Origin of the sequence: Caballeronia sp. INML3B (assembly GCF_023631305.1) — a bacterium.
Classification (GTDB): Bacteria; Pseudomonadota; Gammaproteobacteria; order Burkholderiales; family Burkholderiaceae; genus Caballeronia; species Caballeronia turbans.
Genome location: NZ_JALQDI010000044.1, coordinates 1 through 55,582, shown reverse-complemented (window position 1 = coordinate 55,582; position 55,582 = coordinate 1). Strand labels below are relative to the sequence as shown.

Sequence of the window (55,582 nt, the reverse complement as noted above, 5' to 3'; positions counted from 1 at the left end):
CCTCGTCGAGCAACGCGAAAAAGCGCCGCGGATCGCGTACCGCGGCCGCCTGCGCCCCGTTGCCGATGAAGCGCGGCACGCGTGGCGCGCGCGCGAGTTCTCCCGCGAGCGGTTCGAGGCCGCTCGTCACGATGAGACCGAGCATGCGCGGCAGGCGCGCCGCGCGTTCGAGCGCATCGTAGAGACGCGCGCGATCGATCGAGAGTCCGTTGCCGCCGATATCGAACCACATGCCCGCGTGCGCGCGCGTGTCGCGGTCGCCGAAAATATCGAGCGCGACGACATTCAGCCCCGCGCGCGCCGCCGATTGCGCGACAAGCCGCGCCGACAATCCCGCGACGGCGACGCGCGGCGCGCGGGATTCATCGGCTGAAGTCATGAGCTTTGTCCGGCAACGATCGCGCGGGCTTCGTCGAACGCTTCGGGAAAGCCGAGATAAACGGGTTTGCCGCCGGTGCGCATGCGCAGGAAGAGACGGTGTTCGGCCTGATACTTCACGTTGCCGATCGCGAGCGCGCCGATGCCTACGGCGTCCGCGCGCGCGGCGCCCGCGAGCGGCTTGCCGTCGTCCATCACGTTGACGCCGGCGATGCCTTCGGGCGGCACGGCGTTGACATCGGCGGCGATCAGCAGGTTCTTCGCGTGGGCGAGATCGGCGGAGGTCATCACCTGCACGCCGGCCACGGCGGTGGCGAACACCACTTCCGCGCGGGCGAGCTCGCGATGCAGTTGATCCGGCGAGCCGGTCGCGATGCCCGACGTCGCGATATCGAAGCGGCGATTGATCTCGTCGCTCACCTGCGTCGCGCGCGAATGGCTCGAATGGCTCGCGACGGCGACGTCCGCGCCGAGCGATGCGGCCATCGCCGCCGCCACGCGCCCGACTGCGCCCGTGCCGCCGAGTATGAGCACGCGCTTGCCGCCGAGATCGACCGAATGCGCGGCTCGCAGATGCTTTTCCGCGAGCGCGACGAGCGCCGCGGCCGTCGTGTACGCGCCGCTCGGATCGGCGAAGACGGAGACCTCGAAGGGCGGGACCATCGCGTTGCGGGCTTTTTCGAGCATGTCGGCGGCGAGCATCACGTCCCGCCCGCCGATGAAGATGCCGGTGCGCGACACGCCCTTCGGCCCGCGCGAGAAGATCGCGTCCTGCGTGAGCTGCACGACGCTGTCCTCGTCGACATTGCAGTAGGGCACGAGGATCTGATAGCCAGCGTCGGCGGCCATGTTCACGTCGAACGGGCTCATTTGCGGCGTGCTGGTGAACATGTGCAGGACGTAGGGTCGTTCGGTGGCTTCGGGCATGGCGATGGACTCGTTGGGCGTTGGTGTCGATTGAATCTGTCGATGCGCGCTGCGTGCTCAGGCCGCGTTCGCGCCGTGATGACGATGATCGGCCGCGCGCCACGTCGCGCCGCGATTGCGTCCCGCGGCGACCGTGAACGTGAGCGGCACGCCTTGCGAGACGCGTTGCGCGGCCGCGAGCGCGCGCCCGGCGTCCTGTGCGCTCGCGACGAACGCGAAGCCGACCGGGCCCCACGACGTCTGGCCGATGCCCGCTTTCACCTCGGCGGCGACGGCTTCGAGCGCCCGCGCCACGGCGGGGCTTGCGAACACGCCGCCTTGCACGGGCGCGAAGTATTCGCCGATGGTCTGCTGCAGGTCGCAGAGGGCGTCGGCGTAGGTGTCGAAATCGCTTTCCGCGACGGCGGGCAGGATGCGCATCAGCACGAGATGGGAGAGATGCGCGGCGAGCGTCGCGGGGAAGGGCGCGAGCGACGCGAGGCCGCGCTTTTCTTCGTCGCCGTGGAGGCCTTCGCGCGAGGTGTCGTCGATGAGCAGCACGCGCCATGCTTCCGGGAACGGCTGGCGCGCGATGAGCGGCGGCAGTGATGTGGCGGACGCGTTGCGTACGTCGCGCCCGCCATCGACGATCAGGCCGCCGTGATCGAATCCATGTATGCCGATGCCGGAGCGCGCGCCGCGCCCGAGTATGCGGGCGATATCGGCGGTGGTGGTGGCATGGCCGCGCACGCGGGCGAATGCGGTTCCTAGCGCAAGTGCCAGTTGTGTGCCGGAGCCGAGGCCCGTGTGGGCGCGCGGTGTTTCGTGTACTTCGATATCGACTGTCGGGCCGTGGCCCATTGCCGCTTCGAGTTGCGCGAGATGCTGTTCGATGCGTTCGCGCTGGCCGTCGTTGATCGTGCCTTCGATGATCGGGGTTTGTCTCGATGCTGGCGCTTGCCGCGCGGTGAGTCGCGTTCCGTGGGCGTCGATGGCGAGGCCCGCGCTGCCGAAGGCGCGGCCCAGCGAGCCGTTCGGATCGATGAAGCCGAGATGCAGGCGCGATGGGGATTCCACTGTGATCGCCGCGGGCGATATGCGTCGGGAGGTGGTCGGCATCGGGGTGGGCTTCCTCTTAAGCGCGGGTTTTTTTTACGGCCTTTTGGATAGGCAAATCCTGTACCAGGAGGGTTTGGGTTTTTTTTTCGCTGGATCCCGTATTGGTGTTGGTCTATTAGCACTGCCCCTGTGCGGGGCGGCAGTCACTTTCTTTGCTGCTGCAAAGAAAGTAACCAAAGAAAGCAGCTTGTTAGGCCCGCGGTCACACGCAGTTTGGCCATGCTTGCCATGTGATCGTGGGCTGCCTAAGTGTCGCCCTCAAAGGTTTGACCGGGCTTGGATCGCGCACGGTCTGACAAGCTAGTACTCAAAAGACGCTGGTTCAGCACCAAATAGCGCCGGCACAGCGCTACGCGCTGCCGCTGGGTTTGCAAGGGAAACCAACGGTGTACAGGGGCAGTGCATTGAGGTGGAAGCGTCAGCAAAGAAGCGCACGCGGACCCGATTGACCCAACGGCCGCGAAGCGGGCTGGAGCTATTTGGTGCTGAACCGCTCCGCTGTGCGACGCGCGGTGACAGACCGTGCGCGATCCAAGCCCGGTGTGGCCTATGAGGGCGACACTTAGGCAGCCCACGATGGGCTGGCAAGCGTGGCCAAACTGCGTGTGACCGCGGGCGTGTGGAGCTGCTTTCTTTGGTTACTTTCTTTGCAGCAGCAAAGAAAGTGACTGCCGCCCCGCACAGGGGCAGTGCTAATAAACCAAAAAGAAATCGGGATCCGGCGAAAGCCGTTCTTCGCAGCAGCAAAAAAAGCGACTGCCGCCCCGCAAAGGGGCAGTGCTAATAGACCAACACCAAAACGGGTCCCGCCGAAAGCAAAAAAGCCCTACGAAGCCTCGTCATACTTGATATAGCGAAACCGCTGATCATCGGAAGGTGTCCCATCCAAAGGCCCATCTTCCTTCCCCGGCTGCCACTGAATAACTTCTTCGATCTTGGAGGCCAGAGCAAAGTCCTTATCAGTGATCCCTTTAGCGGAATGCGTCTTGAGCTTGACGATAACGAACGCATAAGAAACGGTGAGGTCCGGATGATGCCACGCCGCTTCCGCGAGATGCCCCACGGTATTGACGACCATGAGCGTGCCTTTCCAGCTTTCGGTCTTGAACTTGCGCCTGAGCCAGCCATCCTCCACGTACCAGTGCTTGAGCGCGCCAGTCAGACGTTGCTTGATTTCCTCGTCGGAATAGACCTTTTCGGCTTGAGCCATGGCAAAGCCTCCATAAGAGAGCAGCGAACCACCCAAGTATGCGCCAAACAAAACATGCTGCATCGCGTCATGTCACACGATCCGCCGCCGCCGTTCAATTTTTCGCGTATTTGACACAGTATGTGTCGCCACCCGACAAGCACCCGTCCGCTTGCGACACCTTTCCCCGCCCAATTCCCGATTTGAAGCTGTGCAACTTAAACCGGCATGGAATATGCAATTGGCCTCTCTACGCAAGCGTCCGGCTATGTACCGGACCAAGCGCAGCTCGTTACCTGCATTTGAAGGCGCGCACGATGCAACCTGGTAGCGTGGTCATCCCTGGGTCGGAGGCATCACCATTCTGGAGGAGACATGAACTTACGCACCCTGGTTCTTGGACTGGCGGTGGTCGCGACGGCTGGCCTGAATTCATATGTGGCCCAGGCCGACTCGCAGCTCGACAGCCTGATCAAGAATCCCTCGAACTGGGCGGCGCAAGCGGGCGATTATTCGAATCACCGCTATAGCACGCTCAAGCAAATCAACGAAAACAACGTCGGCAAGCTACAGGTTGCCTGGACCATGTCGACTGGTGTGCTGCGCGGCCATGAAGGCTCGCCGCTCGTCATCGGCGACACGATGTACATCCACTCGCCGTTTCCCAACAAGGTTATCGCCATCAACCTGAAGGATCAGACCTTCATCTGGCAATACCAGCCGAAGCAGGACAATCAGGTCATCTCGGTGATGTGCTGCGATACGGTCAACCGTGGCCTTGCATATGGCGACGGCAAGATCTTCCTCCAGCAAGCCGATACGAAGCTCGTCGCGCTCGACGCCAAAACCGGCGACGTGGTCTGGACCGCGCAGAACGGCGATCCGAAGAAGGGCGAAACAAACACCAACGCGCCGCACGTTTTCGGCGACAAGGTGCTGACCGGCATCTCGGGCGGTGAGTTCGGCGTGCGCGGACGTCTCGTCGCATACAACATCAAGGACGGCAAGGAAGTCTGGAAGGCATACAGCGTCGGCCCCGACAACGAAATGCTGATCGACCCGCAGTCGACCATGACCTGGGCCGACGGCAAGATGGCGCCCGTCGGTGCGGACTCGTCGCTCAAGAGCTGGCAGGGCGATCAGTGGAAGTACGGCGGCGGAACGACGTGGGGCTGGTACGCCTGGGATCCGAAGCTCAACCTTGTGTACTACGGCTCGGGCAATCCGGGCACGTGGAACCCGACGCAGCGTCCGGGCGACAACAAGTGGTCGATGACGATCTTCGCGCGCGATCTCAACACGGGCAAGGCGAAGTGGGTCTATCAGATGACGCCTCACGACGAGTGGGACTACGACGGCGTCAACGAGATGATCCTCTCCGATCTGAACATCGCCGGCAAGAAGGTGCCGGCGATCGTTCACTTCGACCGCAACGGCTTCGGCTACACGCTGAATCGCGAATCGGGCGAACTGCTCGTCGCGCAGAAGTACGACCCGGCGGTGAACTGGGCCGACAGCGTCGATCTGAAGAGCGGTCTGCCGATCCGCAATGCGAGCTATTCGACGCAGAAGGCCGGTCCCGATCACAACGTCAAGAACATCTGCCCCGCGGCGCTCGGCTCGAAGGACCAGCAGCCGGCCGCATTCGATCCGAACTCCAGCTTGTTCCTCGTGCCGACGAATCACGTCTGCATGGACTACGAGCCGTTCCAGGTCGATTACGTGTCGGGTCAGCCGTTCGTCGGCGCAACGCTCTCGATGTACCCGGGCCCGAACGAGAACGGCGCAATGGGTAACTTCATCGCGTGGGATGCGGCGAAGGGCAAGATCGTGTGGTCCAAGCCGGAGAAGTTCTCGGTATGGTCCGGCGCGCTCGCGACCGCTGGCGGCATCGTGTTCTACGGCACGCTCGAAGGCTATATCAAGGCAGTGCGCATCAAGGACGGCAAGGAGCTGTGGAAGTTCAAGACGCCGTCGGGCGTCATCGGCAACGTGTTCACGTACCAGTACCAGGGCAAGCAATATGTCGGCGTGTACTCGGGCATCGGCGGCTGGGCCGGCATCGGCATGGCGGCGGGTCTCGAGAAGTCGACGGAAGGCCTGGGCGCGGTCGGCGGCTACAAGGAGCTCGCGAAGTACACGGCGCTCGGCGGCACGCTCTTCGTGTTCGCGATTCCCGGCGGTTGATCCGCGTAGTTGATGTGCGCCAGTCGATGGCGATGCGCGGCGGCTGCAACGGCCGCCGCGCCGAAGTACCCCTATATACAAGACATGTTCAAGGAGTCAGACGTATGAAAGGCCGATCACTCTTGCTGCTGGCGATGACGCTCGTTGCGTCGTCCGCTTCGTTTGCCCAGACGCCTGCGGGCACGGGGCAAATGAAGCCGGTCGCGTACAAGGTCGTCGATGGCAACAAGGTCGACAACGACACGCTGCAAGGCTGGAAGACCTGGCGCGCGCTGGCGTGCGAACGTTGTCACGGGGCGAAGCAGGAAGGGATGGTCGGCCCGTCGCTGATCGATGCATTCAAGACGCTGGACAAGAACGAGTTCCATCGCACGGTATTCGGCGGGCGCGTGGACAAGGGCATGCCCGATTTCAGTTCCAGTCAGATGATGCAGAAGAACTGGGAGAACCTCTTCGCCTATCTGAAGGGACGCTCCGATGGCAAGATCAACCCGGGCGACCTGCAGGCAATCGATGCAAAATAAGGACGTTGCACGGCCGATGAACGGCTAACGTCCGATGATTGCTCTCATACCCGGAGGTGTCGATGTCTGATCGTAATGCAAGCCGCGCCGCTTCGTTCCGATTCCTGGCCGCGCTGTGCGCGGCATTCGCGACGTTCTCGGCGCAACAGGTGCTCGCGCAAGGCGCGGGCGGACCACCCCCCGACTTGCCGAATAACGATGGCGCGGACGGCGTGCTGCGCGTGTGCGCCGATCCCAACAACATGCCGCTCTCGAACAAGAAGGGCGAGGGTTACGAGAACAAGATCGCGAGCCAGATGGCCAGCGATTTCGGCTACAAGCTCGAATACACGTACTGGCCGCAACGCATGGGATTCGTGCGCAACACATTGCGTGAGAAGGTGCCGCAGACGGAGCGCTTCAAATGCGATCTGATCATCGGCGTGCCGAAGGGCTACGAGCTCACTGCGACCACGCGTCCCTATCTGCATTCCACCTACGCGATGGTGTTCCCGAACAAGCCCGAATACGCGAGCATCAAATCGCCGTCGGACCTGATGAATCTGCCGCCCGAGCAGTTGAAGAAGATGAAGCTCGGCATCTTCGTGAAGAGCCCCGCGACGGACTGGCTGCTCAGTCATGACCTGATCGGGCAGGCGGTGTCGTATCAGGGGCAAAGCGGCGATCCTGAGGCCTTTCCGGGCGAGATGATCGAGCGTGATCTGGCGCAGGGCAACGTGGATGCGGCTTTCGTATGGGGGCCGATCGCGGGCTACTTCGTGAATCGCTCCGATAACAAGGTCCGCCTCGTGCCGTTCCCGCCGGGCCAGCCGATCCGTTTCGATTATGAGATTTCGATGGGCGTGCGATACGGCGAAAAGGCGTGGCGTGACAAGGTCGATAACTGGATCGCATCGAATCAGCCGAAGATCGATCAGATTCTGTCGAGCTATCAGGTTCCATTGCTGCCGTTGCAGCCGGTAAGCGCGCAATGAAGCGAACATACGGGCGTTCCCTTCGCGCGTGGGCCGTTGCGTGCGCTGCGCTGTCGATGTCGGCCGGTGTGGCCGCAGCCGATGCGCCGGCTGCGGGCGCGTCCGCGCCGGGCGTCGACATCAAGCCGGCCGAGCAGTTGATCTTCATGCAGCCGCACATGAACGGTGTCGAGCCGCAGACCGAGCTCGACTACGCGGTGGATTATTCCGGGCCGCCATCCCGGGTGAAAGATACGCTGCGCGTGCTCGTCGTGAGTCCGGGTAACAACAAGAACGACGCGCATGTGTCAGATCGGACCGGCGACGTGAATGTGCCGGGCGGGCTGCCGTGCAATCCGGCGATCATCTATTTTCTCGAGCACGACATCGCGGAGATGGAGCAGTTGACGGGCGGTCAGCGGCGCTATTTCCAGCAGCGCGTGCGCATGGCGCTTGCGGCGGGGCCGGCGATCACGCCAGTGTCGAGTGAGTCGCTTGGGCTCGGCAAGCATGAGAAGGCCCGGCAAATCGTCATACAGCCTTATTTGAACGATCCCAATGCCGAGCGCTTTAGCAAGTACACGGGCAAGCGCTATACGTTCGTCATGGCCGACGATGTGCCCGGGCGGTTGCTCATGATTCGCACCGAAGTGCCGGGGGAAGGTAACGATTTTGCACATCCTTTGCAGAAGGACACGATTGCCTATCAGGGGATGTTCAGAAATATGAACCAGCCGGGGAGTGCACCGGTTAAGGCTTCGAATGCGCCGCGGGCTAGTCGGTGAATCGGTTTTTTTTCGCCCGATCCCGTTTTGTCTGTGGTTTATTAGCGTTGCCCCTATGCGGGGCGGCAGTCACTTTCTTTGCTGCTGCAAAGAAAGTAACCAAAGAAAGCAGCTTGTTAGGCCCGCGGTCACACGCAGTTTGGCCACGCGTGCCAGCCGATCGTGGGCTGCCTAAGTGTCGCCCTCATAGGCCCAGTCGGGCTTGGCTCGCGCACGGTCTGTCGCCCCGCGTCGCATAGCCAATTGGTTCAGCACCAAATAGCTTCGGCACAGCGCTACGCGCTGCCGCCGGGTCCACAAGGGAAACCAGCGAAGCACCCACGCAGTGAGATGGAAGCATTAGCAAGACATTACGGGCGGACCCGATTGACCCAACGGCCGCGAAGCGGGCCGGAGCCATTTGGTGCTGAACCGCTCCGCTGTGCGATGCGAGGCGACAGACCGTGCGCGAGCCAAGCCCGGTTAGTCCTTTGAGGGCGACACTTAGGCAGCCCACGGTCACCTGGCAAGCATGGCCAAAGTGCGTGTGACCGCGGGCGTGTGGAGCTGCTTTCTTTGGTTACTTTCTTTGCAGCAGCAAAGAAAGTGACCCCCGCCCCGGGGAGGGGCAGTGCTAATAGTCCGATACGAAATCAGGATTCCATAGAAGCCCAAGCGAACCCCAAGCTCCCCCAAAAACCCCTTGTGAATTTCATCCGTTCCCTAACCCTGCGCCAGCTACAAATCTTCGTGATAGCAAGCCGCTGTCCGAGCTTCGCACGCGCAGCCGAGGAACTGCACCTGACCCAGCCCGCAGTATCGATGCAAATCCGCCAATTGGAAGAAGCCATCGGTCTGCCGCTGTTCGAACGCGTAGCCCGCCGTCTCGCGCTGACGGAAGCCGGCGAGCGGCTCTCGCATCACGCAAGCCGGATACTCGGCGAAATCAAAGACGCCGAAGACGCGATGATGTCGCTCACGCAAGCCGACAGCGGCTCGATCGCGGTAAGCATCGTCAGCTCGGCGACATACTTCGCGCCCAAGCTGCTCGCGCTATATCGCCAGCAGTATCCGAAAGTCGATGTGCATTTCTCCGTCGGCAATCGCGAGACGCTCCTGCGTTTGCTGCAAGACAATGCGACCGACCTCGCCATCATGGGCCGGCCGCCGCCCGAGCTCGGCACCACGGCCGAGCCGCTTGCCTATCATCCGCATGTGATCGTTGCGCCGCTTTCGCATCCGTTGCGTCATGCGAAGGCCTTCGATCTCCAGGAACTCGCGAACGACACGTTCCTCCTGCGCGAGCCGGGATCAGGCACGCGTGCGGTCGCCGAGCATGTATTCCGGCAGAACCTTTTCGTGCCCGCGCGCAGCGTCACGCTCGGCAGCAACGAAACAATCAAGCAGGCCGTGATGGCGGGAATGGGCGTGAGCCTCATCTCGCTCCACACGCTTTTGCTCGAATTGCGCACTGACGAAATCGCCGTGCTCGACGTGAACGGCACGCCTGTCGAACGGACCTGGCAGCTCGTGCACTCACGCTCGAAACAACTTTCGCCGACCTGTCTCGCATTTCGTCGCTTCCTCCTCGAAAACGCGGAGCCGTTCCTCGAGCGCGAATACGCGCAGTTCGGCTTGCGCAGACCCAGACGCCTCGCCGAATCAGGCGGCGTCCGATGAGCGTCGCCTTCGCCTGGCGTCATGGCGTCTTCGTCATACTAATTGCATGCGCAGCTATCGCGCATGGCGAGCCAGTGCTTTCGATCACCCAGATCGCGCCGGGCGATTACGCGCATCGCGGTCACGACGATATCGCGACGCCCGACAACGGCGGCGATATCGCGAACGTGGGCTTCATCGTCGGGACGCGCTGCGTCGCGGTGATCGACACGGGCGGCACGCTCGCCGAAGGCCGCGCGTTGCGCGCCGCGATACGCGCGGTCACGCCGCTGCCGGTTTGCTATGTCATCAACACGCACATGCATCCGGATCACATTTTCGGCAATGCGGCATTCAAGGACGATCATCCGCAGTTCGTCGGCAGCGTGGCGCTCGCGCAGGCCGAAGCCTCGCGTGCGGACAACTACATGCGCGCGCTGAACCGCGAGCTCGGCAGCGCGGCGGCGGGCAGCGAGATCGTCGCGCCGACGATGACGATCGACGGCGTCGGCACGCTCGACCTCGGCGGACGCACGCTCACGCTGCGCACATGGAAAACCGCGCATACCAACAACGATTTGACGGTATACGATGAGAAGAGCGGCACCTTGTGGACGGGCGATCTTTTGTTCGTGCGCTGCCTTCCCGTCGTCGATGGCAGCGTGACCGGCTGGCTCGACGATATTGCGCGCATTCGCCAGATGAATCCGCGTCATGTCGTGCCGGGGCACGGTCCGCTCGACCCGCCGTGGCGGCAATCGCTCGATGCCGAAGAACGCTATCTCGCCGATCTGGCGCGCGATGTGCGTGCGGCCATCAAGAAGGGCGAAACGATCCGGCAGGCCGTCGATGGTATCGGCATCGACGGGAAGGATGCGTGGCTCCTCGCCGACATCTATCACCGTCGCAATGTGACGGCCGCTTACGCGGAGCTCGAATGGGAGCAGTAGTGCAGCATTGGAGGGACATCATGAAGACAACATGGTCCGGCACTCGCGCGGTGACGGTCGCGACCCTCGCCGCCGCGCTCTTCGCGCCGTATGCCGCGCGAGCGGCGCAACCCGACGACGATCCTGAGAAAGTGGTGCGCTGGCTCGACTTCAAGGAAGGCACGTTCAAGGGCCGCGCGATCGACCCGCACGGCGATGCGGTCATCAAGCTCGATGCGCCCGCGCGCGCGGCGGATGCCGCCGTCGTGCCGATCGCGGTCAACGCGCAATTCCCCCAGACGCCCACGCATTACATCAGGAAGCTCTATCTTTTCATCGACGAGAATCCCGAGCCTTATGCGGGTTCGTTCGAGTTCACACCGGAATCGGGACTCGCGACGATCGAAACGCGCGTGCGCGTGGAGGACTACACGTTCATGCGTGTGATCGCCGAGACCAACGACGGCAAGCTCTATAGCGCAATTCGCTTCGTGAAGGCATCCGGCGGCTGCTCCGCGCCCGCCGACAAGGACGAGGACGCCGCCGAACGCACCGCGGGACAAGTCAGGATTCAGGCCGAAGGTCAGGCCGTCGCGGGCAAGCCCGAACTCGCGCAATTGATGGTGCGCCATCCGAATCGCACCGGCATGGCGATGAATCAGGTCACGCGCAACTACGCAACGGCGTATTTCATTCGCAAGGTCTCGGTCACGTATGCGGATAAACCCGTGATGATCGCGAATGTCAATTTCTCGATCAGCGAGAACCCGAATTTCCGCTTCTATTTCGTGCCGGGCGGCAGCGGCGAATTGAAAGCGCATATCGAGGATACGAAGAACAAGCAGTGGGACGGCGCCGTGGCGATCAGCGCGCAACCGGGCGGCGCGCAAACATCGGCGATGAAATGACGGCGAGCCGCTGGCGAGCGCTCGTTTGCATGCTGCTCTTCGCGTTGAGCACGCTCGCGCGCGCGGCGATGAGCGGCATGCCCGCGCCCGTCGCGATCGCGCCGGGCGTGTACGCGTTCCTTGGCGACAACGATGCGGTTGCGCCCGCGAATCACGGCATCGTCGCGAACAATGGCTTCATCGTCGGGCCGGAGGGCGTGACCGTGATCGACACGGGGGCGTCGTATCGCTATGGCCGCGCGATGATCGAAGCGATCCGCAAGATCACGCCGTTGCCGGTGAAGCTCGTCATCATCACGCATCAGGCGCCCGAGTTCGTGTTCGGCGCGGCCGCGTTCCGTGACGACGGCGTGCCGATCCTCGCACACGCGCGCGCCGCGCAACTGATCCGCGAGCGCTGCTCGATCTGCCTCGCCAATCTGCGCAAGACGCTCGGCGAAGATGAAATGGCCGGCTCGCGTGTGACGGTGCCCGACAAGACGGTGAACGGCACGACGGAAATAGAGAGCGGCGGGCGCCAGCTGCAATTGCTGCACTTCGGGCCCGCGAGCACGCCCGGCGACCTCGCCGTGCTCGACACGCAAAGCGGCGTGCTCTTCGCGGGCGGGCTCGTCTCGAACGGACGCATCCCCGAATTGCGCAACGAGCAGATTCCCGGCTGGCTCGCCGCGCTGGAAAACCTGCATGCCCTCGACCTGAAGACGGTTATTCCGGGCTTCGGCGCGCCCTTGCGAGGCGACGGCATCATGCGCACGGGCGACTATCTCCGCGAACTCGATGCAGCGGTGAAGCGAGCCTACAAGAACGGCGTCGGCCTCACCGAGGCGATGCATACCGTGCAAGTGCCCGCGTTCGAGCATGACAAGCTCTATGCGATCGCGCAGCCGCAGAACGTGCAGCGCATCTATCTTCAGCTCGAAAAGCAGTAAACCGTTGCCGCATCTTTCTCTCTAACGCCGTACAACCACCAGGAGACACGACGATGGCTCAGCTCGTAGCGCTATACAAGAACCCGTCCGACCCGAAAGCATTCGACGAATACTATGCTTCGACCCATGCGCCGCTTGCGAAGACGCTGCCGGGCTTGCGGCGCTACGAGATCAGCACCGGGCCGGTCGTGGCCGCGTCGGGCGATTCGCCCTATCACCTCGTCGCGCTGTTGCAGTTCGATTCGCTCGAAGCGATCCAGACCGCGCTCGGCTCGCCCGAAGGCCAGAAGACCGCCGGCGATCTCGCCAACTTCGCTCAGGCTGGCGTCGAGCTATTGATGTTCGATTCGAAAGAGGCCTGATACCGCTCACGCCTTCGGAGACGCAAGTGCGTCTTCCGAAGCGCATCGTCTTTCCTCGGTTCATTTCCCCGCAACGCATGACCCGCATCGCCGAATGGGGATGCTGCACGGTTTTGTATCCATCGATACAATACGTTCTGTATCAGCCGATATAAAACATCGGCCCCTTCGATTTCGATGGAGCAGCATCATGGCGCGACCGCGCAATTTCGACGAGGACAGCGTGCTCGATGCCGTTGCCGAAGCGTTCTGGACGCACGGCTACGAAGGCACGTCCACGCGCGACCTCGTGCAGTACACGGGGCTCACACAACCGAGTCTCTATAACGCTTTCGGCGACAAGCGCGCGCTCTTTCTGCGTGCGCTCGATCACTATCTCGAGCACACCTTGCGCGAGCGCATCCAGCGGCTCGAATCGTCGATGCCGCCTGACCGGGCCATTACCGCCTTCTTTCGCGAGATCGTCGAGCGTTCCGTGTCGGACGAACATCGGCGGGGCTGCATGCTGGTCAACGCGGCGCTCGGGATGTCGCCCGAAGACGAAGAATTTCGCGAACTCATCGCCGAAGAGATGTCGCTGATGCGAGCGTTCTTCGAGCGCTGCATGAAGGCTGGCCTGAAGAGCGGCGCCATCGAGCGCGTGATGTCCGCCGACGCCGCCGCCACCAGCCTCCTCGCGGTGCTGCTCGGCGTGCGCGTGCTGGCACGCGTCGATCCGAAGCCTGCGTTGCTGAGCAATGCCGTCGGACCGACGCTGGCGATGCTCAAGCTGCCGCCTCTCGGCCTGAGCGCCGGAAAGCGCTAAACCTCTCGCACCTTTTTTACGTCACTTTGTCCGGCCGCGTGCACGCGCACCTGGCCGCAGGAGTCGTCATCATGTCGGATCAAACGGTATCGCCTATTCGCAGCGGTCAGCACACTTCGCTCGATGCCCGCGCGCTTTTCGCGATGCTCGCGGGCTTTTGCGCGAGTCTCGTCGCGATCGGGCTCGCGCGCTTCGCTTACACGCCGCTCATTCCGCCGCTCATCGAAGCGCACTGGTTCACGTCATCGCAAGCGGTGACGCTCGGTGCTGCGAATTTCGCGGGATATTTCGCAGGCGCGATTTTCGGCCGCGCGATTGCCCGGGCATTCACCAATCGACACGCGCTGCGCCTCTTGATGGCGATCGCAACGGCCGCGTTCTTTGCGTGCGCGTTTCCGCTATCGATCGCGTGGTTCTTCGCATGGCGCTTTCTGTCGGGCTTGTCCGGCGGCGCGATCATGGTGCTCGTCGCAACGACGATCCTGCCGCATATCCCGCCCGCGCGTCGCGGCTTCGCAAGCGGAATGATCTTTATCGGGCTGGGCTTCGGTATCGCGGCATCGGGCACGCTGATTCCAAGGCTCCTGCATCACGGCCTGCACGATACGTGGATGGGTCTCGGCATGTTCTCGCTCGCGCTAACCGCAGTCGCGTGGTTCGGCTGGCCTGCGGCCAATGCGCCCGCCGTGGCTGCGCAAGCCGCCACGATGCAAGCCGATGCGCTCGGCGGCGCGCGTTTGCGGCTCCTGTACGCGCAATACGCGGCGAATGCACTCGGTCTCGTGCCCGTGATGATTCTGCTCGTCGATTGCATCGCGCGTGGCTATGGACGCGGCGCCGAAGTGGGCGCGAGCTATTGGGTGCTATATGGCGTCGCGGCGATCTTCGGGCCGCTCATCTGCGGGAATGCGGGCGATCGCATCGGCTTCGGCATGGCGTACCGGTTCGTGCTGGCGCTGCAGGCGGGCGCAGTGGCGTTGCTGGCGCTATGCGCGAATCCGTATGTGATCGGTGTCGCGACCGTCGCGCTCGGCGTCTCCACGACGGGCATCGTGCCGCTCGCGCTCGGCCGCGTGCATGAGCTCCTGCCGCACGATCATGTCGAGCAGCGCGCGGCGTGGAGCCGGGCGACATCGGCATTCGCGCTGTGCCAGGCGCTCGCGGGATATGGCTATTCGTTCCTCTTCTCGCATACGCATAACGACTACGCGCTGATCTTCGCGTGCGGTGCCTTTGCACTGGCAGTCGCGTTCGTCGCGGACCTCATCGTGAACCGCAAGCGAGTCGAAGCCTAATCGATCCGGCCGGAGGACGAGTCGCCGGATTCGGTCTCCGGATCGGTCACGCTCAGGTCTTCGCGCCGATGATTGATCGCGAGAAATACGCTCATCAACACGAGAAACGCGACGACGAGCATCGCGGCATTAATGAGCACGCGCTCATAGCCGAGTTCCGTGACGTTGATGAATGGATAGGAATAGAAATCGGAAAGTCTTCCGCGCCATAACGTGATGCAGAGATAAGACAGCGGATAGACGAGCCAGAGCGCACATCGTCGCAATGACAGATGAAAACGCGGCACGAATAAAAACCAGTACAACGCCGCGAGTGCGGGCACGATCGTATGCAGCGATTCATTGACGAGCGCGCGATAACCTGAAGGCGTCCAGAGATATCGCAGCAACGCGTTATAGGCTATCCCGACGAACACGATATACACGACGATCGCCGTAATCACTGTGGGCCTGCGAAAAAATCGCGCGATGGGGAAGTGCGCGCGTGTCGCGACGCATGTGAAGCAAAGTGCGGTCAGCAGTACGGTGACGTTCGTCAGATAGCTGCTCATGCGAGCGATGCCATCGAACACGGTGAAGCCGCGATGCACCACGCGCGCGATGGTGATATCCGTTTGCGCGGCGAACGCGAGCCACGCGATCATCGCGATGGCTGCGGCGAGCGCGAGCGACGCGGTGCTCGGCGTGTGAAGCGGCAACTCGGGCTCTTGCCGCGGCGGTGTGGGAGATGCATTCGGCATGAGGCCCATTTTACGTGTGCGGCAGTCGTGATCGGCAATGCGGCAGCATTCGGGGTGCATGCTGCGCAAGTTAGCGCCCGCGATAGCTCGTTTGCGCTCGCGCCGCTAGAGCGGGATCGAATCAGATCGGATTACTTTCATATTACGAGATATTGAAAGGAGGAAGACTTTCGGGCGTCGCGGCGCCCGGGTCCGGTGCGCAGGTGAGGTCCGCGCAGCGCGTCAAACAACACGACGTAATTCCTCTTTACGCACTGCGTCCATGACCGGGCCACCAACGCCTTCCGAATCGAACCTTCAGCCAAGCTTGCCTACCGCATCCCGCAACGCCGTCCGCAGCCCCTCCTCAACCACCGGATGATAAAACGGCATCCGCAACATCTCATCGACGGTAAGCGTCATTTGCAAAGCCCACGCAAGCAGATGCGCAATATGCTCCGCATCCGGCCCGATCCATTCCGCGCCGACGAAGCGGCGGCTCGCGCGATCGACATACACGTGCATCAGCCCGCGATTCCTGAGCATCACGCGGCTGCGCCCTTGATCCTCGAAGCTCACTTCGCCCGTCACGAAAGTGCCTTGCTTTAGGTCCACGTAACGCGCACCGACCATCGCAATGCCCGGATCCGTGAACGCAATCGCGATCGGCGCGCGCCGCTCGACCGCCACGACATGCGGATAACGCGCTGCATTCGTCCCTGCGGCGCGACCTTCGTCGGCGGCTTCGTGAAGCAGGGGCAGCACGCCGTTCGCATCGCCCGCGATGAATACCGGATGCGTGCCCGCCTGCAAGGTCAGCGCATCATGGAGCGGCGATCCATCGTCATCGAGTGCGAGGGACGTGTCGTGCAGACCAAGCCCGCCGACATTCGGCTTGCGTCCCGCGGCCACGAGCACATAGTCGAACGTGTCCTCGATCAGCTCCCCGGCACCGGAGACATAACGCAGGCGCACCTCATCGCCTTCGCGCAAAGCGGCTTCGACTTGCGCACGCGGCTCGAAATGAAGCGCTTCTGCGAATACACGTTCGGCATAGCCGCGCACATCCGGATCGCTCAAGGGCCCGACGCGTCCGCGCGCACCCAATACCGATACCCGCACGCCGAGCCGCGCCAGCGCCTGACCCAGTTCCAGCCCGATGACACCCGCGCCGATCACCGCGACGCGCTTCGGCAGGTCGTCCCATGCGAACACGTCGTCGTTGATGACCGCGCGATCGCCGAGCGCGCGATACATCGCGGGCATGACGGGGCTCGATCCGGTCGCGATCACGACGCTCTTCGCGTGCACTCGCGTGTGCTCGCCCACTTGCAGCAAGTTGTCGTCGATGAAACGCGCATAGCCGATGAGCTTGTCCGCATCGGGCATCGCATCGACACCCGCAACGACGAAGCCCACGAAGCGATCGCGCTCACGCTTCACGCGCGCCATCACCTCGCGCCCGTCGATAAGCACCGCGCCGTCGATATGCACGCCGAATGCATCGGCGTGAGTCGCGTGATACGCCGCGTCGGCCGCAGCGATGAGCAGCTTCGAAGGCATACATCCGACGCGCGCACACGTCGTTCCGTGCGCGCCGCCTTCGATGAGAATCGCCGAGGCGCCCGCCGCCTTCGCCGCGCGATACGCGGAAAGTCCCGCGCTGCCCGCGCCGATGATGGCGACATCCGTATGGATCGTGTTCATGATGAAGTCCCGAATGGTTGTTGCATTTGCAACCATCATGACGCGCGCCACACGAAACGCGAATGCTCGTTCGGATCGATTTCCTGCTCGATCGTCTCAGACGACGGCGCGATGAAGTCATGTATTCATCTAGACGTCTCATGCGCGTCACTGTCTCGTCATGTTCGCTTCCTAGAATCTCCCGAACGTTTCAGCGCGCCGTTTGAGCGCGCCCATCGAGGGAAGCTATGGACGCAATTCGCATCGAGCGTCTCACCAAGACGTTCGGAAACGGCCGCAAGGCGCTCGATTCCGTCGATCTGCGCGTGGAGGAGGGCGAAATGGTCGCGCTCATCGGCGCATCGGGGTCCGGCAAATCGACGCTCCTGCGGCACATCGCGGGCTTCACGGCATCCGACCCCGCGCCATCGCACGTCACGTTGCTCGGCCGGCCGATCCAGCAGAACGGCAGGATCGTGCGCGAAGTGCGCCCGATCCGCCGCGACGTCGCCTTCGTGTTTCAGCAATTCAATCTAGTCGGACGCCTTTCGGTGCTGACCAACGTGCTGATCGGCGCGTTGTCGCGCGTATCGCTGTGGCGGCGTCTCGCGGGCCGCTTCCCGCGCGGCGAGCGCTCGCTCGCGATGGAATCGCTCACCGCGATGGGCATCGGCGAGCACGCATTCGAGCGCGCGAGCAATCTGTCCGGCGGCCAGCAGCAACGCGCCGCACTGGCCCGCGCGCTCGTGCAGCGCGCGCGCATCGTGCTCGCCGATGAGCCCATCGCATCGCTCGATCCCGAATCGGCGCGCCGCGTCATGGAGTTGATGCAGGCGCTCAATCGCGAGCACGGCCTGACGGTCGTCGTGTCGCTGCATCAGATCGATGTGGCGATGAAGTACTGCCCGCGCACGATCGCGTTGCGCGATGGCCGCGTCGTGTTCGACGGCGCGAGCGAGCGCCTCACGTCCGCCGTGCTGCGCGAGCTGTACGGCTCGTCGGCGGACGAACTGCTCACGCATCGCAGCGCGCCGAGCGCGCACACGCAAGCTTCGCAGGCATTCGCCTCGGCCGCGGGCGTTTAAGTTTCGAACCGAACATCAACCCTGGATCGCATCATGAAAACAGCCCGTCTCTTCCTGGCCGGCGCCGCGCTCGCGTCTTGCCTTCTGACGCAGACCGTTCTTGCCGAGACGATCAACTTCGGCATCATCTCCACCGATTCGTCCGCCGCGCTCAAGCAGCGCTGGCAGCCGCTCATCGACGATCTGAACAAGCAGACCGGCCTCGACGTGAAGGCGTATTTCGCGACCGACTATGCGGGCATCATCGAGGCGATGCGCTTCAACAAGGTGCAGATCGGCTTCTTCGGGAATGCTTCGGCGATCGAAGCCGTCGATCGTTCGAATGGCGAAGTCTTCGCGAAAGTGAAGTACAAGAACGGCGAAGCGGGCTATTACTCGCTGCTCATCACGAACGCGAACAGCAAGTGGAAGTCGCTCGATCAGGTGCTGAAGAACACGAAGGACATCAATCTCGGCTTCGGCGATCCGAACTCCACGTCGGGCACGCTCGTGCCTTCGTACTATCTGTTCGCGAAGAACGGTATCAATGCGAAGCGCGCGTTCAAGAGCGTGTTGCCGTCGAGTCATGAGGCGAACATGCTCGCGGTCGTGAACGACAAGATCGACGTCGCGACCAACAACACCGACATGCTCGACACCATCAAGAAGCAGCATCCGGAGCTGTATCCGAAGGTGCGCGTGCTGTGGAAGTCGCCGCTGATCCCGTCCGACCCGCTCGTGTGGCGCCGCGATCTGCCGCAGGCGACGAAGGAAAAGCTGCGCAGCTTCTTCGATCACTACGCTGAAAAGGATCCGCGCGAGCAGGCGGTGATGGCTTCGATATCGGGTTATTCGGGCTTCGCGGATTCGTCGAACGCGCAGCTCGTGCCCATTCGTCAGATGTCACTCTTTCAGAAGAAGGAGCAGGTGCAGAACGATGCGCATCTCGACGCCGCCGACAAGGAAGCGCAGCTCGCAGCGCTCGATCAGAAGATCGCCGCGCTCGACAGCACGGCGGCGAAGTAAATGAAGCCGCTCGACGTAGCCACGTTCGAGGCCGGCGTCGTCCGGCCCATCACGACGAGCGCACCCAGGCGAAGCTGGACGTCGATGCTCGGCTGGATCGTCGTCATCGCCGTGCTCGGGCTGTCATGGAAAAGCGCGGACATGCGTCCGCTCGATCTGCTCGGCGCATCGGGCAACATGAGCGAGTTCGCACGCGACTTCTTTCCACCCGACTTCACGGAATGGCGCACGTATGCGCATGAAATGATCGTGACGCTCGCGGTCGCGGTGTGGGGCACGGCGCTCGCGCTGGTTTGCGCAGTGCCGTGCGGCTTGCTTTCGGCGCAGAACATCGCGCCCGCGTGGGTCTCGCAACCGGTGCGACGTTTGATGGACGCGTGCCGCGCGATCAACGAAATGGTCTTCGCGATGCTCTTCATCGTCGCGGTCGGGCTCGGTCCGTTCGCCGGCGTGCTCGCGCTTTGGGTGCATACGACGGGCGTGCTCGCGAAGCTTTTCGCGGAAGCGGTCGAGGCCGTCGATTCGAGGCCCGCCGAAGGCGTGCGCGCCACCGGCGCGAGCAGTCTCGATGAAATCGTCTACGGCGTGCTGCCGCAGGTGTTGCCGTTGTGGATCTCGTTCGCGCTGTATCGCTTCGAGTCGAACGTGCGCTCCGCGATGGTCGTCGGCATGGTGGGCGCGGGCGGGATCGGCGTCGTGCTCTATGAGGCGATCCGCTCGTTCAACTATGCGCAGACATGCGCGGTGATGCTGATCGTCATCGTGATCGTGTCGCTGATCGACCTCGTATCCGGCTGGGTGCGCGAGCGCGTGATCTGAGCTGCGTCACGACATCAGGACGTGGCGGCATTTGCGTGTCTGCCTCAAAATTCCTCGGCCACCGTGAATTGTCCCGTCGCGGAAGAGAGAAGGGCGCGGTGAGCCTAGACGCGGCCCGCGACCGCGAGCACGTCGAGGAATTGCGTGCCGGCGTCGGCGAGCATGCCGGAATTGTCGATGTTCACGACGCGCGCGTGCGACGGCAATTCGAACGCGGGGCGGCGCGCAAGCCGCGCTTCGATCTGCCGCGCATCCTCGCGTCCGCGGCGCGCGAGACGCGCGGCCAGGACCGAAGGCGTTGCATCGATATGCACGAAGCGCGCGTCGGGATAACGGTCGAGCGCGAGTCCCGCGTGCTGCCGCGAACCGTTCACGACGACGGGCATGCCGCGCGCAAGCCACGCATCCAGTTCGATGCCGATGCCGTAGCGCAGCCCGAGGCTCGTCCAATGCATCGCGAAGAGGCCATATGAAAGCCTCGAAGTGAACTCGTCATGCGACAGCGCGATATGGTTCTCCCCTTCCCCGACCGCGCGCGTGATGTAGCGATGCGCGAACATCACCTGCGCGCCGATGCGTTCGCGCGCGAAGCCGAGCAAAGAGTCCTTGCCCGCGCCCGATGGTCCCATCACGTAGATCAGTTTCGAGCTATCGACTTCGGTCATGCCACATCCTGTGCGTTGTTGAACGGCAGGCGCTGCCACAGCGTGAAGGCCGCGCCCGGCTCGGGTTCGATGAAAAGCGCCGCGCCGTGCACCGGCAGCGGGCCGAGCGCATCGATGCGCCGCATCCATTCCGACACGATCGACGCGCGCGCGTTCGCGTCGTCGAGCGAATCTGAAAGCGTCATGTGAAAGCGATATTCGTCGAAGACATACGGATAGCCCCATGCGCGCAGAAGCTCGACCTGGCGCGCGCTCATGTCCTCGTGAATGCGCCGTTCGAGGCTTTCAGGCGAAGGCGTGGCGCGTAGCCCGGAAAGCGCCTGCAGGGCACTGGCGGCGAGCGTGCGAAGCGTCGCGTCGTCGCTGGCTTCGGCGGGCCGCAGCGCGACGAAGCGGCCCAGTTCGGCCGCCTTGACGCGCATCTCGAAGCGCGGCACTGCGCTTGCCCATGCGCGAGCGCACGCGAGCACGTCCGCGAGTTCGATGCCGGGGGCCATGTGGAAGGGCGCGACGAGCGTCGCGTGCCAGCCGTAACGGCGCGGCGCATGCGTGACGTCATGAACGGCCGTCGCGGTCTCGCGTCCGTTCTCGGGATCGCGCCCGAGCCACTCGCAACCGTCGCGCCACCATGCGGAGGAGGCGGGCGGGGCGTAATAGAGCGCCACGCGCGGATGGGCGGCAACGCTCATAGATCGTGCTCGACCATCAACTGCACGCGGTCCGCCGCGAAATGCGTGATGCCGTATTTGATCGGCACGCCGTTCTCGTCGACATCGACGTTCTCGACCCACAGCACCGGCTGCTGACGATTGATCTGCAAGCGCCGCGCCACGTCCGACGAAGGAAGCACGCTGCCGATGCGGCTCCATTTGCGCGTGTAGTCCTTCACGCCGAACTTCGCAAGCGCAGCGCTGATGCCGCCCGCCGCTTCGATCGACGCGGGCAGATCGTTGAAGCGCGTGGCCGGATACCAGTTACGCGCGTAAGTCATCGGGATGCCGTCGGAATCGTGGCGCGTTTCGATCTGATAGACGAGCGTGCCCGCGCGCACGCCGAGTGCCTTCGCGACGGCCGGATCGGCCTTCACGCGCTCCGAGCTCAACACGACGCCCGCCGACGTGTGCTTCTGGCGGCGCAGGTTCTCCGTGAAGCGCGTGCGGCGTCCGATCTGATAGTCGATCGCGCCCGGCTGCACGAACGTGCCGCGCCCCTGCTCGACGCTGACGAGGCCCGTCGCGGCGAGCCGAAGCATCGCGCGGCGCACGGTATGACGGTTCACGTCGAAGCGCCTGGCGAGTTCGGCCTCGCTCGGCAGACGTCCTTCGTCGCCGAAGCTCTTTGCGGCGATCTCCGCGGCGAGGATCTGCTCGATCTGCCGCCAGACCGCAACCCCCGCGCCGCGCTCGACCGCATGGAGAGGCGCGGCATTTTCGCTGGATGTCATGGCGCTGTCATTCCTGTCGGTTTGAATATCGTTCTTCCGGATTGTAGTGCGCAACTCGTGATGGAAATGTGAAAAGCCTCACTACACGACCAAACGTCTAGACGACTAGATAAGGCGACGAGTAGCATAGGACGGCCGGATCCTTTCGAACATAGGGAAAGCGATGAGTAATTCAATGGAGTCGCGGAACGCTTTCGGCCGCCGTGAATGGATGGCGGTGCTCGCGCGCACGCCGCGCGACGCGCTGAAACAGGCGCTCGATGCGGCGCTCGAAGGCGCGAAGGTGCCCGCTTATGTGTGGCTGCGCGCGCCGGACATCGGGCTTGCGATGGTGCGCGGGCGCATCGGCGGCACGGGCGATGCGTTCAATCTCGGCGAGACGACCGTCACGCGCGCCACGCTGCGTCTCGTGCTCGACGACGGCAGCGCGCCAGTCGGCGTCGCGGTACACATGGGCCGCGACAAGGAGCGCGCAACGCTCGCCGCGCTCGCCGACGCGCTCCTGCAGATGCCCCGCTATGCGGACAAGTTGCAGACGCAACTGGTTGCACCGCTGGCCGCACGCATCGCCGATGAGCGGCGTCGCAAGGAAGCCGAAGCGGCCGCGACCAAGGTCGAATTTTTCACGATGGTGAGAGGCGAATGATGCAGATCGACATGACCCGGCTCGTGCCCGGCTTCAACGACACGGTGCACGACGCGCAGCGCGTGTTCCGCGCGTTGCTCGATGCGCTGTCGCGCCCGGGCAGCATCGTCGCGATCGATGCCGCGTTGCCGAACAATCACGCAATGCGCGATGCGCTCGCCGCACGCGTGCCGCTCGCGGCGTTCGCGTCGCTGCTCGCGCTGACGGATTATTCGACGCCGGTTTTCATCGAGCGCGAAGACGGCGTGCTGGGCGACGCCCTGCGTTTTCACGCGAGCGCGACCTTGACGCGCGATCGCCGCGCGGCCGCGTTCGCCTATATCGACGATGCGCGCGACATGCCTTCGCTCGATACGTTTTCGCACGGCGATCCCGAATCGCCCGAGGACTCCGCGACGTTGTTCATTCGCGTGCCCTCGTTGACCGAAGGCGAACCGCTTGCATGGCGCGGTCCCGGCATCGCGGCGTCGCGCACGGTGGGCATTGCGGGATTGTCGCGCGAGTTCTGGCGCGAGCGCGCGGCGCTCACCGCGCTCTTTCCTTGCGGCATCGATTGCTACTTCGTCGCGGGCGGCTCGCTCGTCGGCCTGCCGCGCACGACGCACGTGGAGGTGAGCTGATGTACGTCGCGGTCAAGGGTGGTGAACGCGCCATCGAACGGTCATGGGACGTGCTCGCGAAAAAGCGTCGTGGCGATGTCGCCGTGCCCGAGCTTTCCGTCGCGCAGATTCGCGAGCAGATGCGTCTTGCCGTCGCGCGCGTGATGACTGAAGGCTCCGTCTACGACGAAGACCTCGCCGCGCTCGCCATCAAGCAGGCGGCGGGCGATCTCGTCGAAGCGATCTTCCTGCTGCGCGCCTATCGCACGACATTGCCGCGCTTCGGCTACACGCTGCCGATCGACACGGAAGCCATGTGCGTCGAGCGCCGCATCTCGGCGGCGTTCAAGGACATTCCCGGCGGCCAGATGCTGGGCGGTACCTACGACTACACTCAGCGCCTGCTCGATTTCACCTTGCTCGCCGAAGGCGAACAAGTTGGCGATGCAACTATCGCGGCGAAGGCTTCCGGCGAAAGCGCGATGCCGCGCGTGCTGTCCATGCTCGACAAGGAAGGCCTCATCGAGCAGGAACGTTCGCACGAGAACGCGCCGCCACCGGGCGATCTGTCGCGCGAGCCGCTGTCGTTTCCCGCCGATCGCTCGACGCGCCTGCAAAACCTCGCGCGCGGCGACGAAGGCTTTCTGCTCGCGGTCGGCTATGCGACGCAGCGCGGCTATGCGCACAGTCATCCGTTCGCGGGCGAGATCCGTCACGGCGAAGTGGCGGTGGAGATGGTCGTCGATGAGCTGGGCTTCGCGGTCGAGATCGGCGATATCGAAGTGACCGAGTGTCAGATGATCAACCAGTTCGCGGGCAGCGGCGATGTGCCGCCGACGTTCACGCAAGGCTATGGCCTCGCCTTCGGTCATTCGGAGCGCAAGGCGATGGCGATGGCGCTCGTGGACCGCGCATTGCGCGCGGAAGAACTGGGTGAGTCCGTTGCTTCGCCCACGCAGGATGCCGAGTTCGTGCTGTACCACAGCGATAACGTGGAAGCGTCCGGTTTCGTGCAACACCTGAAATTGCCGCATTACGTCGATTTCCAGTCCGAGCTGGAGCTGCTTCGCCGCCTGCGTGCGGCGCATGGCGCGGATGACAACAAGGAGAATGCGGCATGAACGCACTCACCGAAGGCTATAACTTCGCGTACCTCGACGAGCAGACCAAACGCATGATTCGCCGTGCGCTGCTCAAGGCGGTGGCGGTGCCGGGTTATCAGGTGCCGTTCGCGTCGCGCGAAATGCCGCTTCCGTATGGATGGGGCACGGGCGGCTTGCAGGTGACGTCGGCGATCATCGGCGAGAGCGATACGTTGAAAGTTATCGATCAAGGCTCCGACGAGACGACGAACGCGGTGAACATCCGCCGCTTCTTCGCGCGCACCGCGGGCGTGGCGACCACCACGCGCACGGCGGAGGCGACCATCGTGCAGACGCGCCACCGCATTCCGGAGACGCCGCTGACGGACAAGCAGATCATCGTCTATCAGGTGCCGATGCCCGAGCCGCTGTTCCGTCTCGAACCGCGCGTGACGGAGTGCAGAAAGCTCCACGCGCTCGCGGACTATGGCCTCATCAACGTGAAATATTATGAGGATATCGTGCAGCACGGCAGCATTGCGACGACTTACGATTATCCGGTGCTGGTGAACGACCGCTATCTCACATCGCCCTCGCCGATCCCGAAGTTCGACAACCCGAAGATGCACATGAACCCTGCATTGCAACTCTTCGGCGCTGGCCGCGAACGGCGCATCTATGCGATACCGCCTTATACGAAAGTGAAGAGCCTGGATTTCGAGGATCATCCGTTCAGCGTGCAGAAGTGGGAGCACGCGTGCGCGCTGTGCGGTTCGCATGAAAGCTTTCTCGACGAGATGATCGTCGACGATCAGGGCACGCGCATGTTCGTCTGCTCCGACAGCGATTACTGCCATAGCCGTCGCGACGACGAAGAGGTCGCGCAATGAACGCACTGCTGAAGGCGACGCGCCTCACGAAGCGTTATGACGGACGCGGCGGTTGTGTCGATATCGATCTCGAGGTCTATCCGGGCGAGGTGCTGTGCATCGTCGGCGAATCGGGCTCGGGCAAATCGACCTTGCTGAATGCGCTCGCGTTGCGCAGCGAAATAGACGGCGGCGCGCTCACCTACACCACGCGCGAAGGGGAGGCGCTCGATCTATCGACGCTTGCCGAAGCACGCAAGCGTCTTCTGTCGCGCACCGAATGGGGCTTCGTGCACCAGAACGCACGCGACGGCCTGCGCCGCAACGTATCCGCGGGCGCGAACATCGGCGAGCCGTTGATGGCGATCGGCGCGCGTCACTACGGACGGTTGCGCGAAACTGCCGCCGACTGGATGAGCCGCGTCGAACTGGATGCGGCGCGCATCGACGAATTGCCTTCGGCGTTTTCGGGCGGCATGCAACAGCGCTTGCAGATCGCGCGTAATCTGGTGACGGGGCCGCGCCTCGTGTTCATGGACGAGCCGACCGCCGGCCTCGATGTATCCGTGCAGGCGCGCCTGCTCGACCTGCTGCGCACGTTGACGAGCAAGCTGCATCTCGCCGCGGTGATCGTCACGCACGACATCGGCGTCGCGCGTCTGCTCGCGCATCGGCTGATGGTGATGAAGGACGGGCGCGTCGTCGAGAGCGGTCTTACGGACCAGGTGCTCGATGATCCGCAACATCCTTACACACAGACGCTCGTCGCGTCCGTGCTGCCCGTTTGAGGTGCGACAGATGACCATGAATGCCTTTGTCACGAACGACACGCTGATGCTGCAGGCACGCGGCATCGAAAAGACCTTTACGCTGCATCAGCAGGGGGGCGTCCGTATTGCTGCGCTGTCGGGCGTTTCGCTCGATGTCGAGCGCGGCGAATGTGTCGTGCTCGCGGGTGCATCGGGTGCGGGCAAGAGCACGTTCCTGCGCTGCATGTACGGCAACTATCTCGCGACGCGCGGCACCATCGCGATTCGTGACGACAGCCGTGCATCGCGCCACGTCGTGCTGACCGAAGCCGCGCCGCACGAGATCATCCGCTTGCGAAACACGACGATGGGCTATGTCAGCCAGTTCCTGCGCGCGATTCCGCGTGTGTCGTCGCTCGATCTCGTTGCGGAGCCGCTCGTGTCGCGCGGCGTGGACGAAGACGAAGCGCGCGCTCGCGCATGCGCGTTGCTCGAACGCCTCAACGTGCCGCGACGCCTGTGGGCGCTCGCGCCCGCGACGTTCTCGGGCGGCGAACAGCAGCGCGTGAACATCGCGCGCGGGCTGATCGCGGCGCATCCTCTTCTTTTGCTCGATGAACCCACCGCGTCGCTCGATGCCGAGAACCGCGACGTGGTCGCGGACCTCATCGTCGAGGCGCGCGAGCGAGGCGCGGCGATCGTCGGCATCTTTCATGACGAGGACACGCGCGAGCGCGTCGCGACCCGCATCGTGCGGCTCGCGAGCGCCGGCGGCGCTTCCGTTCAAACCGATTCCGGAGTGTGGCAGACATGCTGATCAAGAATGCGCGCATCGTGACGCGCGACGAGGAGTTCGCGGGCACCGTGCGTGTCGAGGACGGACGCATCGCCGACATCGCGCCGGGCAATACATCGGCGCGCGATGCCGTCGACTGGGACGGCGACTATCTGCTGCCGGGCTTCGTCGAACTGCATACGGACAACATCGAAAAGCATCTCGCGCCGCGTCCGGGCGTGTTGTGGAATCACGAGGCCGCGATCATCGTCCATGACGCGCAAGTGGCATCCGCCGGCATCACGACGGTGTTCGATGCGCTCGGCGTGGGCTCGCGTCCCGAAGACGGCGTGCGCGGCCGCGAACTCCAGGTGCAATGCGCGAAGTCGATCGGCAAGTTCGTCGAGCGCGATCTCCTGCGCGCCGATCACTTTCTGCATCTGCGTTGCGAAGTGGGCACGACGGATGTCGTCGAAGTGTTCGATTCGCTCTCGTCTCATCCGCTTTTCAGGCTCGCGTCGGTGATGGATCACACTCCGGGGCAACGGCAATGGCAGGACCACGAGAAGTGGCGCAAATATCAGGAGCGTCACGGCAAGTGGAGCGACGAGCACACGAAAAAGATCCTCGCCGAGCTGGCGGAACATCAGGCGCGCTATGCCGCGAAGCATCGCGCGGAAATCGTCGGGCGTTGCAAGTCCCTGAACATCTCGCTCGCGAGTCACGACGACACGCTCGTCGAGCACGTCGAGGAAGCGGCGCGCGACGGCATCGCGCTCGCCGAATTCCCGACGACGCTCGACGCCGCCCGAGCCGCGCGCCACCACGGCATCGCGACCATCATGGGCGCGCCGAACGTCGTGCGCGGCGGCTCGCATTCGGGCAACGTGTCGGCGCTCGAACTGGCGCGCGAAGGGCTGCTGGATATCCTGTCCTCGGACTACGTGCCGTCCAGTCTGCTGATCGCTGTATTCGATCTCGTGAGCAAAGCGGCCTGGTCGCTGCCGCGCGCGGTCGCGACGGTGTCGTGGGCGCCGGCGCATGCGGCCGGCCTGACCGATCGCGGCGCCATCGCGGCGGGCCTGCGCGCGGACTTCGTGCGCGTCGCGTCGGTGGACGGATTGCAGGTTCCACGCGAGACGTATCGCGCGGGACGGCGCGTAGCCTGACACGCCGCGCTTCATTCCCATCCCGCCGATAGCCACAGGTCAGCGCTTCGTCATACGCGGGTAAGCCCGCGTTGACGAAGCGCGAGCTTCTTCAGTACCCTCACACGCGTGTTCGCTATGTGAATCGGTGTTCGTCTAACGAACATTCGCGCCGATTTCCATGCAACGACCGGGTCTGCGGCTCGCACGACAACGACAAAAACGCCGGCGGGAAGCGGTTTCAGTTCCGGGATGCGGCCTTGCGAGGCGCGCGCCCATCATCGAAAAGGGAATGAAGTGAGTAGAAGTCCTGCCGTGAACGTACAGACGTTCATCAACGAGCATCCGTTCTCGCCGTTTCAATGGCTCATCTTCGTGATGTGCTTCGTGATCGTCCTTCTGGATGGTTTCGATACCGCCGCGATCGGCTTCATTGCGCCTTCGCTCGTCAACGAATGGCATATCAGCCGGCCGGCGCTCGCGCCCGTTCTGAGCGCGGCGCTCTTCGGGCTCGCCGCGGGCGCGCTGCTTTCCGGGCCGCTGTCCGACAAGCTCGGCCGCCGCGCGATGCTGCTCTCGTCGGTGCTGCTCTTCGGCGTGGCGTGTCTCGCGTCGTCGTTCGCCGCGGACCTCACGCAACTGACGACGCTGCGCTTCATCACCGGCGTCGGCCTCGGCGCGGCCATGCCGAACGCCGTCACGATGATGAGCGAGTTCTGCCCCGACAACCGCCGCGCGACGCTCATCAATCTGATGTTCTGCGGCTTTCCGCTCGGCGCGGCGTTCGGCGGCTTTCTCGCGGCATGGATGATTCCGCATTTCGGCTGGCGCAGCGTGCTGATGCTGGGCGGCGTGGCGCCGCTCGTGCTGTCGGTGCTGCTCATCGTGAAGCTGCCGGAATCGGTGCGTTATATGGTGGCGAAGGCGAAGCCAGTCGAGAAGATTCGCGCGACGCTCGCGCGCATCTCCTCCGACGCCATGCAGGCGGGCTCGTTCTTCATGACGGAAGCCGCGCCCGCCGCGGCGGGGCAGAGCGGCATGAGCGTGGTGCTGTCGCGCTCGTACATCGTCGGCTCGGTCATGCTGTGGCTCGCCTACTTCATGGGCCTCGTGATCTTCTACGCATCGATCAACTGGATGCCGATCCTGCTGAAGGAATCCGGATTGACGCCGCAGAAAGCGACGCTCATTTCCGCGCTGTTCCCGCTCGGCGGCGTCGGCGCGGTGCTGTGCGGCGTGCTGATGGACAAGTTCAACGCCAACCGCATCATCGCGGCGTGTTATGCGCTCACCGCCGTGAGCGTGTATCTGATCGGTCAGGCCGTGGGCAACGTCGGCATGCTCGTGCTCGTCGTGTTCCTCGCGGGCGTTCTGATGAACACCGCGCAATCGTCGATGCCCGCGCTGGCGGCGGCGTTCTATCCGACGCAGGGACGCGGCACGGGTGTCGCGTGGATGCTCGGCATCGGGCGCTTCGGCGGCATCGCGGGATCGTTCCTCGTCGCCGAACTGACGCGCCTGCATTTCAGCTTCGGCGGCATTTTCGCGACGATCGCGGTGGCGGGAATCGTCTCGGCTGTCGCGCTCCTGATCAAGCAGGCGGCGCATCCGGAGACGGCGATGGCGAGCGACCTCAAGGCGACGGAACCGGTCGGGCATTGATTCGACGCAGTTTCGTGCAGGCATAGCGCCCCGCGTGGCTTCGGTCTCGCGGGGCGTTTTTCTTTGCATGACCCGCGTCGCGCGAGGTCCAGCGCCTCAAGAACGGCATCTGTCTGCCGTTAATTCCCATACGGCTTTCGATCGCAGGGCCACGATGCGCCTTTTCACGCAAACGTAAAACGGCACACGATCGCAAGCCGCACAGCAAGCGCCTGCCCCGGCGCTTTCATCGGCTCCTTCAACCAGATCGTGAAAAAAATATCCTTCAAGACCAAGCTCATGAGCACCGTGGGCTTCGTATGGCTCAGTCTGATTCTTCTGTGCGCGCTCAATGCGATCTCCACGAAACACTCGCTGATGCGCAACCGTGAAAACGCGCTCGCCGAACAGGTTCAATCGGCGACGAGCGTCGTCAGGTTCTATGTCAAGCAGGCGCAAAGCGGCGCGCTGCCCGCGGAAGACGCGAAGAAGCTCGCGATCGCCAGCGTGCGCGCGATCCGTTACGGCACGAACGGCTATCTCGCCATCCTCGATTCGAAGATGTTTCAGGTGCTGAACTCGGTGCGCCCGGACACGGAAAACAAGATCAATGATTTCGTCGACAGCACCGGCAAGCACTTCACCGGCGAAATCGTCAAGCACGGTCTCGACGGCTCGCATATCACGACCTATCTCTATCCGAAGCCCGGCGAGACCGAGCCGCTGCCAAAGATCACATACGGCGACTACGTGCGCGAATGGGACTGGCATATCTACACGGGCGCGTATATCGACGATATCGACACGGCCTTTCATGCGATCGTGCTCAAGTCGCTGCTGCTCATCGGCGTGATCGGCGCGGCGTTGACGCTCGCGATGGCGCTCATCATCCGCGGCGTGCTGAAGAGCATCGGCGGCGATCCGCAGGATGTGTCGATCGTCTGCCAGCGCATCGCGGCGGGCGATCTCGCGCAGGCCGTGCAGGTGAAGCCGGGCGACGATTCGAGTCTCATGCATTCGATGCACACGATGCAGTCGCGTCTCACGCAGACGATCGCGCAGATCAAGCTCGTCGCGGATGGCATCACGGCGGCGTCGCGGGAAATTGCAGACGGTCATCACGATCTGTCTTCGCGTACCGAAGAGCAGGCGGCTTCGCTCGCGGAAACCGCATCGAGCATGGAAGAGCTCACCTCGACCGTGCGCCTCAATTCGGATAACGCCGGCCAGGCGAGCCAGCTCGCGGCGAGCGCGTCGTCGACGGTCGAAAGCGGCAGCGGCGTCGTGCTCGGCGTCGTGGCGACGATGGACAAGATCGCGGGCAGCTCGGAGAAGATCGTCGACATCATCGGCGTGATCGAAGGCATCGCGTTTCAGACCAACATTCTCGCGTTGAACGCGGCCGTCGAGGCGGCGCGCGCGGGTGAGCACGGGCGCGGATTCGCGGTGGTCGCATCGGAAGTGCGCGCGCTCGCGCAGCGTTGCGCGGCCGCGGCGAAGGACGTGAAGACGCTCATCGACGAATCGGTGACGAACGTCACGGCGGGGCAGGATCTCGCGCAGCAATCCGGCGACACGATGAAGCAGATTCTCACGTCCGTCACGCGCGTGAACGACATCATGAACGAGATCTCGTCGGCCTCGTCGCAGCAAACGCAGGGCATCGAACAGGTCGGCGTCGCGATCACGCAGATGGACGCCGTCACGCAACAGAACGCGGCGCTCGTCGAGCAGGCGACGGCCGCCGCTGCCGCGCTCGCCGTTCAGGCCGAAGAGCTGAAGCGCGCGGTCTCCGTGTTCAGAACCTGAACGCCTTTCATTCGACGACACTCCGTTTGCGAATCGTCAGACCGTGGCATGTCGCGTGCTGATTCGTATCGTGCGAACCGGCCGCGGCTCAAGCGTCGCGGCCAGCAGGCAGAACAAGCCGCAAGCATCGCATTTCGCAAACCGCAAACAGGAGTGTCCGATATGAAACGTTTCGCCCTTTCCGCCGCTGCCGGCGCCTTCGCTCTCGTCTGTGCATCCGCTTTCGCGCAGGACAATCCGCCGAGCTCGAGCACGGGCCTGCAGGCCGGCGACAACGCGCAAACGACCACGCAGCACGCGCAGTCGAAATCCCACAAATCCACGCATTCGAAGAAGATGCAGAAGAGCCCGATGAACGCGGGCCCGTCCACCGCGCCGGGCGGCACGGCGGCGCCGAGCGGACCGGGCGCGCCGGTCAGCGCGAGCGGCTCGGGTCAGTAACGGGAAACGCGCGATGAAATGACGAACGGGACGCCGCTGGCGTCCCGTTTGCTTTTGGGCTTTTGATCGACGTCTTACTTCGCGAACAGCGACGACATATCCGCGAACGCCTTGATCTCCACGGCATTGCCCGACGGATCGAGGAAGAACATCGTCGCCTGCTCGCCGACTTCGCCCCTGAAGCGCACATGCGGCTCGATGATGAAGCGCGTGCCCGCGGCGCGCAGTCTGCCGGCCAGTTCTTCCCATTGCGGAACAGACAGCACGACGCCGAAGTGGCGCACCGGCACCGCGTCGCCGTCGACCGCGCTCGTCGAACGATGCCCGGCTTCCTCGGGCGCGAGATGCGCGACGATCTGATGCCCATAGAAATTGAAATCGACCCAGGCGTCGGAGCTGCGGCCTTCCGGGCAGCCGAGCAATTCGCCGTAAAACTCGCGCGCAGCGGCGAGGCTGTGAACGGGGAACGCGAGATGGAAGGGCGGCATGGCGTGCTGGGTCGTGCTCATGGCGTGAATCCTTTAATCGACATGTGGGGAACGAAACCCCAGTGTATTGATAAATAAATCTGTTGAAAAACGATATATTGCGTGAGTCACCTCCAATATTTTCGATGAATCGACATGCTGCGCGAACTTCAGACCTTCATCGCGGTGGCGCGCCACGGTACGTTTGCGGGCGCGGGCGCGCATATCGGCCTCACGCAGTCGGCGGTGAGCGCGCAGATGCAGCGCCTCGAAGCGCATCTCGGCGTCACGCTCTTCGACCGCACCGGCCGCTCCGCGACGCTCAACAAGGCGGGCAGACGCACGCTCGAACTCGCCGACGAACTGATCGCACTGTACGCGCGTCTGGCCGAACCGGAAGGCGAGGACGGGCGCGGCGGCTTGCTTTCGGTGGGCGCGATCGCCTCGGCCCATGCGGTGCTTTTGCCCGAAGCGATCGGCGCATTCCGGCGCGTGCTGCCCGCCTGGCGCATCCGGCTCGTGCCGGGCGTTTCGCTCAATCTGCTGGCGAGCGTCGATGCGGGCGAGATGGACATGGCCGTCATCATCCGTCCGCCGTTCGCGCTGCAGATAGAGCTGCGATGGCGCACGCTCGTCGCGGAGCCGTTCGTGCTGCTCGCGCCCGCCGCCAGGAAAGGCGCTGACTGGCGCGAACTGATCGAAACGGAGCCGTTCATCCGTTATGACCGGCGCTCGTTCGGCGGGCGGCAAGTCGATATGTTTCTGACCAAGCGCCGCATCGCGGTGCGCGACTCGATCGAAGTCGACGAGCTGCCGGGCATCGCGCAACTGGTGGCGCGGGGCCTGGGCGTGGCGCTTCTGCCGGTGTCAGACGGCATCGGTGCGTGGCCGCGCGGTGCGGTCGCGCTCGAACTCGGCGATGCCACGTTCCATCGCGAGATCGGTCTCGTCGAGCGCGCGCGGCGCCTGCGTGCGGACGAGCCGGATGCGGCGACGCGGCTCGCGGGCTGCATCGTCGAGGCGGCGGGGCGTGGCGCGGCGAAAACGCCTGTCGGACGCGCACGCAGGCGGAACCCGGGGCGCGGCATCGCCTAGAATGCGTTGCAGACGCGTTCCCTTCGGTGGATGCCCATGGATGACGAGGAAGATATCGGCGACGCGAGATCCGGCCTCGCGGACACGGCGCTGACGCTCGCGCGATCGGGCGCACGTCGCGCCGAGGCGGCGCTCGCGTGGCTCGATCGCGTCGATCCCGGCACGCATCGGCGTATCAAGGGATTGCGGCTCGTCACCGCGTACGGCCTCGCGGCGGCGCTCGGCGCGTTGCAGGACGTGACGCAGAGCGTGCCGCCGGGCGTGTCCGTCGGCGGGCTCGCGGGCGGGTTCGCGCTCTGGGCGAGCGTGTCGGAGGCGCGCGCGACGCGTTTCGAATCGAGCCGCGATCTCGTCGTGCTGTGCATCGCGGCGGCGTTCGGTGCGCTGACCTTTGCTCTGTTCGGCCCGTCGCTGCGCGAGCTCGGGCGCGGCGGCGCCGAGCTGATTCTCGTGACGGGCGCCTTTCTGGCGGGCTACCTGAAGCGGTTCGGAGTGACCGGCGCGGGTATCGGCTCGCAGCTCTACATCGGACAGCTTCTCGCCTATGGGATGGACCTCAGGCCCGGCGATTCACGGGCGATTCTGATCGCCTTGCTGATCGGGATGCTTGCTGCCATCGTGCCGCGCATGTTGAGCGGGCCGGCCGAGCATCCGGCCGTGCTGCCGGCGTTGGCGTCCGAGCCTGCGTATGGACGTCACGCGATATCGCCGGCGTTCGCGATGGGCCTGCAGGCGGCGTGCGGCGCGCTCGTCGTCGTAGTGCTGAACCGCGCGTTCGGGCTGGCGGAATCGGCGTGGGCGATCACGGCTTGCGTGTATGTCGTCGCGACGTCGGCGGTCGGGACGGCGGAGCGCGTGCGGCGACGCATCTACGGGACGCTCGTCGGGGTGCCGATCGGCATCGTTTGCCTGCCGCTTGCGGAGCATTGGCCGCTCGTCGTCTGGATCTTGTCCGCGTTCGCGATGATCGCTTATGCGATGGCGTTGCCGGAGCGGTATGACGTCGCGTGTGGGGCCTTTGCGTTCGTGCTCATCGTGACGATGGCGGCGAGCGGGGTGCATTCCGTGGAACTGCTGACGGCGCGGGCCTGGGAGACGCTTTTGGGTGGGGCGTTGGGGTTGCTTGCGTCGAGGGTTATTTTTCCGTTGCGGGTGGTGAGGGGGTAGGGTGGTGGTTTTTGGCGCCGCGGTGCTCCCTCTTCTTTTGGATAGCAAAGTTATCGGATTTGAAGTCAGAACGAAACAGGCAGGCGAAATGTTGTGTCGATGAAGCTGCGCAAAGCTGACGCTTCTTGAATTCGAGCGTTATGCGAGTAAGCGCCGCCCCGCACGGCGCAACGCTGATAAACCAACGCGAACACGCAACTGCCGAAAGCGCAAAAGCACCAGCTAACCCAACCAGCTCAACGCCCCGCCACCTTCTCCAGCAACCTGTCCAGCACGTCGAAATCGACCGGCTTCACGAGATGCATATCGAAGCCCGCCTGCGCGGAGCGTTCCTTGTCGCTCTCCTGCCCGAACCCCGTCATCGCGACCACTTTGGCGGGTCCAAGGAGCCGTTGCGAGCGCAGCGTCCGCAGCACCGCGTACCCATCCATATCGGGCAACGCCAGATCGAGCAGAACCAGATCCGGAGGAAAATGCCGAATGACTTCGAGCCCTTCCTTGCCGTGATACGCGGTGCGCACGTCATGCCCCTTCATCTGCAGCAGCATGGCGAGGCTGTCGGCTGAATCCTGGTTGTCGTCGATCAGCACGACGCGCAGACCATCGCCCGCGGCCTGCGTCGCGTTCTGCGCGAGCACGCGATGCGGCCGCGGCGCATCGTCGTCGGACGCATAGGGCAGGCGCACCGTAAACGTGCTGCCCTGATTCGGCCCGGCGCTCACCGCGCTGATCGAGCCGCCATGCATCTCGACGATCGACCGGCACAGCGTGAGTCCGATGCCGAGCCCCGCTTCGCCGGGATTGAGATAGTGATCCTCCTGCACGAAGAGATCGAAGATGGACGCGAGGCCCTTTTGCGAAATGCCGCGCCCGGTGTCGATCACTTTCAGCAGCAGGGCGGTCGGCTCAGGCTCGACGACAACGCTGATCGTGCTCCCCCGCGGCGAGAACTTCGACGCGTTGTTCAACAGGTTCTGCACGACCTGCACGAGCCGTGTGCTGTCCCCCACCACATGAACCGGCTCCTGCGGCAGCTTCGTGACGACGCGCTGCATGCGCTCATCGGTGAAAGGATGCACGAGCTCGGTGCTGCGCGCGACGATATCGCTCACGTCCACGCGCGCCATGCGCAGATCGATCTTGCCCGTGGTGATGCGGCCCATGTCCAGCAGATCGTCGACGAGCCGGCCGAGATGCGACGTCTGCCTGTCGATGATGTCGCGGCACGCGGCGACGCGCTGCGGCATGTCCGTTTCCATCTGCATCACGCCGATGGCATTGCGCACCGGCGCGAGCGGATTGCGCAGCTCGTGCGCGAGCGTAGCGAGAAACTCGCTGATGCGCCGCGACGATACCTCGAGCTGCTCGAGGCGCTTGCGCTCGCTCATGTCGCGCGTGACCTTCGCGAAGCCGCGCAGCACGCGATGCTCGTCGTACACCGCCGTGATGATCACGTTCGCCCAGAAGAGCGAGCCGTCCTTGCGCACGCGCCAGCCTTCGTTTTCCACGCGGCCAGTGCGAATCGCGGTCTGTAGTTCGATCTCGGGAAGGTTCGCGGCCAGATCCTCGGGGCAATAAAACGTCGAAAAGTGCTTCCCGAGAATCTCCGATGGCTGATAGCCCTTGATGCGCATCGCGCCCGTATTCCAGCTCGCGATATGGCCGCCCGTATCGAGCATGAAGATCGCGTAGTCGCTCACGCTTTCCACGAGCAAACGGAAGCGCTCTTCGGACAGACGCAGCTTTTCCTCCTCGGCGCGCTTGGCGGTGAGATCGTGCGTGCATTTCGCGTAGCCGATGATCTCGCCCTTCGTATTGCGCGCCGCGGTAATGACGACGTTCGCCCAGAACAGCGAGCCGTCCTTGCGCACGCGCCAGCCTTCATCCTCGAAGCGGCCGGTCGCGTACGCCTGCTTCAGTTCGTATTCGGGCCAGCCGCGCGCCACCGACTCCGCCGTGTAGAAGCGCGACAGATGCTGGCCGATGATCTCGTGCGCCTCATAACCTTTGATCTTGCGTGCGCCGCTGTTCCAGCTCGTGATGCGGCCGTTGAGGTCGAGCATGAAAATCGCGCAGTCTTCGATCGCATCGACGAGCGCGTGATACTGCGCGTCGGTCATTGCGCGCCCGCTCGAAGCCGGGCCTGCGACGCCGAGTTGGGGAACGGCGGATCTCGATCTGGTCATGGGTCTGTAGTCAGCGCAGCGGTGATGTGGTGTATCGCATTTCCGTGTAGCCGGTGCGTGGCCGGTGGACATCGCCTGGACAAAAGTCGCTTACGACAGTTTACCCGCTGGCGGCGCCTCGCACCGAAGCCTTTGTAACAAGCGGTAGGCGGCGGCTGGCCGTCCCGTAAACGTCCCTTGACAGCGCGCGGTGTGATTTATAGCTTTTAATCATTTCAATCCCGAAAAGAGCCTCGCTCATCCGTCGGATCGGCCGCTCGACGCATCCAGCGAACTCGTCTGTTGCGCACCGCCCTGACGTTTGCAAACGGAGGCTCTCATGGACCGTCGTCGCTTCCTCTCGCTGTCCGCGTTCTATACCGTCGCGGCCGCCACCGGCACGCTTGCCGCCTGCCATTCGGGCGATCACGACGACAACGGCAACGCCGGGGGCGGCGGTTCGACGCCGCCGCCCGCGGGCGCATTTGCGTTCCCGCAAGGCGTCGCGAGCGGCGATCCGCGCGACGTCTCCGCGGTATTCTGGACCCGCTGCGTCGCGAACGGCAGCAATGCGGCGGCGTCGCCGTCGCCCGTCGCGGTGACGTTGCAGGTGTCAGCGCAGCAGAACTTCGCGCAGCTCGTCGCCAGCGTGCCGTTGAGTGCCGTCGCAGATTACGACTTCACCGTGCGGACCAAGGTCACCGGTCTCGCCGCGAAGACGACGTACTACTACCGTTTCGTCGCGGGCAGCGACATCAGCGCGACGGGCACGACGCGCACCGCGGCCGCGGCGAACGAAGCCATCCCGCAACTGCGCTTCGCTTGGTTCGTGTGCCAGAACTGGAGCGCGAATCACTGGCAGGCAATGTCGCTGCTGGCCGCTGAAACCGATCTCGACTTCGTCGTGCATCTGGGCGATTACATCTACGAGGCGGGCTTCGCCGCGCAACCCGGCACCGTGGAGCCGGCGCATCCGGCGATCACGCTGCCGAGCGGCGGCGCCTATGCCAGCACGCTCGATGACTACCGCACGCTATATCGCACATATCGCGGCGACGCGCGCCTGCAGAACGTGCATGCGCGCTTCCCGGTCATCGCGATCTGGGACGATCACGAATTCTCCGACGATTGCTGGCAGGATCATCAGACCTATACGAACGCCAATCTTCAGCAGACCGCGCGACGCCGCAATGCGAATCAGGCGTGGGCCGAGTACTTGCCGGTCGACTGGGGCGACGTGTCGTTCGATCTCAACAACACGGCCTACGACAACATCCGCATCTATCGCGACTTCCACTTCGGCTCGCTCATGCATCTCGTGATGACCGACGAGCGGCTCTATCGCGACGATCACGTCGTGAGCGAAGCGGCCATCGCGCAGGCGCTCGGGCACGATCCGGTCAACGGCAACGATCTCGTCGGCTCGCGTTATTTCGTGGCCCAGCAAGTGCTCGCGCGATTCGAAGCAGCCGATACGCAACGGCTCGGGCGCGTACCCTCTATCTTCGGTCCCGCGCAGACGCAATGGTGGAAGGACACGCTGAAGGCTTCCACCTCGATATGGAAGGTATGGGGCAACGAAGTGATGATGAACCGACTGTGGCTCGATCTCACGTCGATCGCGCCCGCGCCCGATAACGTCGTGTTCGTGCTCGATTGCGACGCGTGGGATGGCTATCCGTCGCACAAGGCGGATCTGCTGTCGTTCGTGAAGGCGCAGAACATCACGAATCTCGTCGCGATCACGGGCGATCTGCATGCGTTCCAGGCGGGCATCGTGCGCGACGTGCCCAATCCCGCGACGGGCACGCCGGTGATGATCGATCTGATGTCGGCGGGCATCAGCAGCCAGCCTTTCTTCGAAGACGTGAAGACGTATGCGGCGGGCATGCCCCTCGCCTCGCTGATCGGTTCATCGGCGCTATTGGACAGCTTCATCCGCCAGAACAATCCGGACATGCTGTATGCCGATCACGACGGCATCGGCTACGCATCGGCGACTCTCACGCCCACGCAATTCGTCGCGATCTTCAACAAGATGAAGTTCCTCAATGCCGACGGCACTGCGCCGCAAAGCCCGCTGCAAAAGCGCACGCGACTGACGATCAATGCGGGCGCGGTATCCGTCGCTGTCGAGGACAACGTATGAATGCACAACGCGCTTCATACACAAGCGATCGATCCATCCATTCCTATCCGTGCTTTTGAGGGGATTTCAACGCCGATCCGCGCACGTAGACTGCGTGCACATTTCATGAGGTCGGTTGCTGGCAGGCAGTGCAATGAGGCCGATTTGAAGTGGCTATGTGAAACCCTCAGGAGCACTATCATGACCGGCAAACTCAAAGGCATCTTCCTCGTCGCGGCGCTCGCGGGCGCTTCCCATGCAATGGCGAGCGGCTATGGCCCTGCACCGTATTACTCGCCGATGGACGGCGCGCCCATGTCGCAGCAAGGCATGAACATGCAGACCATCGCACAGGATGCACAGCAAACCAACGACGCGAGCGTCGACAAGTCGAAGCAGGACAGCCCGCTCATGCAGGCGCAGGACTGAGCACGTCTGCGATGACTTCGCGTCCTGCCGGTCATGCCGGCGGGACGCGCTCGTCCTGAATCCGCCGATGCGGTGACACCCATGGTGAGCCGTTCTTCCGGGGGGATTTCAAGTCGAGCGCACGCAATTACACTGCGGGCACATTTCGGAGGGTCGAGCCTGTGGCAGGCAGTGCGAAGAGGCCCTTGAAGTGAACCTTCGAAACCTTCAGGAGCACGACCATGACAGGAAGACTCATCGGCATTGTCCTCATCGCGGCGCTGGTCGCCGGATGCTATGCGCTCGCACGCGGCCATGGTCCCATGACGTACTACATGGACGACAACGCGCTGCTGTCGCGCTATCTCGCCGATGCACAGACGCTCGCAAGCGACAGTCAGCCCGCGAGCGCGAGTGTCGCGACCGTGAAGCACGACAGCCCGCTGCTTCAGTCGCAGGACTGACGACGCTCGGCGAAATGCGGCTGATGTACTGGGTCGAGATCATCGCCGACGATTCAATGGAACGCCTGATTCGCCGCGTTTTTCGCGGCGTTCGATGCGCCGTCCGCGCCGACGTTCCCGACGGTTTCCTTCGCGCGCCCGATCTCGATCTTCGGCATGAACAGCATCGCGACGACGGTGCCGAGCGCGATCACGAACATTGCCGCGAACGTCAGATGCAGCGAGTGATGCAGCACGAGTCGGATCTCGTTGTTCGTCGCGAAGTCGCCGGGCACGGACGAGAGCAGTTGCTTCAACTGGTCCGCGTGCACGGGCGGCAGGCCGTCCGTATGCGTGAGGCCGTAGTTCTGCACCGCGCCGAACACGGCGGCGCCGAGCGTGTTGCCGAGATTGCGCGAGAAGAGGTTCGATGCGGTCGCGCTGCCTCGCTCGTGCGGCTGCACGATTTCCTGGATCAGGATGAGACACGACACGCTCGTGATGCCCATGCCTAAGCCGAGCACCGCCGAGCCGACGCCCGCCCAGATCGCGCTCGATTGCGGACCGAGCAGCACGAAGGGCAACGCGCCGAGCGGAATGAACACCGGGCCGATCATCAACAGGCGCCTCAGACCGATGCGGCTGAACGAGCGCGAAGTAAAGGTCGCGCCGCTCGGCCAGCCGATCATCATCATCGTGAGCGCGAGGCCCGCTTCGACCGGCGTGCGATGCATCACGCCCTGCACGTACATCGGCAGGAAGGTGGTGAGGCCCATCATCGCCATGCCGGCGAGCAGGGTCGCGACGTTGCTCGCCGCGATCGGCCGATGCGACCACAGGCCGAACGAGATCATCGGATCGGCGGCGCGGCGCTCCTGAACCACGAAGCACACGCTGGCGATGACCAGCACCGCGATCTCGATGCCGACGCGCGCATTGCTCGCGTGGCCGGCGTCGGTGAGCGTCATCATCAGCGCGGCGACGGCGGCGGTGAAGAAGAACGCGCCCGCGAAATCGATCGCCGGACGGCCGTGACGCTTTTCCTCGTGCAGGAAGAGGATGAAAAGCAGCGCGGCCAGAATGCCGATCGGCACGTTGATCCAGAAGATCCACGCCCACGAGAACTGGCGGATCAGCAGGCCGCCGACCATCGGCCCGAGCACGGCGGACACCGCCCAGACGCTCGCGAGATAGCCCTGCACCTTGCCGCGCTCGCGCGCCGGATAGAGATCGCCGACCACCGTCAGCGCGACCGGCAGGATCGCCCCCGCGCCGACACCCTGGATCAGCCGGAACACGATCATCGCGGGCATCGACCACGCGAAGCCCGCGAGCACCGAGCCGATCAGAAAGATGGCGATGCCCGCAAGGATGGCCGGCTTGCGGCCGTACAGGTCCGCGAGCTTGCCGAACACCACCGTGAGCGCCGTCTGCGTGAGCAGGAAGGAAGAAAACACCCAGCTGTAGAGATTGAGCCCGCCGAGTTGCGTCGCGATTTGCGGCATCGCGGTCGAGACGATGGTGGCTTCGATCGCGACCATGGCCATCGAGGCCATGACCGCTGCAATGACGAGGGGACGGGCGGTTTGTCTGTTCTGTGACATGCGGTGATGAATGGCAGATCGCGCGCCGCGCGAACCGGATGCGATGCGCGCGAAGCGGTCATGCTCGAAAGATGGAATTGCGGCGGCGACGCCCAGGCTTGCGAATTCCTTGCAGCCGAAGCAATGTCGCCGATGAAGAAGCGCCGGATGCAATGTTATCCCGCCGCGGGAAACGCTGCTCGGCGACGCCTGACGCGCCCTCATTCAACGCTAATTCTTCGCGCCTACGCTTCTTCATGTGGACGGGCGGCGCTTGCCCCAGCACTTTGCGGCTCGTTTCACGTTTTTCGTAACTCCTCAGCCCTTGGGCGTCGGCCGTCATCGGACCGACGCCCTTTTTCTTCCGGCGCTCACGCGCAGCTGTCACGCACATGTCGTCTTTCAGACCGAAATCTCCGGGAATGTCGCCTAAAATCGAACGGGCAGCTGAATCGCCCCGTTCCTTTCCGAAGCGGCGCACCCGGATGATCAAATCACTGAAGAATCAACTCGTCGTCGCGCTGGGGCTGCTCGTGAGCGTGATCGGCGTCGTGCAGGGCGTGAGTTCGTATCAGTTGAGCAAGACCGGCATGAGCGCGCTCCTCGACATGCGGCTCGAACAAGTGGCGGCGCGCATGCGCGACGGCTTCGCCGAGGGCATACCGCAGAATCCCGCGCGCGGCTCGCAGGACGATCGCGATGTCGTCGTCGTCGTGTGGAAGCCCGATGCCACTTTCCCGTTCCGCACGACCGATCCGTCACTGCATTTTCCGCGCGACGCGCAAGCGGGTTTCTCCGGCGTCGAGGTCAACGACGAACATTGGCGCGTCTTCACCCGTCAGGAGCCGACGATGACCATTCAGGTCGCGCAACGTTCGTCCGTGCGCCGCGAGATCACGCAGGAAGCCGCGACGCAAACGCTCTGGCCGATCGCCGTACTGCTGCCGCTCATATGGATCGCGGTCGCGCTCGTCGTGCGGCGCTCGCTGCGTCAGTTGAACGAGCTGGGCGCGCAGGTGCGGGCCATCGACATGGGTCATCTGCAGCCGCTGCCGACCGTCGGCGTGCCGACGGAAATCACGCCCTTCATCGAGTCGATCAACACGATGATCGAGCGCCTGGCCACCTCGATCGAAAAGGAACGCAAGTTCATCGCCGACGCCGCGCACGAACTCCGCACGCCGCTCACCGCGCTTCAGCTTCAGGCCGACAATCTCGCGCCGCATATCGTCGCCGGCAATCAGGAGCGCTTTCAGGAATTGCGCAAGGGCATCGCGCGCAGCGGCAAGCTCATCGCGCAACTCTTGCGGCTCGCGCGCGCCGATGCACCGGTGAACGGCGCACCGCTCGCGCGCGTAGACCTCTCGGAAGTGGTGACGGGCGCCGTCGCCGACGTGCTGCCGATCGCGATCTCGCGCGGCATGGACATCGGCGCGGAGGAAATGGTGAACGCGCACGTGCGCGCGGTCGAGACGGACATCGGGATGGCGGTGAAGAATCTCGTGTCGAACGCGGTGCGCTATACGCCGGATGGCGGCACCATCGACCTGCGCATGCGGCGTGACGGCGACATGGTCTGGATCGACGTGATCGACAACGGCCCGGGCATCGACGAAGCACTGCTGCCGCGCGTGTTCGATCGCTTTTTCCGGGCGAATCCGGACGTGGAGGGCAGCGGGCTAGGCTTGTCCATCGTGAAGGCTATCGCCGCGCGCTACGGCGGCGACGTCACGCTGAGAAACCGCAGCGACGGCCAATCGGGCATCGTCGCTTCAATCAGCTTTCCGGTCGAAGAAGTCAGCGAAAACGTGCCTGCGCCTGTATTCAACACGTAGGGATTTGCGCGCGCTTTTACGACGATTACAATGCATTCGCTGCGCGGCACAAAGCGATCTTCACCGGTCAGTAGAAGAATTAAATAGACCGGTCGTGCGTTTGGATTTTTCGGGCCGCATTCCTAGGCGCGTGGCGCGCGCCATTCTCGCGAGGCGCGGGGTGGAACATGCGAATTCTCCTGATCGAAGACGACGTGCAGATCGGCACGAGCCTCATGCGTGCGCTCAAGGATGCCGACTATGCCGTGGACTGGGTCCGCGACGGCAACGCGGGCCGCGAGGCGATCAACGCCGCCGAATACACCGTCGTGCTGCTCGATCTCGGCTTGCCGGGCGTGACGGGCATCGAGCTGTTGCGACAGGCGCGCACGGGCGGAAACGCGACGCCGGTGCTGATCCTCACCGCGCGCGATGATGTCGACACACGCGTTCAGGGCCTCGATCTCGGCGCCGACGACTATCTGCTCAAGCCCTTCAATATGCCCGAACTCCTTGCGCGCATCCGCGCGGTGCTGCGGCGCAAGGCGGGCTACGCGGTCTCGCGTCTCGGCGACGATTCGATCTGCCTCAATCTCGACCAGCGCACGCTCACCTGCGGCGAGAATTCGGGCGTGCTGTCCGCACGTGAATTCGCGCTGATGCACGCGCTGCTCGAACGTCCCGGCACGATCTTCTCGCGCGACCAACTGGAAGACCGGCTCTATGGCTGGGGCAAGGAAGTGGAGAGCAACGCCGTGGACGTGCTGATCCATTCGGTGCGCAAGAAATTCGGCGCGGGCGTGATCCGCAACGTGCGCGGGCTCGGCTGGACCGTGATGCTCGGGCAGGCGGGCCGCGAGGAAACGAAGTAGCGCGCGTTGCATCGGCGGCGCGGCGCTCAGGGCCGATCGTGATGCCGCCCGAGGGCGCCGCAGAAATACATGCTGTAGTCGTGATCCTGCGTTTCGACCTGACGCATGCGGCGTTCGAGATCGGCGAGATCGCTCGATGATGCGAGATAGGCGTCGCGGGCCTCGTCCGGCGTGTGAATCGAGAAGAGATGGTCGATGGACTGCGAAAGACGTGCAAACATGATGTGCTCCCGTCGTTGAAAAAAGGCCGATATGAGTGGGGCCGACGAAAGCAGGTTATGCCCGGCGAATTAGAAAGGAATGAGAGCGCAATCGCATGCCTTCGATGCGCGATTGCGCCCTTCGCATGACGAAGCGTTCGCCAACGCACCGTGAATCCGATCGCACTGCGGGCAGGCACTGCCGCGCCGCACCATCCCGTGCTATCGTGCTTTTATACGGGTTACATGCGGGTTTCGATACGAAACGCCGTGCGTCATCCGCGTTCGTCGATCGTCTCTCGTGAAGGCCGCCATGAACGATGTGTCTCGTATCCTCAGTGCCCGCGACCGCGTCGAGTTGCTCTGCTGGCTCACGTGCGGCAGTCTCGGCGCGTATTACCTGAATGGCGACTGGCCTGCCGCCTCGTTTCACGTGCAGGCCGCGCATAAATGGCTCGACCGGCATCAGCGCCTCGCGGACTGGCTCACGGTCGCCAAGCTCGCCGCCATTGCACGCGAGATCGCCACGCAGCATTGCGCGCTGCTCGAAGCGGACTGGGCGCGCGACGCCGTCGAGGAAATCCTCGACAGTGAAGACCTCAACTATCAATCGGATGTCGTCCGGCAGGTCTTCGACGATTGCCGCCGCGCACTCGCCGAAAAGCGCACGCCGGAATGACGTGCTCGCGCGCACGGGCAGGCTCTAGCGCGAATTACTGTATGGATGTACAGTAAGCCATTTTTATTGCCTGGCGGCACTGCCTTAGCATGTTCGGTGCGTTCTCCTCTGTCGATTTCGCCTTGAGCGCGTCTCGTTGCGCAGCGACGTTCTGATCGCCGCAATGGACACGCCGTCTCCGACACCCGCGCCGCGCCGCATCGCGCATCTCGACATGGATGCGTTCTTCGCGTCGGTCGAACTCCTGCGTTATCCCGAACTGCGCGGCATGCCCGTCGTGGTCGGCGGCGGCCGCAGCGCCACGCCCGAGACGCTCCCCGACGGCTCGCGCCGCTTCAGGCGCCTGCGCGATTACGCGGGCCGCGGCGTCGTGACCACATCCACTTACGAGGCGCGCAAGTTCGGCGTCTTTTCCGCAATGGGCATGATGAAGGCCGCGCAGCTCGCGCCCGACGCGATCCTTCTGCCGACCGACTTCGAGTCCTATCGCCACTACTCGCGCCTCTTCAAGGCCGCGATCGCGACGTTTACGACGCAGATCGAGAATCGCGGCATCGACGAGATTTATATCGACGTCAGCGATCTGCCTGGCGAGCCGGCCGATATCGGTCAGCGGATGAAGGACGCCGTGCGCGAGGCGACCGGGCTCACGTGCTCGATCTGCATCGCGCCGAACAAGCTGCTCGCAAAGATCGGCTCCGAGCTCGACAAGCCCGACGGCCTCACCATCCTCACGATGGCCGACCTGCCGACGCGCATCTGGCCGCTCGCCGCGCGCAAGGTGAACGGCATCGGCCCGAAGGCGAGCGAAAAACTCGCGGCGCTCGGCATCGTCACTGTGGGCGATATCGCCGCCGCCGATCCCGGGTTCCTGCAGACGCACTTCGGCGGCACGTATGCCGCATGGCTCGCGCGCATCGCGCAGGGACAGGACGAGCGGCCTGTCGTCGTGAGTTCGACACCCAAGTCGATGAGCCGCGAGACCACGTTCGAGCGCGACTTTCATCCGAAGCAGGATCGCGCGACGCTCTCCGCGGAGTTCACGGGCCTGTGCACGCGTGTCGCCGAGGACTTGCAGCGCAAAGGCTATGTCGGGCGCACGGTGGGCATCAAGCTGCGCTTCGACGACTTTCGCACCGTGACGCGCGATCTCACCGTGCCTGTTGCGACCGCTGATCCGGTCGAGATCCGCCGCGCCGCGACCGAATGCCTGAAGCGAATCGTGCTCGATCGCCGCATCCGGTTGCTTGGCGTGCGCGTCAGCGCGCTCGCGGGGCGCGATGAGAGTGGTTTCGCCGAGCCGGTGCAGGTCGAATTACCGTTCGACGCCGCCGGCGACTAAGCGTTTCCCCGTACGGCGCACTCGTCACCCAATGCCTATTAGGCTGATCAATACAGAAGTCTTTCATTGGTTCACCGCTCTGAGCGGGCTTTATCGCAGCGGCGCATAACGAAAGCTCGGATCCTTCGTTGCCGGCTCAATCGACGCGCGTTAGATTGTTCGCTTCCCCGAAGTTATCGATGGTTATCGATTCGACCGTGACGATTCAGACCGCTTTCAATCCCGCTCTCGCTTCCCTTGCCACATCCCGCGAAGCCGCCGATCAACCCATCGAGATTCGCCAGTTCGACGCGCCGCTCGGCGCCGAAGTGATCGGGCTCGATCTGTCGAAGCCGATATCGAAAGCCGATTTCGCGCGCATTCACCGCGCGCACCTGGATCATCACGTGCTCGTGTTTCGCGATCAGCGGATCACGCCCGATGAGCAGGTCGCGTTCAGCAAGCGTTTCGGCCCGTTGCAGATTCACGTGCTGCATCAGTTCGCGCTCGCGGGACATCCGGAAGTGCTGATCGTGTCGAACATCGTCGAGAACGGCAAGCCGATCGGCCTCGGCGATGCAGGCCATTTCTGGCACTCGGATCTCTCGTACAAGGACAAGCCGAGTCTCGGGTCACTTTTGCATGCGCAGGAATTGCCCACGGTCGGCGGCGACACGCTCTTTGCGAACCAGCATCTCGCGTGGGACACGCTGCCCGTGCATCTGCGCGATGCGGTCGAAGGCCGTGCGGCCGAGCACACGTATCTCGCCAAATACGCCGAGCTGCAACAGCGCAGCCCATGGCGGCCCAATCTTTCGGCGGAGCAGATCGCGCAGGTCAAGCCGGTCACGCATCCGATCGTGCGCACGCATCCGGAAACCGGGCGCCGCGCGCTCTTCGTCAGCGAGCATTTCACGACGCGCGTGATCGGCTTGCCCGAAGACGAAAGCCGCGCCTTGCTCGCGGAACTGTTCGCGCACAGCACGCGGCCAGAGTTCATCTATCGCCATCAATGGCGCGAGAGCGACATGGTGTTCTGGGACAACCGCTCGGTCATGCATCTCGCGGCGGGCACGCCCGACGATCAGCGCCGCAAGCTGTATCGCACGACCATCGAAGGCGACGCGCCTTTCTAAATACGAATATCGCTTCATTCACGGGGTTTTTCGATGCATTCTCGATCAGGGAAGGGCGCGCCGCGCGCCTTCATGGCCGCGCTCGCGGTCTCGCTCGGCATCACGTCGGCGAGCGCGCATGCGGAAGGCACATTGCGTATCGCCGAGCAGTTCGGTGTCGTCTATCTGTTGCTCAATGTGGCGCGCGATCAGAAGTTCATCGAGCAGGAAGGCAAGAAAGAAGGCCTTGATATCAAGGTCGATTGGGCGAAGCTGTCGGGCGGTTCGAGCGTGAACGACGCGCTGCTGTCCGGCTCGGTCGATATCGCGGCGGCGGGCGTCGGCCCCTTGCTGACGATCTGGGACCGTACGCACGGACGGCAGAACGTGAAGGGCGTCGCGTCGCTGGGCAATTTTCCGTATTACCTCGTATCGAACGATCCGCGCGTGAAGACCATCGCCGATTTCAGCGAAAAGGACCGCATCGCGGTGCCGGCGGTCGGCGTGTCCGTACAGTCGCGCATCCTGCAATATGCGGCGGCCAAGCAATGGGGCGACAAGCAATATGATCGCCTGGACAAGCTCACGCAGGCCGTGCCGCATCCCGATGCGACCGCGGCGATCATCGCGGGCGGCACGGAGATCAATGCGCACTTCGGCAATCCGCCGTTTCAGCAGCAGGAACTCGCGGGCAATCCGAAAGCGCATATCGTGCTCAATTCATACGATGTCCTCGGCGGCCCGAGTTCCGCGACCGTGCTCTACGCGACCGAGAAGTTCCGCAACGAGAATCCGAAGACATATCGCGCGTTCGTCGCCGGTCTCGCCGATGCCGCGCGCTACATCACGCAGCATCCCGATCAGGCCGCCGATATCTATCTGCGCGTGAACAACGCGAAAATCGATCGTGATCTGCTCATCAAGGTGATCAAGGATCCGTCGGTGCAATTCAAGGTCGCGCCGCAAAACACGTTCGCGCTTGCGCAGTTCATGCATCGCGTCGGCGCGATCAAGAACGAGCCGAAGTCGTGGCAGGACTACTTCTTCTCCGATCCCGCGACGAAGGACGGAAGCTGAACAGGCGCGCTTATCGGCGAGCGCGAATTGGATATGCGCATTGATTGGTTCGCTCGAGACGAGCGCGCCGGTATCGTGTTCGTTTGCCATCCAGCAGACAGATCATGGCCGCCAATCCCCAAGCGCTTTATTCACAGGAAGCCGATCGTCACACTTCCATGAGCGGCAAGCTTCTGAGCGCGAAGAACGTCACGCTCGAATACCGCACGCCCGAGCGTCTCGTGCGCGCGACGCACGATGTCAGTTTCGATGTGTACGGCGCCGACCGCTTCGTGCTGCTCGGGCCGTCGGGCTGCGGTAAGTCCACCTTGCTCAAGGCCGTCGCCGGTTTCATCGAGCCTGTCGCGGGCAGCATCGAAATCGGCGGCGAGCGCGTGCGCGGGCCGGGCGCGGATCGCATCGTCGTGTTTCAGGAATTCGACCAGTTGCCGCCGTGGAAGACGGTTCTCCAAAACGTCGCCTTCCCGTTGCGCGTCGCGCGCAAGCTCGGCCGCGCCGAAGCGCGTGAGCGCGCGCTGCATTATCTCGACAAGGTCGGCCTCGCCAAATTCGCCGACGCTTATCCGCACACGCTATCGGGCGGCATGAAGCAGCGCGTCGCCATTGCGCGCGCGCTCGCGATGCAGCCGCGCGTGCTCCTGATGGACGAGCCCTTCGCCGCGCTCGATGCGCTCACGCGCCGCCGCATGCAGGAAGAGCTGTTGCGCCTGTGGAGCGACGAGCGCTTCACGTTGCTGTTCGTCACGCATTCGATCGAGGAAGCGCTCATCATCGGCAATCGCATTCTGCTGCTGACGCCGCATCCGGGGCGCGTGCGCGCTGAACTGAACAGTCATCAATACACGCAGGAAAGCATGGGTCGCGGAGAGTTTCAGCAAAGCGTTGCGCGCATTCATCGTCTGCTGTTCGAAGAGGAGGCGCAATGAGCACGCCGCATCTGATCGTGCCGCCCGTGCGGCCCGAATACGAAGTCACGCCCGCCGCGCTTGCCGGGGTCGAACACGAAGCGCCGCTGCCGCTTGCGAAGCGGCTTGCGGATCGCGCGTGGCTGCGCAAGTCCATCATCGCGATCGTGTTGATCGCGATCTGGGAAATCGCCGCGCGCGCCGTCGATAACGATCTCCTGCTGCCGACTTTCAGCGCGACTTTCGTCGCGTTCGTGCAGGGCATTGCGTCGGGCGAGCTGATCGCGAAGGTCGGCATTTCGATGTCGGTATTGCTGCGCGGCTATGCGCTCGGCGCAGCGCTCGCGTTCGTGCTGACGTCGCTTGCGGTATCGACGCGCATCGGCCGCGACATCCTTTCTATGCTCACGGCGATGTTCAATCCGCTGCCGTCCATCGCACTGTTGCCGCTCGCGTTGCTGTGGTTCGGCCTCGGGACGGGAAGCCTGCTCTTCGTGCTCGTGCATTCGGTGTTGTGGCCGCTCGCGCTCAATACGTATTCCGGATTCCAGGCGGTGCCTTCGACCTTGCGCATGACCGGCCGCAACTACGGTCTCACCGGCATGCGTCATGTGATGCTGATCCTCGTGCCCGCCGCGATGCCGTCGATTCTCGCGGGGCTGCGCGTCGGCTGGGCATTCGCGTGGCGCACGCTGATCGCGGCGGAGCTCGTGTTCGGCGCGAGCTCGGGCAAGGGCGGCCTCGGCTGGTACATCTTCCAGAATCGCAACGAGCTTTACACGGATCGCGTGTTCGCCGGGCTCGCCGCGGTCATCGTGATCGGCCTCGCCGTCGAGCATCTCGTGTTCGATACCGTCGAGCGCGTCACGGTGCGTCGCTGGGGCGTGCAGCAATAACCGCGATCAATTTCCGTCGCGAATGAAGTCGATGAATGCGCGCAGCGGCCCCGGCATGTGCGCGCGGCTCGGATAGTAGAGCCGCGGGCCGGTGAAACTCTGCCACCACGGCTTGAGCACCGGCACGAGCGCGCCGGCGTCGATCGCCTCGCGCACGAATTCGTCGAACGTATAGACGAGACCCAGCCCGGCGATCGCCGCGCTTCTGCTTATTTCGATCGACGACGTGACGAGCGGACCCTGCGGTGCGATGCGCATCACTTCCTTGCCGCGCATGAATTCCCACACCGCCAGCACGCCGCTGTCGAAGCGATGCCCGATGCACGCGTGGTTCACGAGATCGCGCGGATGTTTCGGCTCGCCGTGCGCGGCGAGATAGGACGGCGCCGCAACCGCGACGAAGCGCTGCGTGCGCGGCCCGATCGGCACCGCGATCATGTCGCGCTCGATGCGCTCGTCGTAGCGAATGCCCGCATCGAAACCGGCGGCGAGCACGTCGATGAACGTATCGGTTGCGCTGATTTCCAGCTTGATGCCCGGATGCGCCGTCAAAAAGCGCGCGACGATGGGCGGCAGTATTTCGCGCGAGACGATCCTCGGCACGTTTAGCCGCAGCGTGCCGGTCGGGCTGTCGCGAAAGTGGTTGACGGTATCGAGCGCGCCCGCGATTTCCGCGAAGGCGGGCGCAAGGCGTTCGATCAGCCGCTCGCCCGCTTCGGTCGGCGTGACGCTACGCGTCGTGCGATTGAGAAGGCGCACGCCCAGCCGTGTTTCGAGCCTGCGGATCGCCTCGCTCAGCGACGACGCCGACACGCCGCGCAACAGCGCCGCCTGCCTGAAGCCGCGCGAGCGCGCGACGGCCAGAAACGCGTGAAGGTCCGACAAATCCGGCTCGTCCATGGTTTGCTCATTGTTCGCATGGGCGCACAGCCCATTCGCATTGAGGCGGATTATCGCACGTGTCAATTGCTCCCATAATCCTCTCCACGTCCTTCAGGAGAGAACCATCATGGAACAACGCAGACTCGGGAAGACCGGACCGCAATCGTCGGCCATCGGGCTCGGATGTATGGGCATGTCGGGCATGTACGGGCCATCGGATCGCGCGGAGAGCATCGCGACGATTCACGCGGCGCTCGAAGTGGGCATCACGCTGCTCGACACCGGCGACTTCTACGGCATGGGCCACAACGAAATGCTGATCGGCGAGGCGCTGAAAAGCGCGCCGCCTTCACGGCGCGATTCGGCGATTGTGAGCGTCAAGTTCGGCGGCATGCGCGACCCGGCCGGCAATTTCATCGGGTTCGACGGACGTCCCGTTGCCGTGAAGAACGCGCTCGCGTACACGTTGCAGCGGCTCGGCGTCGACCATATCGACATCTTCCGCCCCGCGCGGCTCGATGCGAACGTGCCGGTCGAAGATACCGTCAGCGCCATCGCCGACATGATCGAGGCGGGCTATGTGCGTCATGTCGGGCTGTCGGAAGTGGGCGCGGAAACGATCCGCAAGGCGGCGGCCGTGCATCCGGTGTGCGATCTGCAAATCGAGTATTCGCTGATCTCGCGCGGCATCGAGGACGCGATCCTTGCGGCATGCAGGGAACTCGGCATCGGCATCACGGCGTATGGCGTGCTGTCGCGGGGGCTCATCAGCGGACACTGGAGGAAGGACGCCGCGCAAGCGGGCGACTGGCGCGCGAACAGTCCGCGCTTTCAGCAAGGCAATGTCGAACGCAATCTCGCGCTCGTCGATGCGCTGCGCAAGATCGCGGATGCGAAAAGCGTGAGCGTCGCGCAGATCGCCATTGCATGGGTGCTGGCGCAGGGCGATGACATCGTTCCCGTGATCGGCGCACGCCGCCGCGATCGCCTGACGGAATCGCTCGGCGCGCTCGACGTGACGCTCACGAAGGATGACTTCGCCGCGATCGAAGCGGCGGTGCCGAGGGGCGCGGCGGCGGGCGATCGCTATGAGGCCGTGCAGATGGCGCACCTCGACAGCGAGAAAAACTAAGCGCTCATCGTGCGCGCAGAAACACCCACGCATTGAACGCGGCGCCGGCGAACATCAGCACGCTCGTCATCGCGAAGACGGAGTGCATGCCCGAATGCGCGGCGATGAAGCCGCCCGCGAGCGGTCCCGTCACCTGCCCGATGTATTGCGCCGATGTCGCGTAGCCGAGGATGTATCCGGCTGCGTGATCGGGCACGTTGTGACGCACGACGCTCGTGATCGCGGGCAGCAGGCCGCCCAAAGCGAGGCCCATCAGAAAGCGCAGCACGACGAGCTGCGTGCCGTTGGTGACGAACATCTGCGGAATCAGCAGCACGCCGCAGACGGCAAGACACGCGACGATCACCTTCGGTGCGCCGATGCGATCCGCAAGCCGTCCGACGCGCGGCGCCGCGAGCACGCTGCCGAGCGCGGCGGCCGACATCACGAAGCCCGCGACGAGCGTGACCTGCTTCGCGTCCTTCACGAGTTGCGCCACGTACACCGTGATGATCGGCTCGATCGACATGTTCGCGAACATGAGGAGCATCGCGCTCACGAGCATCGCGATGACGGGCGTAAGCAGCGGCACGTCGCGCCAGCCGCCGCGAGGCCTTGTCTTCGCGTGATCGGGCGCGCGGCGCGCTTCCTTGACGAGCAGCGTCGTCATGATGAACGAGCAGAAGATGAGGCCGCCCGCGAGAAAGAACGTCGCGCGTATGCCGATCAGTCCCGGCAGGAGTCCGCCGACGAGCGGTCCGACGAGATTGCCGGCCATCATGCCGGCCGCGTGCGTGCCGAGCGCCCATGCGGTGCGGTGCTTCGGCGTCTGCGTTGCAATCATCACGATGGCGCCGCTCGCATAGCCGCCGACGAGCCCCGCGAGAAAGCGCATCGCCACGAGTTGCCAGACGGTCTGTACGACGCCGAGCAGGGACATCGTGATCGCCATGCCGAGGCTCGCGCGGATCAGGATCGGCTTGCGGCCGTAGCGGTCGGCGAGACGCCCCCATAGCGGCGCGACGAGCCCCGCCGCGAGAAACGTCGCGCCGAAAGCGACGCCGGACCATTGCACCGCCGCGTCCACCGACGAGGCCCCGAGCTGCTGCACATAGAGCGGCAGGAAGGGCAGGAGCAGCGTCATCGCCATGATGGTGGTGAACGAGCCGAATACGCAGACGTAGAGATTGCGCTGCCAGTGAGCGGAGCCTTCGGACATGGATGCAAGGAGGTCGCGGAGTTCGCGTGACTTTCGCAGATTTTGCGCCGATGCGCTCGCGCACGTTGCGGCACGCAAACTGCGACGCGTGTACGATCGATCCCGATCCACCGATGGAGAGACGCCGAGTGAAAATCGCGACCTTCAACATCAACGGCATTCGTCCGCGTCTCGACGCCTTGTTGAAATGGCTCGAACGCGAGTCGCCCGATATCGTCTGTCTGCAGGAATTGAAAGCGACGGATGCGCAGTTTCCCGCCGATGCGATCGCGAGCGCGGGCTATGGCGCGCTATGGCACGGACAGCAGTCGTGGAACGGCGTGGCGATTCTCGCGAAGGATGCCGAGCCGGTGCTGGTCCGGCGCGGGCTGCCCGGCTACGAGGACGACACGCATAGCCGTTATATCGAAGCGGCCGTGGGCGGATTGCTGATCGGTTGTCTGTATCTTCCGAACGGCAATCCGCAGCCGGGCCCGAAGTTCGACTACAAGCTCGCGTGGTTCGAGCGTTTCAATGCGCACGCGAAAGCGTTGTTCGACAGCGGTCATCCCGTCGTGCTCGCGGGCGATTACAACGTCGTGCCCACCGACGAGGATATCTACAACACGCGCTCGTGGCTGAAGGACGCGCTCCTGCAGCCCGAAAGCCGCGCGGCATATGCGGATCTCCTTGCGCAAGGCTGGACGGATGCGTTGCGCAAGACGTTTCCCGACGAGCGCATCTATACGTTCTGGGATTACTTCCGCAATCACTGGCAGACCAACTCGGGCCTGCGCATCGATCATATTTTGCTCAGCAAGGATCTGGCGAAGAAGCTCGAGAGCGCGGGCGTGGATACATGGGTGCGCGGCGAGCCGCATGCGAGCGATCATGCGCCGACATGGGTCACGCTCAAGCTCGGGCGCACGCGCAGGAAAGCGGCGGGCGCTTAGGCTTGCAGCGTGTCCCGCGCCGGTTGCAGCGAGGAGAGGAATTGCATGACGTGCTCGCGGCCGCCCATCGTCCAGACGTCGAGATGATCGGCGTCTTCGATGAGCGCGAGGCGCTTGTCGCCGCGTGCGGCGTCGAAGAGGCGCTGGAAGTGCGCGGGCGGGATCACCCCGTCTTTGGTGCCGCCGTAGATCAGAAGCGGCGCGCGCACCGATGCGATCTTCGAAAGGCTATCGTAGCGATCGCGTGCGAGCAGCCGCACCGGGAAGAGCCGGAATCGCATCGCCGCCACATCGACGATGCTCGTGAACGGGGCTTCGAGCATCAACGCGTTGATTTTTGCTTCGCTCGCGAGCTGCACGGCGACGCCCGAGCCGAGCGAATAGCCGTGCAGCACGATGTTCGATGAACGCGCCGATGCATAGGCGTAGGCGGCGCGTGCATCGGCATAGAGGCCGGCTTCGTGCGGCCTGCCGGGGTTGCCGCCGTAGCCGCGGTATTCGGCGAGGAGCACGCCGTAGCCTGCTTCGATCAGCTCGAGCGCGATGTGGCCGCGTTGGGCGAGGTCTTCGCCATTGCCGTGGAAGAGGATGATTGTCGAGGCGGTTTTTTGTTTGGGTGCTTTGTAGCGGACGGTCAGGGTGAGTTCGTCTTCGGTTTTTATGCGGACCGCTTCGGTTTGCTCCTCCAGTTCCGCGTTCTTGAAAGCTTCGATCTTTTCCAATGGATAGACCAGGCGGCCTTGTAGCCAATAGAGTCCCGCCAAGGCAATGGCGTAGAGCAGCGCGATCGCTGTCAGAAGAATCCAGAGGGTTTCTGGCATTTGTTTTTGAGGGCGAGGGCGGAGGTGGGGGCTTTCCTATGGTAGTGGGTTTGCTTTTTGTGCGTTTGTACGGTGGATTGCTTTTGGGTTTCGTTTTTCGCCGGATCCCGTTTTCGTATTGGTTTATTAGCGTTGCCCCTATGCGGGGCGGCAGTCACTTTCTTTGCTGCTGCAAAGAAAGTGACCAAAGAAA

General features: G+C 63.8%; 57 protein-coding genes (1 of these 57 cut by a window edge). 39 read left to right on the top strand and 18 right to left on the bottom strand.

Translation table 11 applies throughout. The features are described from left to right. The 4 genes from NCS58_RS20580 to NCS58_RS20565 all read right to left on the bottom strand — a co-directional run. Window positions 1-379, bottom strand: partial view of an ATP-grasp domain-containing protein gene (locus tag NCS58_RS20580; RefSeq protein WP_061121947.1) — the 5' end (the start) only. Its footprint begins 797 nt before the window's first position; 379 of the gene's 1,176 nt are visible here — the first part of the coding sequence; it begins with the start codon at window positions 377-379; its stop codon lies beyond the left edge, outside the window. Continuing rightward, on the bottom strand, window positions 376-1,305 hold the full coding sequence (locus tag NCS58_RS20575) for an NAD(P)-dependent methylenetetrahydromethanopterin dehydrogenase (protein WP_061121946.1): 930 nt from the start codon (window positions 1,303-1,305) through the stop codon (window positions 376-378). The genes NCS58_RS20580 and NCS58_RS20575 overlap by 4 nt, the downstream gene beginning before the upstream one ends. A 57-nt stretch (window positions 1,306-1,362) precedes the next feature. Further along, window positions 1,363-2,403, bottom strand: a complete 1,041-nt coding sequence (locus NCS58_RS20570; protein WP_061121945.1) for a beta-ribofuranosylaminobenzene 5'-phosphate synthase family protein — start codon at window positions 2,401-2,403, stop codon at window positions 1,363-1,365. A gap of 826 nt (window positions 2,404-3,229) precedes the next feature. Next, the gene (locus tag NCS58_RS20565; RefSeq protein WP_061120721.1) at window positions 3,230-3,613 is read right to left on the bottom strand and encodes a 4a-hydroxytetrahydrobiopterin dehydratase; all 384 of its coding nucleotides are present in this window, start codon (window positions 3,611-3,613) and stop codon (window positions 3,230-3,232) included. A 354-nt stretch (window positions 3,614-3,967) separates the two neighbouring features. Here NCS58_RS20565 and NCS58_RS20560 point away from each other — a divergent pair, with 354 nt between their 5' ends. From NCS58_RS20560 to NCS58_RS20510, 11 genes are all read left to right on the top strand, one after another. Beyond that, window positions 3,968-5,779 (top strand): methanol/ethanol family PQQ-dependent dehydrogenase, encoded by a 1,812-nt coding sequence (locus NCS58_RS20560; RefSeq protein WP_250538869.1) that lies wholly within the window; start codon window positions 3,968-3,970, stop codon window positions 5,777-5,779. Window positions 5,780-5,883: 104 nt separating this feature from the next. Next, window positions 5,884-6,303 (top strand): c-type cytochrome, encoded by a 420-nt coding sequence (locus NCS58_RS20555; protein ID WP_061120723.1) that lies wholly within the window; start codon window positions 5,884-5,886, stop codon window positions 6,301-6,303. Between the two features lie 62 nt (window positions 6,304-6,365). Then, window positions 6,366-7,277: a substrate-binding domain-containing protein gene (locus NCS58_RS20550; protein ID WP_061120724.1), complete on the top strand. Its 912-nt coding sequence runs from the start codon at window positions 6,366-6,368 to the stop codon at window positions 7,275-7,277. Next, complete coding sequence (locus NCS58_RS20545) at window positions 7,274-8,041, top strand: hypothetical protein (protein ID WP_061120725.1); 768 nt, start codon at window positions 7,274-7,276, stop codon at window positions 8,039-8,041. Before NCS58_RS20550 ends, NCS58_RS20545 begins: the two co-directional genes overlap by 4 nt. Window positions 8,042-8,725: 684 nt before the next feature. Continuing rightward, a complete protein-coding gene (locus NCS58_RS20540) occupies window positions 8,726-9,700 on the top strand; it encodes a LysR family transcriptional regulator (RefSeq protein ID WP_061120726.1) in 975 nt (324 codons plus the stop codon). Then, a complete protein-coding gene (locus tag NCS58_RS20535; RefSeq protein ID WP_061120727.1) occupies window positions 9,697-10,629 on the top strand; it encodes a quinoprotein relay system zinc metallohydrolase 2 in 933 nt (310 codons plus the stop codon). Before NCS58_RS20540 ends, NCS58_RS20535 begins: the two co-directional genes overlap by 4 nt. 20 nt (window positions 10,630-10,649) lie before the next feature. Continuing rightward, window positions 10,650-11,516, top strand: a complete 867-nt coding sequence (locus NCS58_RS20530; protein WP_061120728.1) for a quinoprotein dehydrogenase-associated SoxYZ-like carrier — start codon at window positions 10,650-10,652, stop codon at window positions 11,514-11,516. Continuing rightward, window positions 11,513-12,445, top strand: coding sequence for an MBL fold metallo-hydrolase (locus NCS58_RS20525; protein ID WP_061120782.1), 933 nt, complete (start codon window positions 11,513-11,515; stop codon window positions 12,443-12,445). The genes NCS58_RS20530 and NCS58_RS20525 overlap by 4 nt, the downstream gene beginning before the upstream one ends. Window positions 12,446-12,498: 53 nt before the next feature. Then, the gene (locus NCS58_RS20520) at window positions 12,499-12,807 is read left to right on the top strand and encodes an EthD family reductase (RefSeq protein ID WP_061120729.1); all 309 of its coding nucleotides are present in this window, start codon (window positions 12,499-12,501) and stop codon (window positions 12,805-12,807) included. Window positions 12,808-12,997: 190 nt separating this feature from the next. After that, window positions 12,998-13,612 carry a TetR/AcrR family transcriptional regulator gene (locus tag NCS58_RS20515; protein WP_061120730.1) on the top strand — a complete coding sequence of 205 codons (615 nt, stop codon included), beginning with the start codon at window positions 12,998-13,000 and terminating at the stop codon, window positions 13,610-13,612. Window positions 13,613-13,683: 71 nt separating this feature from the next. After that, window positions 13,684-14,907 carry a YbfB/YjiJ family MFS transporter gene (locus tag NCS58_RS20510; RefSeq protein ID WP_061120783.1) on the top strand — a complete coding sequence of 408 codons (1,224 nt, stop codon included), beginning with the start codon at window positions 13,684-13,686 and terminating at the stop codon, window positions 14,905-14,907. On the opposite strand, the gene NCS58_RS20505 is transcribed toward NCS58_RS20510, so the two are convergent. Together NCS58_RS20505 and NCS58_RS20500 are read right to left on the bottom strand one after the other, a co-directional pair. Next, window positions 14,904-15,647, bottom strand: a complete 744-nt coding sequence (locus NCS58_RS20505; protein WP_250477511.1) for a Pr6Pr family membrane protein — start codon at window positions 15,645-15,647, stop codon at window positions 14,904-14,906. The two genes, NCS58_RS20510 and NCS58_RS20505, sit on opposite strands and share 4 nt — an antisense overlap. Before the next feature lie 297 nt (window positions 15,648-15,944). Further along, the gene (locus tag NCS58_RS20500) at window positions 15,945-17,333 is read right to left on the bottom strand and encodes a dihydrolipoyl dehydrogenase (RefSeq protein WP_061120785.1); all 1,389 of its coding nucleotides are present in this window, start codon (window positions 17,331-17,333) and stop codon (window positions 15,945-15,947) included. A 227-nt stretch (window positions 17,334-17,560) separates the two neighbouring features. Between NCS58_RS20500 and phnC the strand changes: the two genes are divergently transcribed. From phnC to phnE, 3 genes are all read left to right on the top strand, one after another. Beyond that, window positions 17,561-18,397 (top strand): phosphonate ABC transporter ATP-binding protein, encoded by an 837-nt coding sequence (gene phnC, locus NCS58_RS20495; protein WP_061120731.1) that lies wholly within the window; start codon window positions 17,561-17,563, stop codon window positions 18,395-18,397. Window positions 18,398-18,430: 33 nt separating this feature from the next. Further along, window positions 18,431-19,402, top strand: coding sequence for a phosphonate ABC transporter substrate-binding protein (gene phnD, locus NCS58_RS20490; protein WP_250477510.1), 972 nt, complete (start codon window positions 18,431-18,433; stop codon window positions 19,400-19,402). An 84-nt stretch (window positions 19,403-19,486) separates the two neighbouring features. After that, window positions 19,487-20,221, top strand: a complete 735-nt coding sequence (gene phnE, locus NCS58_RS20485; protein WP_250477514.1) for a phosphonate ABC transporter, permease protein PhnE — start codon at window positions 19,487-19,489, stop codon at window positions 20,219-20,221. Window positions 20,222-20,325: 104 nt separating this feature from the next. Here phnE and phnN read toward each other — a convergent pair whose 3' ends face one another. Genes phnN through phnF form a run of 3 tightly spaced genes read right to left on the bottom strand, consistent with a single transcriptional unit; the run spans window position 20,326 to window position 22,330 of the window. After that, window positions 20,326-20,886 carry a phosphonate metabolism protein/1,5-bisphosphokinase (PRPP-forming) PhnN gene (gene phnN, locus NCS58_RS20480; RefSeq protein WP_061120734.1) on the bottom strand — a complete coding sequence of 187 codons (561 nt, stop codon included), beginning with the start codon at window positions 20,884-20,886 and terminating at the stop codon, window positions 20,326-20,328. Then, complete coding sequence (locus NCS58_RS20475; protein ID WP_061120735.1) at window positions 20,883-21,575, bottom strand: DUF1045 domain-containing protein; 693 nt, start codon at window positions 21,573-21,575, stop codon at window positions 20,883-20,885. The genes phnN and NCS58_RS20475 overlap by 4 nt, the downstream gene beginning before the upstream one ends. Then, window positions 21,572-22,330 carry a phosphonate metabolism transcriptional regulator PhnF gene (phnF, locus tag NCS58_RS20470; RefSeq protein ID WP_061120736.1) on the bottom strand — a complete coding sequence of 253 codons (759 nt, stop codon included), beginning with the start codon at window positions 22,328-22,330 and terminating at the stop codon, window positions 21,572-21,574. Before phnF ends, NCS58_RS20475 begins: the two co-directional genes overlap by 4 nt. A gap of 163 nt (window positions 22,331-22,493) precedes the next feature. Here phnF and phnG point away from each other — a divergent pair, with 163 nt between their 5' ends. The 10 genes from phnG to NCS58_RS20420 all read left to right on the top strand — a co-directional run bounded on the left by phnG (window position 22,494) and on the right by NCS58_RS20420 (window position 32,089). Further along, complete coding sequence (phnG, locus tag NCS58_RS20465; RefSeq protein WP_061120737.1) at window positions 22,494-22,976, top strand: phosphonate C-P lyase system protein PhnG; 483 nt, start codon at window positions 22,494-22,496, stop codon at window positions 22,974-22,976. Continuing rightward, window positions 22,973-23,596, top strand: a complete 624-nt coding sequence (gene phnH, locus NCS58_RS20460) for a phosphonate C-P lyase system protein PhnH (protein ID WP_061120738.1) — start codon at window positions 22,973-22,975, stop codon at window positions 23,594-23,596. The genes phnG and phnH overlap by 4 nt, the downstream gene beginning before the upstream one ends. Further along, on the top strand, window positions 23,596-24,696 hold the full coding sequence (locus NCS58_RS20455; RefSeq protein ID WP_061120739.1) for a carbon-phosphorus lyase complex subunit PhnI: 1,101 nt from the start codon (window positions 23,596-23,598) through the stop codon (window positions 24,694-24,696). Before phnH ends, NCS58_RS20455 begins: the two co-directional genes overlap by 1 nt. Then, complete coding sequence (locus NCS58_RS20450) at window positions 24,693-25,547, top strand: alpha-D-ribose 1-methylphosphonate 5-phosphate C-P-lyase PhnJ (RefSeq protein ID WP_061120740.1); 855 nt, start codon at window positions 24,693-24,695, stop codon at window positions 25,545-25,547. The genes NCS58_RS20455 and NCS58_RS20450 overlap by 4 nt, the downstream gene beginning before the upstream one ends. Continuing rightward, entirely contained in the window at window positions 25,544-26,314 is a 771-nt protein-coding gene (phnK, locus tag NCS58_RS20445) for a phosphonate C-P lyase system protein PhnK (RefSeq protein ID WP_061120741.1), read from the top strand. The genes NCS58_RS20450 and phnK overlap by 4 nt, the downstream gene beginning before the upstream one ends. A 10-nt stretch (window positions 26,315-26,324) precedes the next feature. Continuing rightward, window positions 26,325-27,092: a phosphonate C-P lyase system protein PhnL gene (phnL, locus tag NCS58_RS20440; protein WP_061120742.1), complete on the top strand. Its 768-nt coding sequence runs from the start codon at window positions 26,325-26,327 to the stop codon at window positions 27,090-27,092. Then, window positions 27,086-28,219 (top strand): alpha-D-ribose 1-methylphosphonate 5-triphosphate diphosphatase, encoded by a 1,134-nt coding sequence (locus NCS58_RS20435; protein WP_061120743.1) that lies wholly within the window; start codon window positions 27,086-27,088, stop codon window positions 28,217-28,219. The genes phnL and NCS58_RS20435 overlap by 7 nt, the downstream gene beginning before the upstream one ends. Window positions 28,220-28,495: 276 nt before the next feature. Beyond that, entirely contained in the window at window positions 28,496-29,860 is a 1,365-nt protein-coding gene (locus NCS58_RS20430; protein WP_061120744.1) for an MFS transporter, read from the top strand. Between the two features lie 249 nt (window positions 29,861-30,109). Further along, on the top strand, window positions 30,110-31,648 hold the full coding sequence (locus NCS58_RS20425) for a methyl-accepting chemotaxis protein (RefSeq protein ID WP_250477508.1): 1,539 nt from the start codon (window positions 30,110-30,112) through the stop codon (window positions 31,646-31,648). Between the two features lie 162 nt (window positions 31,649-31,810). Beyond that, window positions 31,811-32,089, top strand: coding sequence for a hypothetical protein (locus tag NCS58_RS20420; protein ID WP_061120786.1), 279 nt, complete (start codon window positions 31,811-31,813; stop codon window positions 32,087-32,089). 74 nt (window positions 32,090-32,163) lie between these two features. On the opposite strand, the gene NCS58_RS20415 is transcribed toward NCS58_RS20420, so the two are convergent. After that, window positions 32,164-32,598, bottom strand: a complete 435-nt coding sequence (locus tag NCS58_RS20415; RefSeq protein ID WP_061120746.1) for a VOC family protein — start codon at window positions 32,596-32,598, stop codon at window positions 32,164-32,166. A 114-nt stretch (window positions 32,599-32,712) separates the two neighbouring features. Between NCS58_RS20415 and NCS58_RS20410 the strand changes: the two genes are divergently transcribed. Then, a complete protein-coding gene (locus NCS58_RS20410) occupies window positions 32,713-33,651 on the top strand; it encodes a LysR family transcriptional regulator (RefSeq protein ID WP_061120747.1) in 939 nt (312 codons plus the stop codon). Window positions 33,652-33,687: 36 nt separating this feature from the next. Then, window positions 33,688-34,818: an FUSC family protein gene (locus tag NCS58_RS20405; RefSeq protein WP_061120748.1), complete on the top strand. Its 1,131-nt coding sequence runs from the start codon at window positions 33,688-33,690 to the stop codon at window positions 34,816-34,818. Window positions 34,819-35,054: 236 nt separating this feature from the next. On the opposite strand, the gene NCS58_RS20400 is transcribed toward NCS58_RS20405, so the two are convergent. After that, window positions 35,055-36,938 carry a PAS domain-containing sensor histidine kinase gene (locus tag NCS58_RS20400; RefSeq protein WP_061120749.1) on the bottom strand — a complete coding sequence of 628 codons (1,884 nt, stop codon included), beginning with the start codon at window positions 36,936-36,938 and terminating at the stop codon, window positions 35,055-35,057. A 385-nt stretch (window positions 36,939-37,323) separates the two neighbouring features. Between NCS58_RS20400 and NCS58_RS20395 the strand changes: the two genes are divergently transcribed. From NCS58_RS20395 to NCS58_RS20385, 3 genes are all read left to right on the top strand, one after another. Continuing rightward, complete coding sequence (locus NCS58_RS20395) at window positions 37,324-39,132, top strand: alkaline phosphatase (RefSeq protein WP_061120750.1); 1,809 nt, start codon at window positions 37,324-37,326, stop codon at window positions 39,130-39,132. A 180-nt stretch (window positions 39,133-39,312) separates the two neighbouring features. Next, window positions 39,313-39,540 (top strand): hypothetical protein, encoded by a 228-nt coding sequence (locus tag NCS58_RS20390; protein WP_061120751.1) that lies wholly within the window; start codon window positions 39,313-39,315, stop codon window positions 39,538-39,540. Window positions 39,541-39,761: 221 nt separating this feature from the next. Continuing rightward, window positions 39,762-39,983, top strand: coding sequence for a hypothetical protein (locus NCS58_RS20385; protein ID WP_061120752.1), 222 nt, complete (start codon window positions 39,762-39,764; stop codon window positions 39,981-39,983). A gap of 53 nt (window positions 39,984-40,036) precedes the next feature. On the opposite strand, the gene NCS58_RS20380 is transcribed toward NCS58_RS20385, so the two are convergent. Further along, on the bottom strand, window positions 40,037-41,566 hold the full coding sequence (locus NCS58_RS20380; RefSeq protein ID WP_061120787.1) for an MDR family MFS transporter: 1,530 nt from the start codon (window positions 41,564-41,566) through the stop codon (window positions 40,037-40,039). A 58-nt stretch (window positions 41,567-41,624) separates the two neighbouring features. Next, the gene (locus tag NCS58_RS20375) at window positions 41,625-42,038 is read right to left on the bottom strand and encodes a hypothetical protein (RefSeq protein WP_143756416.1); all 414 of its coding nucleotides are present in this window, start codon (window positions 42,036-42,038) and stop codon (window positions 41,625-41,627) included. On the opposite strand from NCS58_RS20375, the gene NCS58_RS20370 reads away from it, so the two are divergent. After that, window positions 42,031-43,380, top strand: a complete 1,350-nt coding sequence (locus NCS58_RS20370) for an ATP-binding protein (protein ID WP_061120753.1) — start codon at window positions 42,031-42,033, stop codon at window positions 43,378-43,380. The genes NCS58_RS20375 and NCS58_RS20370 overlap by 8 nt on opposite strands. Window positions 43,381-43,547: 167 nt before the next feature. Beyond that, the gene (locus NCS58_RS20365; RefSeq protein ID WP_061120754.1) at window positions 43,548-44,231 is read left to right on the top strand and encodes a response regulator transcription factor; all 684 of its coding nucleotides are present in this window, start codon (window positions 43,548-43,550) and stop codon (window positions 44,229-44,231) included. Window positions 44,232-44,257: 26 nt separating this feature from the next. Here NCS58_RS20365 and NCS58_RS20360 read toward each other — a convergent pair whose 3' ends face one another. Further along, window positions 44,258-44,452: a DUF3563 family protein gene (locus tag NCS58_RS20360; RefSeq protein ID WP_061120755.1), complete on the bottom strand. Its 195-nt coding sequence runs from the start codon at window positions 44,450-44,452 to the stop codon at window positions 44,258-44,260. Window positions 44,453-44,744: 292 nt separating this feature from the next. On the opposite strand from NCS58_RS20360, the gene NCS58_RS20355 reads away from it, so the two are divergent. The 6 genes from NCS58_RS20355 to NCS58_RS20330 all read left to right on the top strand — a co-directional run bounded on the left by NCS58_RS20355 (window position 44,745) and on the right by NCS58_RS20330 (window position 50,424). Then, window positions 44,745-45,110, top strand: coding sequence for a hypothetical protein (locus NCS58_RS20355; RefSeq protein ID WP_061120756.1), 366 nt, complete (start codon window positions 44,745-44,747; stop codon window positions 45,108-45,110). Between the two features lie 163 nt (window positions 45,111-45,273). Continuing rightward, window positions 45,274-46,452: a DNA polymerase IV gene (dinB, locus tag NCS58_RS20350; protein WP_061120788.1), complete on the top strand. Its 1,179-nt coding sequence runs from the start codon at window positions 45,274-45,276 to the stop codon at window positions 46,450-46,452. Window positions 46,453-46,631: 179 nt separating this feature from the next. After that, the gene (locus tag NCS58_RS20345) at window positions 46,632-47,567 is read left to right on the top strand and encodes a TauD/TfdA family dioxygenase (RefSeq protein ID WP_061120757.1); all 936 of its coding nucleotides are present in this window, start codon (window positions 46,632-46,634) and stop codon (window positions 47,565-47,567) included. A 33-nt stretch (window positions 47,568-47,600) separates the two neighbouring features. Further along, window positions 47,601-48,623 (top strand): ABC transporter substrate-binding protein, encoded by a 1,023-nt coding sequence (locus NCS58_RS20340; RefSeq protein WP_061120758.1) that lies wholly within the window; start codon window positions 47,601-47,603, stop codon window positions 48,621-48,623. 104 nt (window positions 48,624-48,727) lie between these two features. Beyond that, window positions 48,728-49,549, top strand: coding sequence for an ABC transporter ATP-binding protein (locus NCS58_RS20335; RefSeq protein WP_061120759.1), 822 nt, complete (start codon window positions 48,728-48,730; stop codon window positions 49,547-49,549). Then, entirely contained in the window at window positions 49,546-50,424 is an 879-nt protein-coding gene (locus NCS58_RS20330; protein WP_061120760.1) for an ABC transporter permease, read from the top strand. The genes NCS58_RS20335 and NCS58_RS20330 overlap by 4 nt, the downstream gene beginning before the upstream one ends. 6 nt (window positions 50,425-50,430) lie before the next feature. Here NCS58_RS20330 and NCS58_RS20325 read toward each other — a convergent pair whose 3' ends face one another. Beyond that, the gene (locus NCS58_RS20325) at window positions 50,431-51,324 is read right to left on the bottom strand and encodes a LysR family transcriptional regulator (RefSeq protein WP_061120761.1); all 894 of its coding nucleotides are present in this window, start codon (window positions 51,322-51,324) and stop codon (window positions 50,431-50,433) included. 109 nt (window positions 51,325-51,433) lie between these two features. Here NCS58_RS20325 and NCS58_RS20320 point away from each other — a divergent pair, with 109 nt between their 5' ends. After that, window positions 51,434-52,438, top strand: a complete 1,005-nt coding sequence (locus NCS58_RS20320; protein ID WP_061120762.1) for an aldo/keto reductase — start codon at window positions 51,434-51,436, stop codon at window positions 52,436-52,438. 4 nt (window positions 52,439-52,442) lie between these two features. On the opposite strand, the gene NCS58_RS20315 is transcribed toward NCS58_RS20320, so the two are convergent. Further along, window positions 52,443-53,636 (bottom strand): MFS transporter, encoded by a 1,194-nt coding sequence (locus NCS58_RS20315; protein ID WP_061120763.1) that lies wholly within the window; start codon window positions 53,634-53,636, stop codon window positions 52,443-52,445. Window positions 53,637-53,749: 113 nt separating this feature from the next. Between NCS58_RS20315 and NCS58_RS20310 the strand changes: the two genes are divergently transcribed. Then, window positions 53,750-54,568 (top strand): exodeoxyribonuclease III, encoded by an 819-nt coding sequence (locus NCS58_RS20310; protein WP_061120789.1) that lies wholly within the window; start codon window positions 53,750-53,752, stop codon window positions 54,566-54,568. Here NCS58_RS20310 and NCS58_RS20305 read toward each other — a convergent pair. Then, window positions 54,565-55,389: an alpha/beta hydrolase gene (locus NCS58_RS20305; protein ID WP_061120764.1), complete on the bottom strand. Its 825-nt coding sequence runs from the start codon at window positions 55,387-55,389 to the stop codon at window positions 54,565-54,567. The genes NCS58_RS20310 and NCS58_RS20305 overlap by 4 nt on opposite strands. Continuing rightward, window positions 55,362-55,582, bottom strand: a 221-nt coding sequence (locus NCS58_RS20300; protein WP_250538868.1) for a hypothetical protein, incomplete at its 5' end; no start/stop codon positions are given. The genes NCS58_RS20305 and NCS58_RS20300, both read right to left, overlap by 28 nt.

Bases quoted from the DNA above. Each gene is read 5' to 3' on its own strand.
- NCS58_RS20575 (WP_061121946.1), bottom strand. From the start codon at position 1,305: ATGCCCGAAGCCACCGAACGACCCTACGTCCTGCACATGTTCACCAGC.
- NCS58_RS20570 (WP_061121945.1), bottom strand. From the start codon at position 2,403: ATGCCGACCACCTCCCGACGCATATCGCCCGCGGCGATCACAGTGGAA.
- NCS58_RS20565 (WP_061120721.1), bottom strand. From the start codon at position 3,613: ATGGCTCAAGCCGAAAAGGTCTATTCCGACGAGGAAATCAAGCAACGT.
- NCS58_RS20560 (WP_250538869.1), top strand. From the start codon at position 3,968: ATGAACTTACGCACCCTGGTTCTTGGACTGGCGGTGGTCGCGACGGCT.
- NCS58_RS20555 (WP_061120723.1), top strand. From the start codon at position 5,884: ATGAAAGGCCGATCACTCTTGCTGCTGGCGATGACGCTCGTTGCGTCG.
- NCS58_RS20550 (WP_061120724.1), top strand. From the start codon at position 6,366: ATGTCTGATCGTAATGCAAGCCGCGCCGCTTCGTTCCGATTCCTGGCC.
- NCS58_RS20545 (WP_061120725.1), top strand. From the start codon at position 7,274: ATGAAGCGAACATACGGGCGTTCCCTTCGCGCGTGGGCCGTTGCGTGC.
- NCS58_RS20535 (WP_061120727.1), top strand. From the start codon at position 9,697: ATGAGCGTCGCCTTCGCCTGGCGTCATGGCGTCTTCGTCATACTAATT.
- NCS58_RS20530 (WP_061120728.1), top strand. From the start codon at position 10,650: ATGAAGACAACATGGTCCGGCACTCGCGCGGTGACGGTCGCGACCCTC.
- NCS58_RS20525 (WP_061120782.1), top strand. From the start codon at position 11,513: ATGACGGCGAGCCGCTGGCGAGCGCTCGTTTGCATGCTGCTCTTCGCG.
- NCS58_RS20520 (WP_061120729.1), top strand. From the start codon at position 12,499: ATGGCTCAGCTCGTAGCGCTATACAAGAACCCGTCCGACCCGAAAGCA.
- NCS58_RS20515 (WP_061120730.1), top strand. From the start codon at position 12,998: ATGGCGCGACCGCGCAATTTCGACGAGGACAGCGTGCTCGATGCCGTT.
- NCS58_RS20510 (WP_061120783.1), top strand. From the start codon at position 13,684: ATGTCGGATCAAACGGTATCGCCTATTCGCAGCGGTCAGCACACTTCG.
- NCS58_RS20505 (WP_250477511.1), bottom strand. From the start codon at position 15,647: ATGCCGAATGCATCTCCCACACCGCCGCGGCAAGAGCCCGAGTTGCCG.
- NCS58_RS20500 (WP_061120785.1), bottom strand. From the start codon at position 17,333: ATGAACACGATCCATACGGATGTCGCCATCATCGGCGCGGGCAGCGCG.
- phnC (WP_061120731.1), top strand. From the start codon at position 17,561: ATGGACGCAATTCGCATCGAGCGTCTCACCAAGACGTTCGGAAACGGC.
- phnD (WP_250477510.1), top strand. From the start codon at position 18,431: ATGAAAACAGCCCGTCTCTTCCTGGCCGGCGCCGCGCTCGCGTCTTGC.
- phnE (WP_250477514.1), top strand. From the start codon at position 19,487: ATGCTCGGCTGGATCGTCGTCATCGCCGTGCTCGGGCTGTCATGGAAA.
- phnN (WP_061120734.1), bottom strand. From the start codon at position 20,886: ATGACCGAAGTCGATAGCTCGAAACTGATCTACGTGATGGGACCATCG.
- NCS58_RS20475 (WP_061120735.1), bottom strand. From the start codon at position 21,575: ATGAGCGTTGCCGCCCATCCGCGCGTGGCGCTCTATTACGCCCCGCCC.
- phnF (WP_061120736.1), bottom strand. From the start codon at position 22,330: ATGACATCCAGCGAAAATGCCGCGCCTCTCCATGCGGTCGAGCGCGGC.
- phnG (WP_061120737.1), top strand. From the start codon at position 22,494: ATGAGTAATTCAATGGAGTCGCGGAACGCTTTCGGCCGCCGTGAATGG.
- phnH (WP_061120738.1), top strand. From the start codon at position 22,973: ATGATGCAGATCGACATGACCCGGCTCGTGCCCGGCTTCAACGACACG.
- NCS58_RS20455 (WP_061120739.1), top strand. From the start codon at position 23,596: ATGTACGTCGCGGTCAAGGGTGGTGAACGCGCCATCGAACGGTCATGG.
- NCS58_RS20450 (WP_061120740.1), top strand. From the start codon at position 24,693: ATGAACGCACTCACCGAAGGCTATAACTTCGCGTACCTCGACGAGCAG.
- phnK (WP_061120741.1), top strand. From the start codon at position 25,544: ATGAACGCACTGCTGAAGGCGACGCGCCTCACGAAGCGTTATGACGGA.
- phnL (WP_061120742.1), top strand. From the start codon at position 26,325: ATGACCATGAATGCCTTTGTCACGAACGACACGCTGATGCTGCAGGCA.
- NCS58_RS20435 (WP_061120743.1), top strand. From the start codon at position 27,086: ATGCTGATCAAGAATGCGCGCATCGTGACGCGCGACGAGGAGTTCGCG.
- NCS58_RS20420 (WP_061120786.1), top strand. From the start codon at position 31,811: ATGAAACGTTTCGCCCTTTCCGCCGCTGCCGGCGCCTTCGCTCTCGTC.
- NCS58_RS20415 (WP_061120746.1), bottom strand. From the start codon at position 32,598: ATGAGCACGACCCAGCACGCCATGCCGCCCTTCCATCTCGCGTTCCCC.
- NCS58_RS20410 (WP_061120747.1), top strand. From the start codon at position 32,713: ATGCTGCGCGAACTTCAGACCTTCATCGCGGTGGCGCGCCACGGTACG.
- NCS58_RS20405 (WP_061120748.1), top strand. From the start codon at position 33,688: ATGGATGACGAGGAAGATATCGGCGACGCGAGATCCGGCCTCGCGGAC.
- NCS58_RS20400 (WP_061120749.1), bottom strand. From the start codon at position 36,938: ATGACCGACGCGCAGTATCACGCGCTCGTCGATGCGATCGAAGACTGC.
- NCS58_RS20395 (WP_061120750.1), top strand. From the start codon at position 37,324: ATGGACCGTCGTCGCTTCCTCTCGCTGTCCGCGTTCTATACCGTCGCG.
- NCS58_RS20390 (WP_061120751.1), top strand. From the start codon at position 39,313: ATGACCGGCAAACTCAAAGGCATCTTCCTCGTCGCGGCGCTCGCGGGC.
- NCS58_RS20385 (WP_061120752.1), top strand. From the start codon at position 39,762: ATGACAGGAAGACTCATCGGCATTGTCCTCATCGCGGCGCTGGTCGCC.
- NCS58_RS20380 (WP_061120787.1), bottom strand. From the start codon at position 41,566: ATGTCACAGAACAGACAAACCGCCCGTCCCCTCGTCATTGCAGCGGTC.
- NCS58_RS20370 (WP_061120753.1), top strand. From the start codon at position 42,031: ATGATCAAATCACTGAAGAATCAACTCGTCGTCGCGCTGGGGCTGCTC.
- NCS58_RS20365 (WP_061120754.1), top strand. From the start codon at position 43,548: ATGCGAATTCTCCTGATCGAAGACGACGTGCAGATCGGCACGAGCCTC.
- NCS58_RS20360 (WP_061120755.1), bottom strand. From the start codon at position 44,452: ATGTTTGCACGTCTTTCGCAGTCCATCGACCATCTCTTCTCGATTCAC.
- NCS58_RS20355 (WP_061120756.1), top strand. From the start codon at position 44,745: ATGAACGATGTGTCTCGTATCCTCAGTGCCCGCGACCGCGTCGAGTTG.
- dinB (WP_061120788.1), top strand. From the start codon at position 45,274: ATGGACACGCCGTCTCCGACACCCGCGCCGCGCCGCATCGCGCATCTC.
- NCS58_RS20345 (WP_061120757.1), top strand. From the start codon at position 46,632: ATGGTTATCGATTCGACCGTGACGATTCAGACCGCTTTCAATCCCGCT.
- NCS58_RS20340 (WP_061120758.1), top strand. From the start codon at position 47,601: ATGCATTCTCGATCAGGGAAGGGCGCGCCGCGCGCCTTCATGGCCGCG.
- NCS58_RS20335 (WP_061120759.1), top strand. From the start codon at position 48,728: ATGGCCGCCAATCCCCAAGCGCTTTATTCACAGGAAGCCGATCGTCAC.
- NCS58_RS20330 (WP_061120760.1), top strand. From the start codon at position 49,546: ATGAGCACGCCGCATCTGATCGTGCCGCCCGTGCGGCCCGAATACGAA.
- NCS58_RS20325 (WP_061120761.1), bottom strand. From the start codon at position 51,324: ATGGACGAGCCGGATTTGTCGGACCTTCACGCGTTTCTGGCCGTCGCG.
- NCS58_RS20320 (WP_061120762.1), top strand. From the start codon at position 51,434: ATGGAACAACGCAGACTCGGGAAGACCGGACCGCAATCGTCGGCCATC.
- NCS58_RS20315 (WP_061120763.1), bottom strand. From the start codon at position 53,636: ATGTCCGAAGGCTCCGCTCACTGGCAGCGCAATCTCTACGTCTGCGTA.
- NCS58_RS20310 (WP_061120789.1), top strand. From the start codon at position 53,750: ATGGAGAGACGCCGAGTGAAAATCGCGACCTTCAACATCAACGGCATT.
- NCS58_RS20305 (WP_061120764.1), bottom strand. From the start codon at position 55,389: ATGCCAGAAACCCTCTGGATTCTTCTGACAGCGATCGCGCTGCTCTAC.